Below are 55,045 nucleotides of genomic sequence, written 5' to 3'. Positions count from 1 at the left end.
ACTGCGGGTGAGTACTTCGATTTCCCGGCGCTGGGTGTCATCAAGGTAGTTAGGCATCGTTTGCTCAAGACAGGCTAGGCCGGTGAAAAAATCGGCTGGATGCTGTGATGTGAAACGAGCGGGAAAAATCTTGCAGATCGATTGGTGCTGAGCTTAGAAGCAAAGGTGATAGCGACTACAATGCCTGCCCTTTCCCCTGACACATGCCTTGGCAAACATGCACATCGAACCTCTGGCAGAACCGCTGTGGCCGCTGCTGAACAAGTTTTATCGCAGCCACGATTCGTCGATGAAAGCGCTCAAGGGCGCCGGACTGTGGGTGGCCCGCGACACCGCGATTGTCGCGGGCCTGTGCCTGAGCCCCGTGGTGGGCGGGCACTGGTTGACTGGTCTATTTGTAGACCCGGCCTACCGGGGCCAAGGCCTGGCGGGGCGCTTGATCGGCGAGGCGACGGCGACGGCAGACGGCACCGTTTGGCTGCTGTGTCACCCGGACCTGGAGGCCTTTTACCAACGCCTGGGGTTTAGCCAGGACACCCGCTTGCCCCAGTCATTGGCCGAGCGACTGGTGCGCTATAAACGCAACAAGCCGATGATCGCCATGGGCTTAGAACCGTTGGTGAGGTCGATCTTCCATAAAGTGTGATCAAGGCCTGCGAGCCCCATGCTAGCCTCGGCGGCACAGTGGCCCACCCCAGGATGATCATGAAAGCGACCCTTGCAGCCTTGTCCCTTGCCGCCCTCTTCGCCCCGGCCTTGAGCCAGGCGGCGGAGGCGCCGATTTCTGCCGGGCAGTACCAGGCCGTGCTGGCCGGTGACTGGCGCGAACCGGCGAACAGCGCGCGGGATGTGTATCGCCATCCGCAGCAGACCTTGACGTTTTTCGGGCTCAAACCCCACCAGACGGTGATCGAGATCACTCCGGGCAACGGATGGTACAGCGAAGTGCTGGCGCCGCTGCTCAAGGACCATGGGCATTACATCGCCGCCGTGCAGGCCGCGGCCACCAGCGGTTATGCAAAAGCATCGGAAGAAAGCCTCAAACAAAAATTCGCCGCAGACCCCACGCACTACGCCAAGGCCACGGTTGTCGAGTTTGACCCCAAGGCGCCGGTGTTTGGTGCGCCTGGCTCGGCAGACACCGTGCTGACTTTTCGCAATGTGCATAACTGGGTACTGGCCGACACCTCGGCAGCCACCTTCAGCGGGTTTTTCAAGGTGTTGAAACCGGGCGGCGTGTTGGGTGTGGTGGACCATCGGGCCAAGGACGGGGCGTCACTGGAAGACATCAAGCACAGCGGCTACCTGACCACCGCCTATGTGGTGAAACTGGCCACCGATGCCGGCTTCAAGCTTGAGGCGCAAAGCGAGGTGAATGCCAACCCCAAAGACACCAAGGACTACCCCGGCGGGGTGTGGACGTTGCCGCCCGCGTTGCGGCTGGGTGAGCAGGACAAGGCCCGGTACTTGGGCATTGGCGAGTCGGACCGGATGACGTTGCGGTTCGTCAAACCGCTTCAATAATGGGCGCGGTCTACGTGGGAGCAGGTGCGCTCCCACGGGGCTGCGCAAGCGAGGTGGGTCAGTCGTCGGCGGTGGGGTCCATGTCGGGGAACATCACTTCGATAAAGCCGAACTTGCTGAAGTCAGTGATCCGCGAGGGGTAGAGCCGACCGATCAGGTGGTCGCATTCGTGTTGCACCACACGTGCATGAAACCCGTCTGCAATGCGCACGATCGGTTCGCCCTTGGGGTCGAAGCCTTCGTAGCGGATGTGCTGATAACGGTCCACTGCGCCGCGCAGGCCGGGCACCGACAGGCAGCCTTCATAGCCTTCTTCCAGTTCGGGACTCAAGGGTGTGATCAGCGGGTTGATCAGGATGGTCTGCGGCACGGCCGGTGCGTTGGGGTAGCGTTCACTGCTCTCGAAACCAAAGATCACCAGTTGCAGGTCCACACCGATCTGCGGTGCCGCAAGGCCCACGCCGCCTACGTGTTCCATGGTCTGGAACATGTCGTCGATCAATTGCCACAACTCGGCGGTGTTGAACATTTCGGGCGGTACGGGCGGTGCGATGCGCAACAGGCGCTCGTCGCCCATTTTCAGGATTTCTCGGATCATTGATCAGGCTCGTAGGTGACAGGCTTGAGTGAAGGGTCGCGGCCAAGGCCGGACACGTGTTGCTTGTCGTCGTGCGCGTCGAAATCCTTCTCGCCGGGGTCCTTCCCTTCGGCCGACATGTGCTCGATCACCGCATTCATCTCCGCCCCCAAAAGCAGCACCGCAGCGGAAATATAAAAATACAAAAGCAACACGATGATCGCGCCGATACTGCCATACATCGCGTTGTAGTCGGCAAAGGTTTTTACGTAATACCCAAACCCCAGGGAGGCGATGATCCACACCACCACGGCCAGCACCGAGCCTGGGGTGATGAAGCGAAATTTCTGCTTCACGTCGGGCATCACGTAGTACATGAGGGCCACGGCGAACATCAGCAGCACCACAATCACCGGCCAGCGCAGGATGGTCCACAGCGTGACCACGAACTCCTGCATGCCGATCTGCCCCGCCAGCCATTCCATCACCTGGGGCCCGAGCACCATCAGCGCGGCCGCGGCCAGCAACATGCCGGCGATGCCCACTGTGTAGAACACCGACAGCGGAAAGCGCTTCCAGATCGGCCGACCTTCCACCACGTCGTAGGCCGCGTTCATCGCGCTCATCATCAGGCGCACACCAGCCGAAGCGGTCCACAAGGCGATGACGATACCCACGGACAACAGGCCGCCCTTGGACTGCTGCAATTGGTCGATCACGGGGTTGACCTGCTCCAGCGCCTGGGGCGGCAGCACCAGTTCCGATTGCAGGCGCAGCCAGGTGAAGAAATCTGGCAGGTGCAAAAAACCGATCAGGGCGATGAGGAACAGCAGGAAGGGAAACAACGAGAACAGCATCTGGTAGGCCAGTGCCGAGGCGTAGGTAGGCATCTCGTCGTCGGCAAACTCCTTGACGGTGCGGATCAGCACTTTGTGCAGGGGCAAGCCTTTGAGGACCGGAAAAATCATAGCGTCTCCTTTCGCCGCAAAAAGGGGTGAGTTCGCGGGCGACTCAGGGGCCGTTTTCTACATCAAAGTAGCCCATCTGGCGACTTTGAAACAATTTCGAAACTTTAATTCCCGCGTGTGACACAAAAACGGCCATCCGTGGATGGCCGCTCTTCAGAGCCGATGCGGTTTACTTGGTCGCTTTCTTGACCGCATCTTTGGTGTCGCCGACGGCTTTCTGCACTTCGCCTTTCTTTTCCTGAATCACGCCTTCGGCACGCAGTTTGTCGTTGCCGGTGACTTTGCCAACGCCCTGCTTGATGTTGCCCACGGCTTCGTTCGCCAGACCTTTGGCCTTGTCCGATGTGCTACTCATGAGGTTTCTCCTGATAACAATCAATGGTTTGGGTCGCTACACAAGAACTGACCACTGGCGTTGGCGCAGAGTTTCATTTTTTTGCCGGGCATTTCATCGCCCAAAGCAGGTTGGGCTTTATGTTTTACGGCCAACCCTTGAGAATGCCGGGCACATCCAGGCGCAAGCACTGGAGCACAGATCCCGTAGGAAGGTTATGAAACTCAATAAAGCACAGGCCATCGCCCGCAGAAACCAGGAACTGGGCGGCAACGTCCTTGGCGTCAACAACTGCCACTTCACCGACCTGGACCGCAAGCGCAACATCTGGTGGTTCGACCTGCCCGTGGTCCGCATTGCCGTGGGCCAGTACGAGTGGGTCCACTTGCTGATGCACAACACCGAAACGGATCAGTTGCTGCATGTGAAAGTGACCACGGCGTTTCTGCGCGAAAAACTCGAAGGCCTGGTGGTGCGTAATGCAGGCAAGCGCAAGCCGGAGATTACCCTTGAACTGAGCGCCGACAAGGACTCGTTCCTCCAGGATGTGCGCCCGGCGGGTGCGGGCGTGGGGTTTGCGCAGTTCATTCAGTAAGCACTTTGCGCCCATGAAAAAGCCCCGCATCCGCGGGGCTTTTTGCAACTGGACCGGTTACTTCTTCAGGCCCAGTTTTTTCAGCTCTTCGTCGCGCAGTTCGCGGCGCAGGATCTTGCCCACGTTGGTGGTGGGCAGGGCTTCGCGAAACTCCACCGCCTTGGGCACTTTGTAGCCGGTGACGTTGGCGCGCATGTGTTCCATCACCTGGTCCTTGGTGAGGGTGGCACCGGGTTTGACCACGATGAAGATCTTGATGTGCTCGCCAGATTTTTCGTCCGGCACGCCGATGGCCGCACATTGCAGCACGCCCGGCAGCGACACCAGTACGTCTTCCAGTTCGTTGGGGTACACGTTGAAACCGGAGACGAGGATCATGTCTTTCTTGCGATCGACAATGCGCATGTAGCCGTCAGGCTGGATGATCGCGATGTCGCCGGTCTTCAGCCAGCCCTCGCTGTCGAGGATCTCGGCCGTGGCGTCTTCACGCTGCCAGTAACCCTTCATCACTTGCGGGCCCTTGACGCACAGCTCGCCGATTTCCCCCAGTGGCAGTTCGGCGCCGTCGTCGCTGATCACCTTGCACACGGTGGAGGGCACGGGAATGCCAATGGTGCCGATCTGGATGGCCTGGGACGGGTTCACCGTGGCGACCGGGCTGGTTTCGGTCATGCCATAACCTTCGCAGATCGCGCAGCCGGTGACGGTCTTCCAACGCTCGGCGGCCGCCAGTTGCAGGGCCATGCCGCCCGACAGGGTGACTTTGAGCGATGAAAAGTCCAGCTTGCGAAACGCCTCGCTGTTGCACAAGGCGACAAACAAGGTGTTCAGGCCCACAAAGCCGCTGAACTTCCACTTCGACAGTTCCTTGACCATCGCCGGCAGGTCACGCGGGTTGCTGATCAGGATGTTGTGGTTGCCGATCAGCATCATTGCCATGCAATGAAAGGTGAACGCGTAGATGTGGTACAGCGGCAGCGGCGTGATCAGGACCTCGCAACCTTCCTTGAGGTTGGCCGCCATCAACGCCTTGCACTGCAGCATGTTGGCCACCAGGTTGCGGTGGGTCAGCATCGCGCCCTTGGCCACGCCGGTGGTGCCGCCGGTGTATTGCAGCACGGCCACGTCACCGCTGGGCGGGCTGGCTTCGTTGACCGGCTGGCCGTGCCCCTTGGCGAGCACGTCGTTGAACTTGATGGCGTTGGGCAGGTGATAGGCCGGCACCATCTTTTTCACGTACTTGATGACGCTGTTGATCAGCAGGCGCTTGAGGGGCGGCAGCAGGTCGGCCACTTCGGTGACGATCACGTGCTTGACGCCCGTTTTGGGCACGACCTTTTCGGCCAGGTGCGCCATGTTGGCCAGGCACACCAGGGCCTTGGCGCCGGAGTCGTTGAATTGGTGTTCCATTTCCCGCGCGGTGTACAGCGGGTTGGTGTTGACCACCGTGAGCCCTGCACGGATGGCGCCGAACACGGCCACCGGGTATTGCAGGACGTTGGGCAGTTGCACGGCGATTCGATCACCGGGCTGCAAGTCGGTATGCTGTTGCAGGTAGGCCGCAAAGGCACCGGACAATTCGTACAGCTCACCGTAGGTGATGGTCTTGCCCAAGTTGCTGAAAGCCGGTTTGCTGGCGAAGCGTTGGCAGGACTGTTTCAGTACCGCCTGAATATTCGGATACTCGTCTGGATTGATTTGTGTAGCAATCCCGGCGGGGTACTTATCCTTCCAAAAGTCTTCGTTCATGGAAAGCCCACTCCTCAGCAACGCTAATTCAATCATCGCATTTGATGCGATTATTATTTGTGTATGTTTTTTTAGGGTGAGTCTGGCGCTGAAAAGCATGCCGAGAGGTCACAAAGCGGGCCGAGAGTAGCAGCTTTGCCAAGGGCCGCCTAGAGCCAAAAGAGGGCCCTACAGTCATAAACATGACTCAAGAATTACCAATAGTCATTTTTAGAGCAAAAATTCTACATTCATAAAAAAGGCTCTGGGACGGGGCTTCCAGAACCATTCCGAGGGCTACGGGCGCAGGTTTGCGCACGATTAAGGCGGGCCAGCCAACACATCTTGCAACTGACACACCTCCATCACGCCCCCACCCCCTCTCCCTCTCGCGGGTGATCAGGCGATGTCGCGTAACTCGCGCCGCAGGATCTTTCCTACCGGTGTCATCGGCAGCGACTCCCTCAGCACAATGTGCTTGGGCACCTTGTAGCCTGTGAAGTTGGTCTTGCAGTACGCCTTCAACTCTTCAAGGCTCACCCCTTGCGCACGCGCCACCACAAACAGCTTCACCGCCTCGCCGGTGCGCTCGTCCGGCACACCGATCACTGCGCAGTTGGCCACTGCCGGATGGGCCATCACCACGTCTTCGATCTCGTTGGGGTACACGTTGAAACCCGAGACGATGATCAGGTCTTTTTTGCGGTCGACGATGCGCACGAATCCGTCCGGGTCGATTACCGCGATGTCGCCGGTCTTCAGCCAGCCATCGGCGTCCAGGGTTTCAGCGGTGGCCGCCGGTTGCTGCCAATAGCCTTTCATCACCTGCGGGCCCTTGATGCACAGCTCGCCCCGCTCGCCCAGCGCCAGCTCCACGCCGTTGTCGTCAATGACTTTCATGGCCGTGCCCGGCACTGGAATGCCCACCGTGCCCAGGCGCGACTGGTTGCCATACGGGTTGGTGCTGGCCACTGGCGAGGTTTCGGTAAGGCCGTAGCCCTCACCGATCGAGCAGCCGGTCAGTTGTTTCCAACGCTCGGCCGTGGCCTTGACCAGCGCAGTGCCGCCGGAATTGGTGATCTTCAGGTGGGAGAAGTCCAGGGTCTTGAAGTCTGGGTGGTCCATCAAGGCCACAAACAGCGTGTTGAGCCCCAGCAGGCAGGAAAACCGCCACTTCTTGAGTTCCTTGATAAACCCGCCGATGTCTCGCGGGTTGGTGATCAACACGTTGTGATTGCCGGTGACCATCATGCACATGCAGTTCGCCGTGAATGCATAGATGTGGTACAGCGGCAGCGGCGCGATCATCACTTCCTGCCCTTCGCGCACCAGCGGCTGACCATCGTCGGCGATCTGCGACATGCACGCCCGTGCCTGCTGCATGTTGGCCACCAGGTTGCCGTGGGTCAGCATCGCGCCCTTGGCCAGGCCCGTGGTGCCGCCGGTGTATTGCAGCACGGCGATGTCATCGAGCGTGACCGGATGACGGGTGACGGGCTGGCCCGCGCCCATGCGCAACGCACGCTTGAACGAAATGGCCTGGGGCAACTGGTAGGCCGGGACCAGTTTCTTGACTTTGTCGACCACGGTGTTGATCAGCCAGCCTTTGGCGGCGGGCATCATGTCGCCCATCCGGGCTTCGATCAGGTATTGGATCTCGGTGTCGGCGCCGACCTCCTGCACCCGAGCGCCAAACATGTTCAGGTACACCAACGCCCGAATGCCCGCGTCCTTGAACTGGTGGCGCATCTCGCGCGGGGTGTACAGCGGGTTGGTGTTGACCACAATCAGCCCGGCCCGCAAGGCGCCGAACACCACAATGGGGTATTGCAGGACGTTAGGCATCTGCACCGCGATGCGGTCGCCCGGCTTGAGGTCGGTGTGCGCTTGCAGGTAACCGGCGAACGCCGCGCTGTAGCGCTCTAACTGGGCGTAGGTCAGGGTAACGCCCATATTGCTGAACGCCGGACGGTCGGCAAAGGCCTTGCAGGAGCGCTCGAACACTTCGATCACCGACTTGTAAGCCGTCAAATCGACCGCGTTGGCCACGCCCGCCGCGCGTTTGTCATTCCAGAAATCAGGTTGCATTATTCTTGTCCTCTTACCTGAGTATGTCCGGCCGCCTTTCGCTGCCATGAAAAGCGGAGCTTTGAGGACGTTAGCAGCTATAGCCAATCCGGCAAATCCACACGCACCGTCATTGATTGCGTGAATCTTCATGCCAGGCCTGGGCCGATCCAACCACGGGCGGCACAGGCGCTATACACTGCAACGACCCCCAGCAAAGGAAGCGCCATGAACTCCACCACCTTCTGGCTGAGCGCGAACGACCGCAGCCGCTTGTTCGTCAACCAGTGGCTACCGGACGGCCCACCCAAGGCGTTGGTGATGCTGGCCCACGGCATGGCCGAACACAGCGGCCGCTATGCCCGGCTGGCCCAGGCCCTGTGCCAGGCCGGCTACGGCCTTTACGCACTCGACCAGCGTGGCCACGGGCGTACCGCCGATGCGGGCACCCTGGGCCTGTTCGCCGAAAAAGACGGCTGGAGCAAAGTGGTCGGCGACCTCGCCAGCCTCAACCAGCACATTGGCCAGCAGGCGCCGGGGGTGCCGATTGTTTTGCTGGGGCACAGCATGGGCAGCTACATCGCCCAGGCCTACCTGCTGCACCACAGTGCCAGCCTTCATGGCGCGATTTTGAGTGGTTCCAACTTCCAGCCCGTGGCGCTGTATCGCGCCGCCAAGGTCATCGCCCATCTGGAGCGGCTACGCCAGGGCCTGCGCGGGCGCAGTGCGTTGATCGACTTCTTGTCGTTCGGCTCCTTCAACAAAGCGTTCAAGCCCACCCGCACCGCGTTCGATTGGCTCAGCCGCGACCCGGCCGAGGTCGACCGTTACATCAACGACCCGCTGTGCGGCTTTCGCTGCACCAACCAGCTGTGGGTGGACTTGCTCGGCGGCTTGCAGCAAATCAGCAAAGCGCACAACCTGGCGCAGATCGACCCCGGCTTGCCGCTGCTGGTGATCGGCGGAGAATGTGATCCGGTCAGTGAGGGCAAGCGTCTCAAGGATCTGGCCCATGCACTCAGAGGTGCGGGCTGCCAGCACGTGCAGCTCAACCTCTACCCGCAGGCACGCCACGAAGTGTTTAACGAAACCAACCGCGACGAAGTGACGGCGGACCTGGTGAGCTGGCTGGACCAAGCCATCACCCTGCGCCGGCCCGCGCGCTGCGAATGAATTTATTTTCGTTTAAAATCAAAAAATTACGACTAGCGACAGGACAGACCACGCGATGACCCAGGTTACCAACACCCCGTACGAAGCCCTTGAAGTCGGCCAGACCGCCAGCTTCAGCAAGACCGTCGAAGAGCGCGATATCCAGCTGTTCGCGGCGGTGTCCGGCGACCACAACCCGGTGCACCTGGATGCCGAATACGCCAAGGCGACCCTGTTCAAAGAGCGCATTGCCCACGGAATGTTCAGCGGCGCCCTGATCAGCGCAGCGGTGGCCTGTGAGTTGCCTGGGCCGGGCACGATCTATATCGGCCAGCAAATGAGCTTTCAGAAGCCGGTAAAAATCGGTGACACCCTGACCGTACGTCTGGAAATTCTCGAGAAGCTGCCAAAATTTCGAGTGCGTATTGCCACCCGTGTCTTCAACCAGCGCGATGAGTTGGTGGTGGACGGCGAAGCCGAGATCATGGCCCCGCGCAAGCAGCAGGAAGTGACGTTGACCGAGTTGCCGCCGATCAGCATCGGCTAATCACTGACGCAAAAAAGGGAGCGGGTAAACACCCGCTCCCTTGCTGACAACCAGAACCGCTTACGAGCGGGCACGCGCCTGGTTACGCAGCGCTTTAACTTGGTCGTGGTTGCGTTGCACGCCATGGAACTGGCGCTCCACCAGGTCACGAATACCCAGCAGGTTGTGCTTGTTGATCTTCTCGATCGCTTCCTTGTAAGCCTTGATGGCGTGGTCCTCGCCGCGCTCGGCTTCGTTGAGCACCGCCTCTTCGTCCTTGCCGGTGACCATCGACTTCACATCGACCCAACCGCGGTGCAAGGCACCGGCAACACTGCCCGAGTTTTCCGGGTCGCCCCCCAACGCACGCACCGCCGTCTGCAGCTCGGCCGCTGCGGTCGCGCAGTCGGTGGCGCGTTTGGCGAACAGGGCCTTGAGTTCGGGGTGCTTGATATCTTCTGCGCAGGTTTTAAAGCCTTCCTGGCCGTCTTTGCTGGTTTCGATCAGATCGTTCAGTACCGAGATCGATTCTTTGTTGATGTCAGTCATGGCTCAATTCCTTGCAGGTTTAGAAACGTGACTGAAGTAATTGCAGTGGCCGTGCCAGCTTTTTAAAAACAAATAAACGCTTATATTTCAATTAGTTAATAAACACAGCCGAATCTGTATCCGCTTTATTTGCATGATCTGTCCTTTGGCCTGCATGCAGAATGCCTGTATTTTCCAAGGCCTCGACTCTGTTGCGACGCCCTCATGAACCCTGAAAAACTTGAACTGCTGATCACCCGCCAAATGCCCTTCGGCAAGTACAAAGGCCGGATCATCGCTGACCTGCCCGGCCCTTACCTCAACTGGTTTGCCCGTGAAGGTTTCCCCCACGGCGAGCTGGGCGGTTTACTGGCACTGATGCAGGAAATCGACCACAACGGCCTGTCGGACCTGCTGGAACCCCTGCGCCTCAAACACGGCAAACCCGCCCCCCGTCACTGAAAGAGCCCTGCCATGCCCACCTCTCGCGACGAAGATTACTGGCGCGCCATCGCCCTGCGCTATGACCTGGAACCCGGCCCGATCAACCTGGAAAACGGCTACTTCGGACGCATGAGCCGCGCGGTGCTGGCGCAGTATCAGGCCCATACCGCCTTTATTAACCGCAGCAACTCGGTGCATGTGCGCCAGCATTTCGAGCGGGGTGAAAGCGTGGAGATTCGCCGCCAGCTGGCCGAACTGATCGACGCCGACCCCGAAGCCGTCGCCCTCACCCGCTGCGCATCCGATGCCTTGCAGTCGTTGATCCGCAATTACAACCGCCTGCAACCGGGCGACCAGGTGCTGATCAGCGACCTGGAATACGACACCGTCAAAAGCGCCATGCGCTGGCTGGCACGCCATCGCGGGGTCGAGGTGATCGAAGTGGCCCACACGCACCCCGCCACCTTCGACAGCCTGCTTCACACCTATCGCGACGCCTTCACCCGGCACCCGCGCCTCAAGCTGATGGCGCTGACCTACGTCACCCATCGCACGGGGCTGGTGATGCCCGTAGAAGACATTGCCAGCAGCGCCCGCGAGCACGGGGTGGACGTGATCCTCGACGGTGCCCACGCCCTGGGCCAGATTGAATTCAACCTGGCGCAGCTGGGCATCGCCTTTGCCGGTTTCAACCTGCACAAGTGGATCGGCGCACCGTTGACGCTGGGGTTCCTCTACATCGACCCACACCGCTTGGCCGACATCGACCCGGACATGGGCGAGTTTCACTACCCCGCCACTGACGTGCGCGCCCGTACGCCCTTCAGCACGCCAAACTTCGCCGCGCTGATGACCCTGCCCCTGGTGTTTGAAGAACATCGCGCCCTGGGTGGCGCAGCGGCCAAGGGCGCACGGCTCAACTACCTGCGCAGCCTGTGGGTAAATGAAGTGCGGGAGTTGCCGGGCATCGAGGTGATGACCCCAGACGATCCACGGCTGTGTTGTGCAATCAGCGCCTTTACTTTTATCGGGCAAGATCAACAGGTGATGACAGAGCGCTTGCTCAAGGAATACAACCTGTTCACCACCACCCGCAGCGGGGCGGCCTTTGGCAGTTGTATAAGGGTCACGCCGGGGTGGGTGACATCAGCGGCGGACATGCGGCGCCTGGTCCACGCCATCAGCGCATTGAGCACGCACTAAACAGCGCCCGGGCCTTGCATTTTCGACAGGCAAAAAAAAGCGGCGCACCGACCAAGTGCGCCGCAAAAGCCGTCGAACACAGCAACAACGATTCAGTAAATCCGGTACATCCAATCAGTCCAGCAGTGCCAGCGCCTCGGCCGTCACTTCCTGGATACGGGCCCAGTCGCCGTTCTTGATCCACTCGGGGTCCAGCATCCAGCTACCGCCCACGCACATCACGTTTTTCAACGCCATGTAGCTCTTGATATTGGCCGGGCCAACACCGCCGGTGGGGCAGAACTTGACTTCGCCAAACGGGCCGCCGAGGGCCTTGATAGCCGCTACACCGCCGCTGACTTCGGCCGGGAACAGCTTGAAGCGCCGATAACCCAGTGCGTAGCCTTCCATGATGCCCGAGGCATTGCTGATGCCCGGCAGCAGCGGGATCGGGCTGTGCACGCTGGCTTCCAGCAGGTCGCGGGTGATGCCCGGGGTGACGATAAATTGCGAGCCGGCCACTTCTGCCGCTTCCAGCATGTGACGGTCCAGCACCGTACCGGCGCCGGTGCACAGCTCCGGACGCTGCTCACGCAGCACCTGGATAGCCTTGAGGCCGAACTGCGAACGCAGGGTCACTTCCAGTGCGGTCAAACCGCCCGCTGCCAGGGCATCGGCCAGCGGCAGGATGTCCTGTTCGCGGGCAATGGTGATCACCGGCAGGATCCGCGCCTTGGCGCAGAGGCTGTCGATCAAGGCAACTTTGTCCGCCATGGACACGGCAGGTTGAGGGCTTTTCATCGCGGCTGATCCTTGGTTCATGGGCACCAGTAAATCTCTAAAGTAGGTTGCAAAAACGCACGCACTGGCATGGCAGCGACATCGTCGCTGGCGAGCGCGGCGCTCAAGGTGTTCAATTTTGAACTGCCGGACACCGACAGGACCGTGTAGCGAGCCGTGGCCAACAGCGCGCGACTCATGGTCAGGCGCTGGTGCGGCACGGTGGGCGCGAGCATCGGCCAGCAGCGGCGAGTGCCGTCGCTCGCCAGTGCATCCGCGAGGTTAGGGCTACCCGGGAACAGCGACGCGGTGTGGCCGTCATCGCCCATGCCCAGCACCAGCACGTCAATCGCCGGTAGTTCGGCCAACAGGCGATCGGCCTGCTCGGCGGCGTCTTCCAGGTTAGCGGCGACGCTGTACAGGCTCAAAAAGCGGGCCTTGGCCGCCGGGCCTTGCAGCAGGTGTTTCTTCAACAGGCCAGCATTGCTGTCGGCATGTTCCACCGGCACCCAACGCTCGTCGGCCAGGGTGATCGTGACCTTGGACCAGTCCAGCCCTTGCTTGGCCAGGTGCTCGAAAAACGCCACCGGGCTGCGGCCACCGGACACCACCAATACCGCCTCGCCACGGGCACTGATGGCCGTGCGCAGTTGCTCGGCCACGTCGTTGGCCAGCCCTTCGGCCAGCAACACCGGCGTGCGGTACTCATGGACGCTCACGCCCTCTGGCAGTTTCAATTCAGATATCGCCATACCACGACCTCCCGTCCCGCGTGATCAGTGCAATGGAGCTCATCGGCCCCCAGGACCCGGCCGCATACGGCTTGGGTGCATCACCGGACTTTTTCCACCCGGCGATCAACTGGTCGCACCACTTCCACGCGGCTTCGATTTCATCTTTGCGCACAAACAGGTTCTGATTGCCGCGCATCACTTCCAGCAACAACCGCTCGTAGGCATCAGGAATCCGCGTGCTGCGATAGGTGTCGGAAAAATTCAGTTGCAACGGGCCGCTGCGCAGTTGCATGCCCTTGTCCAGGCCTTGCTCCTTGGTCATCACGCGCAACGAAATACCTTCATCCGGCTGCAGGCGGATGATCAGTTTGTTGCTGATCTGCAGGCGCTGCTCGGGGGCGAAGATGTAGTGCGACGGTTCCTTGAAGTGGATGACGATCTGCGACAGCTTTTGCGACATGCGCTTGCCGGTACGCAGGTAGAACGGCACGCCTGCCCAGCGCCAGTTACGGATGTCTGCCCGCAGCGCCACGAAGGTTTCGGTGTCGCTCTGGGTGTTGGAATTCTCTTCTTCCAGGTAGCCCGGTACTGCCTTGCCAGCGCTGTAGCCCGCGATGTACTGGCCGCGCACCACCTGGGTGCTGAGGCCTTCGGGGCTGATTGGCGCCAGGGCCTTGAGCACCTTGACCTTCTCGTCACGAATACTGTCGGCGGACAGGTCGGCCGGCGGGTCCATGGCGATCAGGCAGAGCAGTTGCAGCAGGTGGTTCTGGATCATGTCGCGCAGCTGGCCAGCCTTGTCGAAGTAACCCCAACGGCCTTCGATACCGACCTGCTCGGCCACGGTGATTTCCACGTGGGAGATGTAGTTCTGGTTCCACTGGGTCTCGAACAGGCTGTTGGCAAAACGCAGGGCGATCAGGTTCTGGACGGTTTCTTTGCCCAAGTAGTGGTCGATGCGGTAGGTGCGGTTCTCGGGAAAAAACTGCGCCACGGCGTCGTTGACCTTGCGCGAGGATTCCAGGTCAGAACCGATCGGCTTTTCCAGCACCACCCGGGTGTTGTCCGCCAGGCCAACCTTGGACAGGTTTTCGCAGATCGCACCATACACCGCCGCAGGCGTTGCGAAATAAGCGATCAGGGTTTGCGCGGTGCCGGCAATTTCCGCCAGGGCGACGTAGTCGTCAGCGTTCTTGAAGTCGACGTGCACGTAGGTCAGGCGGGCCAGGAAACGCTTGGCGGTGGTTTCGTCCAGCTCCTTGCCAACGTATTTGCGCAGCTCTTTTTCGATGCGGGCCACGTGCTGCTGGGCGTCACCGGCCTCGCGGGCCAGGGCCAGGATGCGGGTGTCGTCGTGCAAGAGCCCGGCGCCATCGAGTTGATAGAGGGCAGGAAATAACTTGCGCAGCGCCAGATCACCCAAGGCGCCAAACAGGGCAAAGGTGCAGGGTTCTACGGTTATCAAAGGCATGATGTTGGTTCTTTTATCAAGTTAAGCTACAAATACCTTTTTTTAAGGCATCACTCAAGGAAAAATGTAGTAATAACCACAACATTTTCCCAAAATACGCATTCCGAGTGGTGGTGTTCAGCTACCCTCAGTAGGATAGGCCACCGAAAAGGGCCGCTCCTCGCTTGGTCAGAGCCCCTTTATTTGCATCGTCGCCCGAAGGAAAGATGAATGGACCGCGTGCGAAATCTACTGGAACAGATCCAGAACCGCCTCGAAGAACTCAACAAGGCCGAGCGAAAAGTCGCCGAGGTCATCCTGCTCAATCCGCAGCAGGCGACCCGCTTCTCGATCGCCGCCCTCGCCCAGGCCGCTTCGGTCAGCGAACCCACCGTCAACCGCTTCTGCCGCTCGTTTGGCGTGAGTGGCTACCCTGAACTCAAATTGCAGCTGGCGCAAAGCCTGGCCAGCGGCGCTGCGTATGTCAGTCGCGCCGTGGAGGCCGACGATAACCCGGCGGCCTACACCCAAAAGATCTTTGGCAGCGCCATCGCGTCCCTGGACACCGCCTGCCAGGCCCTGGACCCGGCGCTGGTGAGCCGCGCCGTGGACCTGTTGATCCAGGCCCGCCAGATCCACTTCTTCGGCCTCGGCGCGTCGGCCCCGGTGGCGATGGATGCGTTGCACAAGTTTTTCCGCTTCAACCTGGCCGTCACGGCCCATGCCGACGTGCTGATGCAGCGCATGATCGCCTCGGTGGCGCATACCGGTGAGCTGTTCGTGATTATTTCCTACACCGGCCGCACCCGCGAGCTGGTGGAAGTGGCGCGTATCGCCCGGGAAAACGGTGCGTCCGTATTGGGCGTGACTGCCGAGAATTCGCCGTTGGCCAAGGCCAGCACGGTGAGTTTGAACATTCCGCTGCCCGAAGACACCGACATCTACATGCCGATGACCTCGCGGATCATTCAGTTGACGGTGCTGGATGTGCTGGCCACGGGCATGACCTTGCGCCGCGGCGTGGATTTCCAGCCGCACCTGCGCAAAATCAAAGAGAGCTTGAATGCCAGCCGGTATCCGGTGGGCGACGAGTTCAACTAACCCTCAAGCACAAGCCCACTCCCCACCCCGCGTGGGGATCAGGCGTTAGCCCGGGCCTGCAGACTGAGGTGCGCCCGCTCCCCCGGCGCCAGGCTCGCACCGGCCATCGCCGATTCCACGCACACAAACCCCGACGCCTCGTTAAAGCTCACGCCCAACAACGGCCGGCTGCCCGGGTGCCACACCACCGTGTCGGCACTGTCGCCGGTGTCGATGCACAGTTCGCGCTGCCAGGCGTGGTCCTTGAGCTGCAATTCGCCGTCGTGCTGGAACACGCGCTGGCAGCCGCCATCGACGCGCAACTCGCCTTCCTGCTGGCATACCTGACGGTTCAGGTGATCGTAGCCCTGCGCGCCTTCAAGCCCAGACAGCGCTATCTCGCCCACGTTGCCAATGCGCCAATAGGCATGCAGCGCATGACTCAACTGGCACGGCAGCTCGTCCTGGTGTTCGGTGCTCAAGCGCAGTTCCAGGGTTTCACCCAGGTGCGCGTGCAGGTCCACTTGCCAGTCGCACAGTTGCAACTGCCAGTGCAGGCGCACGCCGTCGTCGTCAACGCGGCTGTCGAGCAATTTCCAGTCAATCAACCGCGCCCAGCCATGGGACGGCCATGCATTTTCGCTGGGATGGCGGCCATACCACGGCCAACACACCGGCACGCCGCCACGAATGGCGCCGACTTGCGGCCACTTGGCCGCGCACCACAGCCAGGGCTTCTGGCCCCGTGGCTGAAAATGCAGCAATTGCGCGCCCTGGCGGCTGAACACCGCCTGGCACAGCGGGTGGTCGATCACCAGCACGTCGCGCAGTTGAAAGCGCTCCCAGCCGAAGACCGGCCGTTCGCGCAGGGATTTGAAAAAGCGTTGCAGCGGATGCTCATGCATGTGCCACGGTCCTGAAATTCATCACTGCACGCCCCAAAAAAAGCGGATGGCCTAGGCCATCCGCGAACATGCGCACAGAGAGAAGGAGCTTATCGCAACAACGTTAGAACGTAGACTGAATTTTCAGGCCCGCTACCAACGCGTTGTCGACTTCTTTCACACCGCCAGGGTTGGCGATGTATTGCAGGTTAGGACGCACGGTCAGCCAGTTGGTGACGTGGATACCGTAGTTGAGTTCCACGTTGTACTCGGTGTTGCGCAGCGGTGCGAAACCGGTTTGGTCGTAGTCGGTGAAACCACCCGCGGCATTGAGCAACTCGGCGGTTTTCTTCACGTCGCTGTTGGCATGGATACGGGACACACCGATACCCACGTCATCTTTGGTACGTGCGTCGAACGGCCCTTTGTAAACGAGCATCAACGACTGGTAGTTGTCGACCAGGTTGGTGTCTTTGTCGTGGAAGGTCACGTTAGCCGCGATGTTCAGGCCACGGGAAGCGTCGCCATTGTGGGTGGTGAGTTGCTGTTGCAGAACACCCCAGTAACCGCTTTTGCTGCTGCGAACGCGGAAGGCCGCGCCAGAGCTGCCCGCATCGCCGCCGTTGACGTCTTCACGTACATCGGTCGCGTCGGCCGTGCTCTTGTAGTAACCCACACGGTATTCGCCCGGCAGGCCATTGACCTTCGGCGACCAGACCAATTCCACCGGCAATACGGTGCCCTTGGTGCCGCTGCCGCTGAGCTTGAAGCCGTTGCCGTGTTCCAGCTGCGACGGGTTCTGGTTGTACGCACCGATTTGCGCATACAGCTCAGGCGTGATGTTGTACTTCACGCGGATAGCGGCCTGGCTGACGGGCCAGTTGTACCAGGTGTTGACGTAGTTACCCACTTGCGAGCCGCAGAACGACAGGTTCTGGAAGTCGCACGGGAAGGTGTTGAAGTCTTCGCCTTCACCGAAGTAACCGAGTTTGACGTCCAGTTTGTTGTCGAACATCTGGTGCTGGATCCAGAACTGGGTCAGACGCACCATGTGGCCACGACCATCCACCTCTTGAGACGAGCTCAAGGTGCCGGCACGCGGGTCGCCAATACGGTCATTGGAGATGTTGGCGCCATTACGGTTGGTCAGTTGGATCTTGGCCTGGGTGTTATCCCAGCCCCACAGCTTTTGCAGATCCAGTGCCACGCCCAGGCCGAACTGGTCGGCGTAACGGGCGGTCTTGTCGTTGTTGAAACCACCGTGCAAGTTGGCACCGACTTCACCGACGTAGTCCGCCTTGATGTCGATACCTTGCTCGATCAGTTTGGTCCGCTCCCCGCCCCAATCACCAGTCATCCATTTGGAATCGGCACCAAAAGCTTCATCCGCCATCGCATTGGCGGACAGAACCAGAGCGGCCACTGCTGACAGTTGGCAGATCAGCCGGGTGTTGTTGTGTTGCTTTTTCATCCCTACATCCTCGTCTTTATTGTTATTAAACTGTTTTTATTTAACGCGGTTTACTTTTTTAATTAAAACAACAACTTATGTGCGCTAACCGCGCGATTTAACGTCCTTTGAACTGGGCCACGTTGTCGCCGTGCTCCTGCACAGGCTTGGCAGTGGCAGTGCCCAGGCGCTCGCCGCTCTTGGCGTCGAACAGCAGCACCTTGGCCGGATCGAATTGCAAATTCAGCGTCTCGCCCACCTGCGGCGCCACATCGGGCGCCAGGCGGCAGCAGACCTTGGTGTCGTTGAGCGTGACAAACACCAGGGTGTCCGGGCCGGTGGGCTCGGTCACATGAACCTCGGTGCGGATGGTCGGCTCACCGGCGGCGTCACCGGCCGCCAGCAGGATCTGCTCGGGGCGCAGACCCAGGATCACTTCACGGTCTTCAAGGCCTGCGTCGCTGAAGGCCAGCGGCAATTCGCAGCGGGCCTGGCCGCTGTCGAGCAGCGCGAACAGACGACCGTCCTTGCGTTGCAGGCGGGCCGGCAGGAAGTTCATCGGCGGCGAGCCAATGAAGCTCGCCACAAACTGGTTGGCCGGGTTGTTGTAGATCTCTTTGGGCGTGCCGAACTGCTGGATGATGCCGTCCTTCATGACCGCCACTTTGTCGCCCAGGGTCATCGCTTCGATCTGGTCGTGCGTGACATAAACGGTGGTGGTTTTCAGGCGCTGGTGCATCAGTTTCATTTCGGTGCGCATCTCGACGCGCAGCTTGGCGTCGAGGTTGGACAGCGGTTCATCGAACAGGTAGATCTTCGGACGACGTGCCAGGGCACGGCCCATGGCCACACGCTGCTGCTGGCCGCCGGACATCTGGCCCGGCTTGCGGTTGAGCAGGTGTTCGATTTGCAGCAGCTTGGCCACGCGCGCCACTTCGGCGTCGATGTCGGCCTGGCTCATCTTGCGAATCTTCAGGCCGAATTCGATGTTTTCGCGCACGCTCATGGTCGGGTACAGCGCGTAGGACTGAAACACCATGGCGATGTCGCGGTCCTTGGGGCTCATGCCGCTGACGTCCTGATCATCAATCATGATCGCGCCGCCAGAGATGTTCTCAAGGCCCGCGATGCAGTTCATCAGCGTGGACTTGCCGCACCCCGAAGGGCCGACCAGGATCAGGAACTCACCGTCCTTGATCGACAATTCGATGTTCTTCAGGGTGTCCGGCAGGCCGGCGCCGTAGGTCTTGTTTACGTTACGAAGTTCGAGCGTTGCCATGATTACCCCTTGACTGCGCCGGCCGTGAGCCCGCGCACGAAATACTTGCCTGCCACCACATACACCAGCAGGGTCGGCAGCCCGGCGATCATCGCCGCCGCCATATCAACGTTGTATTCCTTGGCCCCCGTGCTGGTGTTGACCAGGTTGTTCAGCGCCACCGTGATGGGCTGCGAATCACCGCTGGAGAACACCACGCCGAAGAGGAAGTCGTTCCAGATCTGGGTGAACTGCCAGATCAGGCAGACCATGATGATCGGGGTCGACATCGGCAGAATGATCCGACGGAAGATGGTGAAGAAACCGGCACCATCCAGACGTGCGGCCTTCACCAGTGCGTCGGGAATACTCACGTAGTAGTTACGGAAAAACAGTGTAGTAAACGCCAGGCCGTAGACCACGTGCACAAACACCAGGCCGGTGGTAGTGCTGGCCAGGCCCATCTTGCCCAGGGTGAACGAGGCTGGCAGCAATACGGTCTGGAACGGCAGGAAGCAGCCGAACAGCAACAGGCCGAAGAACAACTGCGACCCCTTGAAGCGCCACATCGACAACACGTAGCCGTTCATTGCACCAATGGCAGTGGAGATCAGCACAGCGGGCACGGTGATCAAGAACGAGTTCCAGAAGTACCCCTTCACCGTGGCCCAGGCCTTGATCCAGCCGATACCGGTAATCACCGTCGGCCAGCTCAGCAGGTTGCCGGTACTGATGTCTTCAGGGCTCTTGAAGCTGGTCAGCAGCATCACCACCAGCGGCACCAGGTAAAGCAGGACAGCGAGGATCAACACCGTGTAAATCGCGATGCGGCCCAGGCTGATGGCAGGTTTGCCAGCAAGACTAGTCATTACGCTTGGTCCTTAGCTCGGAGTACAGGTAAGGCACGATGATTGCCAGAATCGCGCCGAGCATCAGAATTGCACTGGCCGAGCCCATGCCCATCTGGCCGCGGCTGAAGGTGAACGAATACATGAACATCGCAGGCAGGTCGGACGAGTAACCCGGGCCACCCGCAGTCATCGCCGCCACCAGGTCGAAGCTCTTGATGGCGATGTGCGCCAGGATCATCACCGCACTGAAGAACACTGGACGCAGGCTTGGCAGCACCACTTTCCAGTAGATCTTGGGCATGCTTGCGCCATCGATCTGCGCGGCACGGATAATCGACTGGTCCACACCGCGCAGGCCCGCCAGGAACATCGCCATGATGAACCCCGAGGCTTGCCACACGGCCGCAATCACCAGGCAGTACACGACGCGGTCCGGGTCGATCAGCCAGTCCAGGCGGAAACCTTCCCAGCCCCAGTCACGCAGCAATTTGTCCAGGCCCATGCCTGGGTTGAGCAGCCATTTCCAGGCCGTACCGGTGACGATCATCGAGAGCGCCATTGGGTACAGGTAAATGGTGCGGATAAAACCTTCGCGGCGGATACGCTGGTCGAGGAACACGGCCAGGGTCACGCCAATCACCAGGGTGATGCCAATGAACATCCCGCCGAACACGGCGAGGTTCTTGCTGGCCACCCACCAGCGGTCGTTGTCGAACAACCGCGCGTATTGCGCCAGGCCTACCCATTTGTAGGACGGCAGGAAAGTCGAGTTGGTGAACGACAGAACGAACGTCCACAGGATGTAGCCGTAGAAACCCACCAGTACGACAAACATGCTGGGCGCCAGCACCAGTTTGGGTAGCCAGCGCTGCAGTGCATCGAACGGCGAGGCTTTGCTGAACACAGCAACAGAACTCATGGTTAAGCATCCACTTGAAACAGGTTGAACCAGGCTGCAGCCGTGTCGGGAAGCGGGTTCCAGAACACAGGCTGCGGCCGGGGCCTACAGGGTTAGAACAGGGTGTTTACTTGGCAGCCTTGATCGCGGCACCGAGTTTCTTGGCGGTGTCGGCCGGGTCTGCTTTCGGGTCGTTGATGAAGTTGGTCACGACATCAAAGAATGCGCCTTGCACAGCCAGGGTCGTGGCCATGTTGTGCGCCATGCTCGGTTGCAGGCCGCCGGTCTTGGCGTCTGCCAGGAAGTCCTTGGCAGCGGTCTGGGCGCACGCGTCAAAGCCATACTTGCCCATGTCGGCCAGCATGTCGTTACGCACCGGGATCGAGCCTTTGTTGATGCTGAAGACTTTCTGGAAGTTTTCACCCAGCACGACTTTGGCAATGTCCTGCTGACCGGCCGCAGTGCCTTTGTCTTTCTGCTTGAACACCGCCAGGGAGTCGATGTTGTAGGTGAACGCCTTGTCGGTGCCCGGGAACGCTACGCACTCGTAGTCTTTGCCCGCGACTTTCTTGGCGGCGGTCCATTCGCTTTTGGCCCAGTCACCCATGATCTGCATGCCGGCCTTGCCGTTGATGACTTTGGCCGCTTCCAGGTTCCAGTCCTGGCCCTTGCCGTCGACGTCCATGTAGGTCGCGACTTTCTTGAGCTCGGTCAGGGACTTGACCATTTCAGGGCCGGTCAGGGTGGCGTTATCCAGGTCGACCAGGGCTTTTTTGTAACCGTCTGCACCCATGACCGACAACACGACCGCTTCAAAAACGGTGCTGTCCTGCCAAGGCTGGCCACCGTGGGCGAGCGCAATGAAGCCTGCGGCCTTGAGCTTGTCGCCCGCGGCATAGAATTCTTGCAGGGTGGTCGGGGCTTTTTCGATACCGGCTTTCTTGAAGACTTCCGGGTTGATCCACAGCCAGTTCACGCGGTGAATGTTCACCGGCACGGCCACGTAGTCACCTTCGTACTTCACGGTGTCGGAGACTTTCTTGTCGAGGAGGCTGTCCCACTTCTCTTCTTTGGAGACGTCTTTGAGAACGTCGGTGTCGAGCAGGCCAGTGGACGCCCACTCCTGGATGTCGGGGCCCTTGATCTGGGCAACGCCTGGCGGGTTGCCAGCAACAGCGCGGCTTTTGAGTACGGTCATGGCCGTGGAACCGCCACCGCCGGCGACGGCGCCGTCTTTCCAGGTGAAGCCGTCTTTTTCAACTTGGGCCTTCAGGACATCTACCGCCGCTTTTTCGCCACCCGAGGTCCACCAATGCACAACTTCAACCGTCCCTTTCGAGTCGGCGGCAAAAGCACTGAGGGGAAACAACGAGGCAACGGAAACAGCAACGGCGAGGCGAGTAAACGCTTTCATCTGAGTACCTTTTTCTTGTTGTTATGCATGCAAGTCTGGTGCTTGCGCTGCAAACGAGTTTAAACAGGGATATTTCAGGTGCAGGTAACAAAGGGATGCACAAATGTCACCATCTGGTGACATAACATCCCGCGCCAACCGCACTGGCCATACTCGGTGCTAAGGGTAGACCAGGCAGCAGGATGGCCTGCCAGGCATGATACAAATCGGGCTTGCCACCCCAAATCTTGCTGCTGGGCTGGTTATGCGGGCTGAGCTCGTGGTGCCAGCTGCCGTGGACGCGGTCGATAAAGTGGGTGTCGCAAAATTCCCAGAAGCGCCGATACCAGGTTTCGTAGTGCAGCTCGCCTGTGCGCTTGAGCAACGCCTGGGCCGCCGCGCTGGCCTCGGCGTGGGTCCAGTGCAAACGCTCACGCACCACGGGCCGCTGGTTCCAGTCGTGGGTGTAGACAATCCCGGGCGCACCATCGACCGCCCAACCGTACTCGCAGGCACTGGCAAACAGGCCCTTGGCGTCTTCCACTAGCCAGTCGGGCGTGACCAGCCCCGCTCGCTGGCGGGCAGCTTCCAGGTGCAGCACCAGGCGCGCCCACTCAAAACCATGGCCGGGGGTCACGGCGTAAGGGCGGAAACAATCGGCCGGGTTGTCTTCGTTGTAACCGCGCAGCGGCTGCCACTGCGGGTCGAAGTGCTCGATGACCTGGTACTGGTTGGCGGCGGCGTGGGTGTGGATAACGCGCTCGACGATGCGCAGCGCGCGGTCCAGCCAGCGCGTCTGGCCGGTCACGTCGGCCAGGGCCAGGAAGGCTTCGGTGGCGTGCATGTTGCTGTTGGCGCCGCGATAGGCTTCTTCGCCGCTCCAGTCCTGGGCAAAAGACTCACGCATCGTGCCCTGCTCTTCGCTCCAAAAAAACTGGTCGATGATATGGACCGCGTCGTTCAACAACGTCTGTGCACCCGGTGCGCCCGCGACCATCGCAGAACTGGCGGCCAGCGCGACGAAGGCATGCAGGTAGGCGGCCTTGCCCGTGTTGCCGTCGCTGGCACCGGCGGTGGCGAACCAGCCGCCATGGTGCGCGTCGCGCAGCGGGCCGCTCAACGCGGCGACACCGTGGGCCACAAGGTCCGCATAGCCGGGCACGCCCTGGCCGTGAGCCATGGCGAAGCTGTGGGTCATGCGGGCGGTGTTCATGGTTTCGGCGACCGACGCGGCGGGCAAATGGCCCAGGCCGTCGAGGTTGCCGAAGCCGTCAGGCAGCCGGGAGGCTTTGGCGAACGCCAGCAGGCGTCGTCCTTCAGCCGCTAGCCAGGCATGGTGGGCAGGTGCGTTCAGCCAACTGCTGGCAGGCAGTGGTTGCGTGGTCATGATTAGCCCTTTTTGTTTTTGTGGGATGACGGGAGTCTAAACAAGGGCTGGAGATGGGCAAGTAACGAAGCGGAAGTGAAATGTCACCACCCTGTGACATTCGGCGTGACATTGCCTGTAGGGTTTTGGCACAAGACGCCCTACAGGCAATAAACACGTTTTGCGGTCAGCGCCCCGGCTGGTTGATCTGCTGTTGCAGGTTCTGCACCTGGCTTTGCAAGGTGGTGACGTTACGGGTGGTCTGGATGCGGAACACGTCGAACTCCTTGGTAGAAGGGCCGTCGCTGGCCGCCGGGCGGTTGTCCTGTTCGCTCTTGAGCACCACCAGGTCTTGTTCCAGACGGGCAATGGCTGCGCTTGGATTGCCCTGCTTTTTCAAGGCGGCGACATCGCCCGCCAGCTCCTTGACGTCACCCTGCGCCGCCTTGAGGCTGGCCACGGCGTCTGTCAGGGCCTGCACCTGGCCTTGTAACTGAATGTTGGCATTGGACAGGTCGCTGGTGCTGGCCGTCATTTGCGCCAGGCGCTTGTCCAGGTCGGTGGCCTGGCCAGCCACGCCGGATTGCTGCTTGCCCTGCTCCTGCAACTGGGCTTCGAGCTGCTTGATCTGCAACTTCAACGCTTCGCTACCGGTGTTCGCGCTGGCCTCGGTGGCCACCACCTTGCCGGAGATGTCCTGCAAGCGCCCCGCGGCCTCTTCGCTGATGCGCGCAAAACTTTCCTGGGTGGCGACCAGTTGCTGGCCCATCAGGGAGATCTGCTGGAAGCTCCACCAGGCCAGGCCCGCGAAGGCGATCAGCAGCGCACCGATCAGCGCCCACAAAGGCCCGGTGCTGGCGCCCTTGACCTTGACCACTTTCGCCGTCCGCGAGCGCACCGAGGTGGCGGCGCTGGGGACGAAGTCATCGTCGTCCCCGATGTCGGCGCGCAGGTTCGGTACATCGTCGAAATCGTCTTTTGCATCGTTACGCATGAATCAACCTTTAACCGTTGAGTGAGCCACAAGCCGTGCGAAGGTGGGCGAGTATAACGCCCTGATTCACCGCTGCGATTGACCGGAAATCGCCCACCCGGTTCCCCAGTGTTACCGCGTGTGAACAGTGATCACTTGAGCCCCGCGTCCTGGGCTTTCCACCAACTGCAGAACTCATCCAGGGCCGCCCACAGGCTGACCTTGGGCTGGTAGTCCAGATAATGCCGTGCGCGGCTGATGTCGAGTGTGAAATCTTTGTTCATCACCTGCATGCCCAGGCGCGACAACCCGGGCTCCGGGCGCCCCGGCCACATCGCGCAAAAGGCTTCATTGAGCGCCGCGACGCTGTACGACATGCCGTAGGACCGATACCGCGTCACCTGCGGCATGTCCATTTGCCGCATCACGTAGTTCACCACATCCCAGATCGGCACCGGCGTGCCGTTGCTGATGTTGTAGGCCTTGCCCAACGCCGAGCCGGTGGCCAGCAAACTGCTCAGCAGCGCTTCATTGAGGTTGTGCACGCTGGTGAAGTCGACCTTGTTCAGGCCGTCGCCCACAATGGCCAGGCGCTTTTTGCGCTGCATTTTCAACAGCCGCGGGAAGATGCTCATGTCGCCCGCGCCGGTGACAAACCGCGGGCGCAGGGCCAATACTTCCAGGCCGAACTCCTGGGCGCCGAAGACCTTTTGCTCCGCCAGGTATTTGGTGGCGGCATAAGGGTGCTTGAAGCGCTTGGGCACTTGCTCTTCGGTAAGGTTCAGGTGGTCGCGACCGTCAAAGTAGATCGACGGCGACGACAAGTGCACCAGCCGCCCGACCCGTTGCTTCAGGCAGGCCTCCACCACGTTTTCGGTCACCAGCACGTTGCCCTGGTGAAATTCCTGATAGCGCCCCCATAGCCCCACGGAGCCTGCGCAATGCACCACGGCTTCGACGTCGCGGCACAGCTCGCGCACCAGTTCAGGATCGTTCAGATCACCCTGGATAAACTCGGCGCCGCGCCGCACCAGGTGCTCGACACTTTCGGCCCGTCGCCCGTTGACCCGCACATCCAGGCCCTGCTCCAGGGCAAAACGCGCAAAGCGCCCGCCTATAAAGCCGCTTGCGCCGGTGACCAGAACTTTCATGTTGCCTCCTACAGATGCAGCGGCAAGCCTCACGCTTGAGCTGCAAGTTAAAAACGCTGCGCAAGCGCTGGCTTGCGGCACGTAGCTTGACGCTTGTCGCTACGTGTACGACACCAGCCATTGGCCGCTGGTGCGCGCCAGATGATCGGTCAACAGCCCCAGCAGTTGCCCGCCACTGCGCCAATGATGCCAGTACAGCGGCACATCAATCGGTTTATCTGGCAACAGCTCGACCAATTCGCCGCTGCGCAATTGGTTGTGCACCTGCAATTGCGGCACCAGCCCCCAGCCCAGGCCCGCCTCCGTCAGGCGAATGAACCCTTCGGAAGACGGGCATAAATGGTGTTCAAACACACCGTCCACCCCCAGGGAAGCCAGGTAACGGTGTTGCAGAAAATCATCCGGGCCAAACACCAACGCCGGGGTCCGCGCCAGCTGATCGGCGCGTACACCGTCCGGGAAGTGCCGTGCAATAAAGGCAGGGCTGGCCAAAGCGCGGTAACGCATCGCGCCCAATAGCAGGCTGCGGGCGCCGGCCACTGGGCGTTCGCTTGCACAGATACAGGCCGCCACCTCGCCTGCACGCATGCGTTTGAGGCCCACGGTCTGGTCTTCCACCACCAGGTCGAGCAATAGATGGTGCTCGGCGCAAAAGTCGCTGACCGCTTCGGCCCACCAGGTGGCCAGGCTGTCGGCGTTCAAGGCGATGCGCAGGCGCTCGGGCATGCCCTCTTCATCCAGCGCTGGCACCTGGCTTTGCAGGTCGCGCTCCAATAGACGCACTTGTTGCACATGGTTGAGCAGGCGGCGGCCGATATCCGTAGGCGTGGGCGGCGTGGCGCGCACCAGCACCGGCTGGCCGATGCGCGCCTCCAGCAGCTTGATGCGCTGGGAGATTGCCGATTGCGAAAGGCCCAGCACCTGGGCGCCCCGCTCGAAACCGGCCTGTTCCACCACAGCGGCAAGGGCAGACAGCAATTTATAGTCGAACATCAGTTTCTCTAATGAGCGATCAGTAATATTGGTTTTTCTTATACAGCCCTTGACCGGAAAATAGCCAGCCTCGCTTCTACTGACTCAAGGAACTCCCGATGGCTGGCGAAACCGCCCTGGCAACCCTGCTGCGCAGCATGAGCCCACAGCTCAATGACGGCGACTACGTCTTCTGCACCCTGCCCGACAGCCGCATCCCACCGGGGTGCGAGGTGATCGGCAGCTTTCGTGAACAAGAAGGCCTGACCCTGATCGTGGAACGCCAACAAGCCGAGCGGGCGAGTTTGCCGTTCGACTATGTGGCGGCGTGGATCACCCTGAACGTGCATTCGGCCCTGGAAGCGGTCGGCCTGACCGCCGCCTTTGCCACGGCCCTGGGCCAGGCCGGGATCAGTTGCAACGTGATCGCAGGCTTCTACCACGACCACCTGTTTGTTGGCCGCGTCGATGCCGACCGCGCCATGACGGTATTGCGTCAACTGGCCGCGGGCGAGGTGTAACCCCCATGTGGCAAAGCTATATGAACGGTTTACTGGTCGCCCTGGGCCTGATCATGGCGATCGGCACACAAAACGCCTTTGTCCTGGCGCAAAGCCTGCGCCGCGAACATCACCTGCCCGTCGCCGCGCTGTGCATCGTGTGCGACGCGCTGCTGGTGGCCGCCGGGGTATTCGGGCTGGCGACGGTGCTGGCGCATAACCCGTTGTTGCTGGCCGTCGCACGCTGGGGCGGTGCGGCGTTTCTGTTGTGGTACGGCACCCTGGCGCTGCGCCGGGCCTGTTCGAGCCAGAGCCTGGGCCAGGGCGAAAACCCCAAGGTGCGTTCATTGCGAGCGGTGCTGCTCAGTGCGCTGGCCGTGACACTGCTCAACCCCCACGTGTACCTGGACACCGTGCTGTTGATCGGCTCCCTCGGCGCCCAGCAAACCGAGCCCACGGCCTATGTAGCGGGCGCGGCCAGTGCGTCCCTTCTGTGGTTCAGCGCCTTGGCCCTGGGCGCCGCGTGGCTGGCACCGTGGCTGGCGCGCCCGGCCACCTGGCGTCTGCTGGACCTGCTCGTGGCGGCCATGATGTTTGGCGTGGCCTACCAACTGATCAGTGCCGGCTGACTTATTCCAAAAGGCTCTGGAACCTCTATCCCACACAGTTGTTGCGTGGTTTTGCCACAACCCCGGTGCTATGATCCAGCCCCTGCGCCGCAAGGAGTACAAACTCCGCGGCGCTTGTACGGCCGCCCGTGATCGGCCTTGCGCTCACCGCAACTGACCTGATTAGGAGAATCATCATGGCTTTCGAATTGCCGCCGCTGCCTTACGCACACGATGCCCTGCAGCCGCACATTTCCAAGGAAACCCTGGAATTTCACCACGACAAGCACCACAACACCTATGTCGTGAACCTGAACAACCTGGTGCCTGGCACCGAGTTCGAAGGCAAGACCCTGGAAGAAATCGTCAAGTCTTCCTCGGGCGGTATCTTCAACAACGCCGCTCAAGTGTGGAACCACACCTTTTACTGGAACTGCCTGGCGCCAAACGCTGGCGGTCAGCCTACCGGCGCACTGGCCGAGGCCATCAACGCAGCCTTCGGCTCGTTCGACAAGTTCAAGGAAGAGTTCACCAAGACGTCCGTCGGCACCTTCGGTTCCGGTTGGGGCTGGCTGGTGAAAAAGGCTGACGGCTCCCTGGCCCTGGCCAGCACCATCGGCGCTGGCAACCCGCTGACCAGCGGCGACACCCCGCTGCTGACCTGCGACGTGTGGGAACACGCCTACTACATCGACTACCGCAACGTGCGTCCAAAGTATGTGGAAGCGTTCTGGAACCTGGTCAACTGGGCGTTCGTCGCCGAGCAGTTCGAAGGCAAAACCTTCACTGCCTAAGCGTCACGTGCAGTAGAAAGAGCCCGGCCTTGTCGCCGGGCTTTTTTGTGCGCCACGGAACCCGATGCCCCAGCCTTGCCACCCAGGCCGTGAGCGGAACCCTCCCCTCATCATTCAGGCAATCGTTGGAGACATGACTATGATCGGACTGGCTGCACTGGCCCCTCTCGCGGCCCTCGCCGTTCCACTGGTGGCAAAAGTCGCTGAAGTGGGTGTGAAACTGGCCACAGACGTTGCAGGAAAAGCGCTGGAGTTCGCCAAGGACACCGGCAACCAGAACTCGCAGATAAAGTTCTGAACACCGCGGCGGGTCGTCGATCCGCCGCCCCCCCTGCCCCCCGCCGTACCGCACCCGCACCCTCGAAAAATGCAGGGTCGCCGCCTTGAGCCCGCGCACGCCGTAATGTCCCTTTGACTGCCACCACGGGATTGCCAATACTCTTGGCAGGTTGAGCGTACCCGCATGGAACAAGGAATGACTCTTTGAAGCTGGAACTCAAAAACAGCTTGTCGGTGAAGTTGTTACGGGTGGTGCTGCTGTCGGCGTTTATGGTGGGCGTGACGCTGAGCGTGGCGCAGATCGTTTTCGACGCCTACAAGACACGCCAGGCCGTGGCCAACGATGCGCAGCGCATCCTCGACATGTTTCGCGACCCGTCCACCCAGGCCGTGTACAGCCTGGACCGTGAGATGGGCATGCAAGTCATCGAAGGCCTGTTTCAGGATGAAGCCGTACGCCAGGCCGCCATCGGTCACCCCAACGAGGCCATGCTCGCGGAAAAAAGCCGCGACCTGCGCCAGTCCTCCAGCCGCTGGCTCACCGACCTGATTCTTGGCCAGGAACGCCACTTCACCACGCCGCTGGTGGGGCGCGGGCCCTACAGCGAGTATTACGGCGACCTGAGCATCACCCTCGACACCGCCACGTACGGCAAGGGCTTTATCGTCAACTCGGTGATCATCTTTATTTCCGGCGTGCTGCGCGCCCTGGCCATGGCGCTGGTGCTGTACCTGGTGTACCACTGGCTGCTGACCAAACCGCTGTCGCGCATTATTGAACACCTGAGTTCGGTCAACCCCGACCGCCCCAGCGAGCACAAGATCCCGCAGCTCAAGGGCCACGAAAAAAACGAACTGGGCCTGTGGATCAACACGGCCAACCAGTTGCTTGAGTCCATCGAGCGCAACACGCATTTGCGCCACGAGGCCGAGAGCAGCCTGCGGCGCATGGCCGAATATGACTTTTTGACCGGCCTGCCGAACCGGCGCAAGTTGCAGGGGCAACTGGACAAGATCCTGATCGACGCCGGCCGCCACCAGCGCCGGGTGGCGGTGCTCTGCGTGGGGCTCGATGACTTCAAAAGCGTCAACGAGCAGTTCACCTACCAGGCTGGCGACCAATTGCTGCTGGCCCTGGCCGACCGGCTGCGCGCCCACAGCGGCCGCCTCGGCGCCCTCGCCCGCCTGGGCGGCGACCAGTTCGCCCTGGTGCAGGCCGATATCGAACAACCCTACGAAGCCGCCGAACTGGCACAAAACATCCTGGATGACCTGGAAGCCGAGTTTGCCCTCCAAGATCAGCAGATTCGCCTGCGCGCCACCATCGGCATCACCCTGTTCCCCGAAGACGGCGACAGCACCGAAAAACTGCTGCAAAAAGCCGAGCAGACCATGACCCTGGCCAAGAGCCGCTCGCGCAACCGCTACCAGTTCTATATCGCCAGCGTCGACAGCGAGATGCGCCGCCGCCGCGAACTGGAAAAGGACCTGCGCGACGCCCTCAGCCGCGAACAATTCCACCTGGTGTACCAGCCGCAAATCAGCTACCTGGACCATCGCGTGGTCGGCGTCGAAGCGTTGCTGCGCTGGCAACACCCGGAACACGGCCTTGTCCCGCCGGACCTGTTCATCCCGCTGGCCGAACAGAACGGCACCATCATTGCCATCGGCGAATGGGTGCTGGACCAGGCCTGTCGGCAACTGCGCGAATGGCATGACCTGGGCTTCACCACCTTGCGCATGGCGGTCAACCTGTCCACCGTGCAGTTGCACCACACGGAACTGCCCCGGGTGGTCAACAACCTGTTACAGATCTACCGCCTGCCGCCCCGCAGCCTGGAGCTGGAAGTCACCGAAACCGGCCTGATGGAAGACATCAGCACCGCCGCCCAGCACCTGCTGAGCCTGCGCCGCTCCGGGGCGCTGATTGCCATTGACGACTTCGGCACCGGCTACTCCTCGTTGAGCTACCTCAAAAGCCTGCCGCTGGACAAAATCAAGATCGACAAGAGCTTCGTGCAGGACGTTCTGGATGACGACGACGACGCCACCATCGTGCGGGCCATCATCCAGCTGGGGAAAAGCCTGGGCATGGAAGTGATTGCCGAAGGCGTGGAAACCGCCGAGCAAGAGGCCTACGTGATCACCGAAGGCTGCCACGAAGGCCAGGGCTATCACTACAGCAAGCCCCTGCCGGCCCGCGAGGTGGTGGCCTACCTTAAACACGCCGAGCGCAACAACGCGGCAATCCTTTGATCGGCTCACCGCCACCCGGCCGATGGGCGAGGGTGGCGAACAAATCGATACTAAATATTTCCCCGTTATAACCCTTTACACAAAATGCAAATCTTTCGCATTATGTCGCAGTTTTGCGCGTCCCCCGGCGCGATCCATTAATACTCGAAGCAGGATGTTCGCCATGATTCGTATGCCCCTGGCCACCGCCAGTCTGCTGGCCATCGCCATTTCCCTCGCCGGTTGCGGCGAAGGCAAAGACAAAGCCGGTGCCCCTCAAGCGCCCGCCGCCACCAGCACGACCGCCCCCGCCGCCGCCCCGGCTGGCCAAGTGGACGAAGCCGCTGCCAAAGCGGTGGTCGCGCATTACGCAGACATGGTTTTTGCGGTTTACAGCGATGCCGAATCCACGGCCAAGACCCTGCAGACTGCCATCGACACCTTCCTCGCCAACCCGAACGACGACACCCTCAAAGCCGCCCGTACCGCCTGGATCGCCGCGCGTGTGCCGTACCTGCAAAGCGAAGTGTTCCGCTTCGGCAACACCATCATCGACGACTGGGAAGGCCAGGTGAACGCCTGGCCCCTGGACGAAGGCCTGATCGACTACGTCGACAAAACCTACGAGCACGCCCTGGGCAACCCAGGCGCCACCGCCAACATCATCGCCAACACCCAGATCCAGGTGGGCGAAGACAAGGTGGACGTAAAAGACATCACCCCCGAAAAACTCGCCAGCCTCAATGAGCTGGGCGGCTCCGAAGCCAACGTCGCCACCGGCTACCACGCCATCGAATTCCTGCTCTGGGGCCAAGACCTCAACGGCACTGGCCCTGGCGCCGGCAACCGCCCGGCCTCGGACTACCTGACCGGCGAAGGCGCCACGGGCGGCCACAATGAACGTCGCCGCACCTACCTGCGCGCCGTGACCCAACTGCTGGTGAGCGACCTTGCAGAAATGGTCGACAACTGGAAGCCCGACGTCGAAGACAACTACCGCGCCACCCTGCAAGCTGAGCCTGGCACCGACGGCCTGCGCAAAATGCTGTTCGGCATGGGCAGCCTGTCCCTGGGCGAACTGGCGGGCGAGCGGATGAAAGTGTCCCTGGAAGCCAACTCGCCAGAAGACGAGCAGGACTGCTTCAGCGACAACACCCACAACTCGCACTTCTACGATGCCAAGGGCATCCGCAACGTTTACCTGGGCGAATACACCCGCGTTGACGGCACCCGGTTGACCGGCGCGAGCCTGTCCTCACTGGTGGCCAAGGCCGACCCGGCAGCGGATGAAGCGCTCAAGGCGGACCTGGCGTCTACCGAAGCGAAGATTCAGGTCATCGTCGACCACGCCAACAACGGCGAGCACTATGACCAGTTGATCGCTGCCGGTAACGAGGCGGGCAACCAAATCGTGCGGGAGGCGATCGCCGCACTGGTCAAGCAGACCGGCTCGATCGAAAGCGCCGCGGGCAAACTGGGGATCAGCGACCTGAACCCGGATAACGCGGACCACGAGTTCTGATCCGCACCGCCCTGAAAAAGGCGACCTGAACAGGTCGCCTTTTTTGTGCCTGCCGCACACAGGCCGGCCTTGCCTGCCCCGAAGCGCGCCCGTTTACTTGCCCTGCACCGCAGGTAGAATGGCGACTTTCTCCTGTCACCCGAGCGGACCTCATGGCGTTGCCGACCTTACGGATAATCGGTTTTATTATCGGCATCTTCCTGATCACCCTGGCCATTGCCATGGTCATTCCCATGGCCACCCTGGTGATCTTCGAGCGCACCAGCGACCTGCCGTCGTTCTTGTGGGCCAGCATGATCACCTTTCTCGCGGGCCTGGCACTGGTCATCCCCGGTCGGCCGGAGCACGTGCACTTGCGTCCGCGCGACATGTACCTGCTCACCGTCTCCAGCTGGCTGGTGGTGTGCATTTTTGCCGCGCTGCCGTTCCTGCTCACCCAGCACATCAGTTACACCGACTCTTTTTTTGAAAGCATGTCCGGCATCACCGCCACCGGCTCCACCGTACTCAGCGGCCTGGACAGCATGTCGCCGGGCATTTTGATGTGGCGCTCGCTGCTGCACTGGCTGGGCGGCATCGGTTTTATCGGCATGGCGGTGGCGATCCTGCCGCTGCTGCGCATCGGCGGCATGCGCCTGTTCCAGACCGAATCGTCGGACCGCTCCGAAAAGGTCATGCCGCGCTCGCACATGGTGGCCCGGTTGATCGTGGCGACGTATGTCGGCATCACCATCGTGGGCAGCCTGGCGTTCTGGTGGGCGGGCATGGGCCTGTTCGATGCGATCAACCATGCGATGTCGGCGATTTCCACCGGCGGGTTTTCCACCTCCGACGAATCCCTGGCGCACTGGAAACAACCCGCCGTGCATTGGGTGGCCGTGGGGGTGATGATCCTCGGCAGCCTGCCGTTCACCCTGTACGTGGCCACGTTGCGCGGCAACCGCCGGGCACTGCTCAAAGACCAGCAAGTGCAAGGCCTGCTCGGGCTGTTGCTGGTGACGTGGCTGGTGCTCGGCACGTGGTACTGGTGGACGACCAACCTGCCCTGGCTGGACGCGCTGCGCCATGTGGCAGTGAACGTCACATCCGTGGTGACCACCACCGGCTTTGCGCTGGGGGACTACAGCATCTGGGGCACGTTTTCGCTGATGCTGTTTTTCTACCTGGGCTTTGTCGGCGGCTGCTCGGGCTCCACGGCGGGCGGGATCAAGATTTTCCGCTTCCAGGTCGCCTACATCTTGCTCAAGGCCAACCTGAATCAGCTGATCCACCCACGCGCCGTGATCAAGCAGAAGTACAACGGGCACCGGCTGGACGAAGAAATCGTCCGCTCGATCCTGACGTTCTCGTTTTTCTTCGCCATCACCATCTGCGCCATCGCCCTGGCCCTTTCATTGCTGGGCCTGGACTGGATGACCGCACTGACCGGCGCGGCCAGCACCGTGTCCGGCGTCGGCCCGGGCCTGGGCGAAACCATCGGCCCGGCTGGTAACTTCGCCAGCCTGCCGGACGCGGCCAAGTGGATCTTGTCGTTCGGTATGTTGCTGGGCCGCCTGGAGATCATCACGGTGTTTGTGCTGTGCATTCCGGCGTTTTGGCGTCACTGACGGCGCTTGGCACACCGTGCAGGCGCACCCGGTACTCGCCGGGGGTGGCATCGAACCAGCGGCGGAAGGCGCGAAAGAAATTGCTCGGGTCGGCAAACCCCAGCAGGTAGGCGATTTCCAGCAGGGTCATGGCCGGTTGCGCCAGGTATTGCTCGGCCAGTTCGCGGCGGGTGTCGTCCAGCAACGTCTGAAAACTGGTGCCCTCCTCCTGCAAGCGGCGCTGCAAAGTGCGCTGGGACAAGTGCAGCGTCTGCGCCACCACCTCGCGCTTGGGCTCCCCCTGGGGCAATAACCGGCACAACACCTGGCGGGCCTTGTGCGTCACGCGGCTTTCGGAAAACCGCGCCAGGTATTCCCCGGCAAACCGGTCGTGCAGCAGCGCCATCGCTTCATTGGCCGTGGGCAGCGGCGCTTCCATGTCGGCGCGCTCGAAGATCAGGGCGTGATAAGGCGCGTTGAACACCAGCGGCGCATGGAAGGCTTGTTTGTAGGGGGCAAGGTCGGCAGGCTGATCGCCTTCCACCAGCACCTTGCGCGGCTGCAGCGTGCGCCCCGTGAGCCAGCCGCACAACGCCAGCGCGCAGGCCAGCGAGGCCTCGGCACTCTGCCGGGTGGGGGGCAGGTGGTCGCCGTGAACCGTCAGAATCAGCGCATAACCTTCGGGTAAAAGCTCAAAGCTCAAGTCGGCGCTTTCGGCAATGATGCGTTGATAACGCACCAACCGATGAAAACCTTCAGCCAGGGTGTTGCTCGACATCAAGGCATAACCGGCCACATGAAACGACGCCGGGCGCGCCACCTTGCCCATGTTCAAGCCGATGGCCGGGTTGCCCGACAACTCCACCGCCCGCTGCCAGAGCCGGGTCATGGAGTCTTGGGGAAAACGTGCATCCGGGTCATCCAGCGCGGCGTAGTCCAGCCCCAGCTGCTTGAACAGCGCCCGGCAATCCAGGCCGTCCATCTCCAGCGCCTTGACTATGCCCATCGCCCAGCTTGCAGAAGTTGTTCGTTCGCTCATGGCGTTTTCTTGACACGTATGCTTGAAAAAGCGGGCTCAAACAACCGCCGGGAACCCGAAGGATACTAAAGTGGCATCTATTGTCACTGGCTGTTACTACTGATGACTCTAGACTCAAATACGCTGCCCGCCGAATATCGGCTGGCATCACACCAACCAGAGGGTCGTCCGCCGTGGCAAACGCAAGACATTTCAGCAGCTTCGCCGAGTTCTACCCGTACTACCTGAGCGAACACGGCAACAGCACGTGCCGCCGCCTGCACTTTATCGGCACCAGCCTTGTGATCTTCATTCTGGCGTTTGCGGTCGGCAAAGGGGCGTGGTGGTTGCTGCTGGCCTTGCCGGTGGCGGGCTACAGCTTTGCCTGGATCGGCCATTTCTTCTTTGAGAAGAATCGTCCGGCTACTTTTCAGCACCCGTTCTACAGCCTGTTGGGGGATTTTGTGATGTACCGCGACATGATTGTGGGCAAAGTGCCGTTCTAGGCCCTGCCCGGGCGCTGCCGAGAAATCGGCAGGCCCGTTGCATTCAATAACTACACCGGCAGCAGGCGCTCATGCCCCGCTTGCGCAACAGGTTCCGGCTCGCTGGGTATCGGGCGGGCCAGGGTCAGGATCACAATCGCGGCGAGGATATCGAGAATCGCCAGCACCACAAACAGCGGGCTGTAGCCGACCTTGGTCACCAGCACACCAAACACTGCGGTGAACGCCGCCGCCCCGATGAACCCGCACATTTGCCCGCCGCCCGTGGCAGTGGCCACGTCGTTTTTGCCAAACGAGTCCGAGGCGATCGAGAACAGCGCGCCCGACAAGGTCTGGTGAGCGAAACCGCCGACGCACAGCAACGCGATCGCGGTGTACGGGCTGCCCGCCAGGCCGATGCAGCCCGGGCCGATCATGCACAGGCAACCCAGCAACATCACCAGCTTACGGGACGTGAACAGCGACACCTTGAAATAACGGTGGAACAACGGGCTGAGGTAGCCGCCCAGTACACAGCCGATGTCGGCAGCGAGGAATGGCAGCCAGGCGAACAACGCCATTTCCTTGATGTTGAGGTGACGCTCGGTCATCAGGTACAGCGGGATCCAGGCGTTGAAGGTCTGCCAGGCCGGCTCCGAAAGCATGCGCGCCGAAGCGATGGCAAAAAAGTTGCGGCTCTTGAGGATGCGCTTCCAGCTGGCCTTGCTTGTTCCGCCATCCTTCAGATGGGTTTCCTGGCCTGCGGCGATGTAATCACGCTCGGCGTCAGCCAGCAGGCGTTGGTCGCGTGGGTGTTTGTACAGCAGCAGCCACAGGCCGCTCCACACCAGGCCAATACCGCCCACGATCAAGAATGCCAGCTGCCAGCCGCTGTGCAGGATCGCCCACACCACCAGCGGCGGGGCCAGCAAGGCGCCAAACGAGGAACCGAAGTTGAACCAGCCAATGGCCACGGAACGTTCCTTGGCCGGAAACCATTCGGTGATCGCCTTGACGCCGCCGGGAAAGCCCGCCGACTCGGTAATGCCCAGCGCGCCCCGGGCCACTGCCAGGCTCTGCCAGCCGGTGGCGAACGCCGCCAGCGCGCACACCACCGACCAGGAAATGGCAAAGATCGCAAAGCCCATCTTGGTGCCGATGGCATCGATCACATACCCGGCGATCGGCTGCATCAAGGCGTAGCACACCTGCCAGGCCACCACGATGTGCGAATACTGTTCGGTTGAAATATTCAAGTCGGTCATCAGCGTGGGGGCTGCGACCGACAGGGTGTTGCGCGCCAGGTAGTTAACAATCAAGCCGACAGTCATCAGGCCGACCATCCACCAACGGATGCCTTTGATTTTCATCGTTTCACCTTAATTATTTTTAGATTTGAGGCGTAGGTTCTGCGACCGGCAGCATCCGTATTACGGGCGCGATAAAAATGTAACGTCATATGTCGTCATACAACTATGAGCGTTATATTCACTCACGGGGGCGAAGTCAATCCGTAAAAAGGCAATCACGCAAAAGTTGTACGATGACTTCGGATCCACTGTGGCCTTGAGCCACGTATTCCACCCGAGATGAAGCCTTGTTCACCCGGGCAGATAAAATCTTTTTGTCATTTACAGTGCGGTATCCTCCCCAGGCTTTTTGAATGCGCGCAATCACCTGCGATGACAAACAGACCTTGCGAGGAGCGACGACGATGCACGAAATTCCCAATCTCCCCTTCCCAAGCCTGCACCCCGCCGAGCAGCCAAGCCCGCAACAGGCCGGCAATGAAAAACCGGAACCGCAAGACGCCAAGCCGGTCGACGGCGAAAGCCAGGACTGAACGCTGTACCCAGACCGTGTGGAAAGCGTGACAATGTGCGCTTTCCACACCGCCTGAACACACGAGACACCCGCCATGACCCCTACCCCTGCGGACAACGCCGTCCTCGACACCGCCCTCAAGATGATCGATGTGTGGAACCGCCTCAGCCCGGAAAAACAGGCGCTGCTGCTCAAACGCTTTGGCACCCAGGAAAACGCCCTGGCCGCGCTGGTGACCACCCAGTTGCTCAACCCCGCCGAACACTGATCCCCCAGGTGTGGCGCAGCGGCGGCCATTGCTGACCGTTCGCCCAGACTTTTTTGTTTTGCCGCCCCGCACCGGCCAAAGCATCGGTATCATTAGCAGCCTATCTTTCCCCCCGCGACAGTGGACGTTTCCAACATGCCAGATACCCAGCGACCCATGGCGGTCACGCTGCAAGTCGTTTCCATCGTTCTGTTCACATTTATCGGTTACCTGAATATCGGCATTCCCCTGGCTGTGTTGCCGGGTTACGTGCACACCGACCTGGGGTTTGGTGCCGTCATCGCAGGCCTGGTGATCAGCGTGCAATACCTGGCCACCCTGCTGAGCCGGCCCTACGCCGGGCGCATCATCGACAACCAGGGCTGCAAACGCGCGGTGCTGTACGGCCTGGTTGGCTGCGGGCTGAGCGGCGTGTTCATGCTGCTGGCCGCCGCGCTCACGCACCTGCCGGCCTGGAGCCTGGCCAGCCTGTTTATCGGTCGCCTGGTGCTGGGCAGCGCAGAAAGCCTGGTGGGCTCGGGCGCCATTGGCTGGGGCATCGGCCGCGTGGGGGCGGCCAATACGGCCAAGGTCATCTCCTGGAACGGCATCGCCAGCTACGGCGCACTGGCCATCGGCGCACCGCTGGGGGTGATGCTGGTCAGCCGCCTGGGGCTGTGGAGCATGGGCGTGAGCATCATCCTTTTGGCGGTGCTGGGCCTGGTGCTGGCCTGGCGCAAAGGCGCGGTGCCGATTGTGGCCGGTGAGCGCCTGCCGTTCATGCATGTGCTGGGGCGCGTGTTCCCCCACGGCTGCGGGCTGGCGCTGGGGTCCATCGGGTTTGGCACCATCGCCACGTTCATCACCCTGTATTACGCCACGCAACACTGGGAAAACGCCGTGCTGGCCCTGAGCCTGTTCGGTGCCAGTTTTATCGGTGCGCGGCTGTTGTTCGGCAACTTGATCAACCGCATTGGCGGCTTTCGTGTGGCCATCGCCTGCCTGTCGGTGGAAACCCTGGGCCTGCTGTTGTTATGGCTCGCGCCCAATGCTCAGTTGGCGTTGGCCGGGGCGGCGTTGAGCGGGTTCGGGTTTTCGCTGGTGTTTCCGGCGCTGGGGGTCGAGGCGGTCAACCTGGTGCCCGCTTCCAGCCGGGGCGCGGCGGTGGGGGCTTATTCCCTGTTCATCGACTTGTCGCTGGGCGTCACCGGGCCGCTGGCCGGGGCGGTGGCGGCCGGGTTCGGGTTTGCCTCGGTGTTTTTGTGCGCCGCCGTCGCGGCCCTGGTTGGGCTGCTGTTGAGCCTGTACCTGTACCGCCAGGCGCCGAAGTACCGTGAAGAACGGGCCGCGCGCTAGAAATCGACCTTGCCGCGCCCGGCCTTGATGTTGCCGCGCTTGCTCTTGGACTCCAGCCGTCGGGTTTTGGAACCCAGGGTGGGTTTGGTCGGGCGGCGTTTCTTTTCGACCTTGGTGGCGCTGAGGATCAACGCCACCAACCGCTCCAGCGCATCAGCGCGATTCTGTTCCTGGGTCCGGTATTGCTGGGCCTTGATCACCAACACCCCGTCACTGGTGATGCGGCTGTCGAGCAGGGCCAGCAGGCGCTCCTTGTAGAACGGCGGCAGGGACGAGGCCGGGATGTCGAAACGCAAGTGCACCGCGCTGGACACCTTGTTGACGTTCTGGCCACCGGCGCCCTGTGCGCGAATGGCCGTCAGTTCGACCTCGGCATCAGGCAAATGAACATTGTTGGAGATCACCAGCATCTGGGTAGAGCGCCTCTGGGTGGGGATGGGGAGAGGATACACGCCCCCCACAATAAACAAACCCGGCACCAGGGCCGGGTTTGCGCGGTGTTGCCATCGCTTATCTGGCCACCGACGCCTCGGCGCCCGGCACCGCTTGGGTCGCGCGGCGGGTCTTGAGCCAGTAGCAGATCGCCATGAACCCCAGCCATACCGGCATCGCAAACACCGAGTTGCGAATGCCCGGGGTCAACAACATGATCACCAGGATAAACACCACGAATGCCAGGCAAATGAGGTTGCCGTAGGGATACCACAGCGCCTTGAACAGCGGCGCCTGCCCGGTGCGCATCATGTGCTGGCGGAACTTGACGTGCGAAAAGCTGATCATCGCCCAGTTGATCACCAACGTGGCCACCACCAAGGACATCAGCAACTCCAGCGCATGCTGCGGCATCAGGTAGTTCATCAGCACCGCCACCAGCGTGATGGCCGCCGAGGCGAGAATGGAGCGCACCGGCACGCCGCGCTTGTCGATCTTCGCCAACGCCTTTGGCGCATCCCCCTGCTCAGCCATGCCCAGCAGCATGCGGCTGTTGCAGTAAGTGCCGCTGTTGTAGACCGACAAGGCCGCCGTCAGGACCACAAAGTTAAGGATATGCGCCGCCGTGTTGCTGCCCAGCATCGAGAACACCTGCACAAACGGGCTGCCGCTGTAGGCATCGCCGGACGCATTCAAGGTGGTCAGCAAGCCGTCCCATGGGGTCAGCGACAGCAGCACCACCAACGCACCGATGTAGAAAATCAGGATGCGGTAGATCACCTGGTTGATCGCTTTGGGGATCACCGTGCGTGGCTTGTCCGCTTCGGCCGCCGTGAAACCGAGCATTTCCAGGCCGCCAAACGAGAACATGATAATGGCCATGGCCATCACCAACCCGCCCACGCCCTGCGGGAAAAACCCACCGTGCTCCCACAGGTTGCTCACCGACGCCTGTGGCCCGCCGCTGCCGCTCACCAGCAGATAACTGCCCAGGCCGATCATGCCAATGATCGCCGCCACCTTGATGATGGCAAACCAGAATTCGGCCTCACCGAAGACTTTGACGTTGGCCAGGTTGATCGCGTTGATCAGCAGGAAAAACGCGGCCGCCGACACCCAGGTCGGGATCTCGGGCCACCAGTAATGCACGTACTTGCCGACTGCGGTCAGCTCCGACATGCCCACCAGGATGTACAGGATCCAGCAGTTCCAGCCCGACAGGAAGCCGGCGAAACCGCCCCAATACTTGTGGGCAAAATGGCTGAAAGAGCCAGCGACCGGCTCCTCGACGATCATTTCGCCCAGCTGGCGCATGATCATGAAGGCAATGAAGCCACAAATGGCGTAGCCGAGGATCATCGACGGCCCGGCAGACTTCAGCACCCCGGCCGAGCCCAGGAACAGGCCGGTGCCGATCGCGCCACCGAGGGCAATCAATTGAATATGGCGATTTTTTAGGCCGCGCTTCAGTTCACCTGAAGACGAGTTGGGTCCACTCATGAAAAATCTCACGCAAGGGTTTGATGATGGGCATTGGGTTGCTGCTTCGGTCCGCTCAAGCAGCGCCGATCAAACCCCAGCGCAGGTACCGGGTTTTCAGCGTCTTTGTAAGGGTCATGCGTCACCTATTTGTTTTTATCTGTGACGAAATCGAACCCGACTGGTTTGTGGCCAGGCGGAGTGAACAAGGCGGATAGCCCTGCGGGGTTGGCCTTTTGCGTCGATGCGCAACAGGGGGTCACAGTAAAACGCGTCGCATTGTACACGGCGTCACTGCGTCAGGCCGCCTAACGGAAAAATTCCTGACCAAACGGAAGGAATTCTTTACATAAAAGATGGCCAGGCGCCATCCCTTTAAACGCGCGCAGGCTTCGTCAATTTATCGTTACGGTACGGTGGAAAACCATGACAAAAGAGCAGGCCGGCGGCTTAACCAATAAATTGACAGCCCGTTGCCACCTTCCAAAAAGTTGCTGTAGGCCGCTGTTTTTTCGACTTAAACCCGAGCGCAAAAATAAATCGAATAAAAAATTCAAAGCCCGGGGCGTCAAAATATTTTTTGCATTTTGAAACACTCTCTCATAGGTTCGTTTCGACTTGTTCAGCGAAGCCCGTTGGCAAGTTTCATCTCAAACGACTCAAACAACGTCCTCTAGGAGATTCACCATGCAAGCACTGCAAAATGACCTGGAAACCGAACTGCAACTCGACGATTGGTTTGAAGCGCCGACCCACGAGGCCGCCGTTGAAATGATGCAAAACGATGCCGTAGTGCCCTTTGGCACCGCGATGTGGCCTTTCTAAATCCAGGCAGGCATCCGGGCAGGTGCGGTTCGCTGCACCTGCCTTTTCCGGAGACTTGAAAGGGAGGGACGTCATGGACAAGGCCCGCGCAGTTGAACACTTCCTGTACTACCTGGCACACCACCCGGCCCTGACCGGGCTGCACCGACCCACGGTGCTGATCGGCCACACCGATCGCTACGACGCCATCGCCCAGGCGATCACCGAGGCCAGCACGGCCCGCTTTGACATCCAGCTGCAACGCCTGGATCTGGCCCCCACCGACACCCTCGCCCAGGCCATCGAAGCCTGCGACCTGTACATGTTTCTCTACGACTCCTCCACCCTGCCCAACCCTCGCGCCGAAGGCCCGGACTTCATCCGCGCCCTGCAAGGCATCATGGCCGAGCACTGGAAAAAATCCCTGCTGCTCAAGGATTACGGCGACTACTTCTACGACACCTTCAGCGTCGCGCCACAGCGCATCGCCGACCTCAACGCCACCCTGATCCGGCGCATGTCCGAGGCCACGGTGCTGAGCTTCACCGATGAACACGGCTCGCGCCTGGAAGCGCCGCTGAGCAGCATCAAAAAATGGACGAATATCAACGGCGTCGGCAACCACGACCTGGCGCCCGGCGAGATCGCCACCCACAGCGAAGCCATCAATGGCCAGGTGCGCTTTGTCGGCACGTTTCTGAGCACCATTCCCTTTGCCCGCAAATACGGGGTGCTGCAATCGCCGCTGGAGCTGTGGATCGAAAACTCGACCATCTGCTCGGTGGCAAGCGAGGTGCCCGGCCTGGCGGATGACTTCAACAAGTACCTGAACGCCAACCCGTCCAACCGCCGGGTGGAAGAGTTGGGCATCGGCACCAACGAAGGGGTCAAGGGTTTGTATGCGCGCAACGCAGGCTTTGAGGAGCGCCACTGCGGCCTGCACCTGGGCTTGGGCGGCGGGCAAAAAGGCAGCCACCACCTGGACCTGATCTTTGCCAGCGGCGTGTTGGCGCTGGACGACAAACCAGTGTTCTCAGGCGGCAGCTACGCGTTCTAGGCCACCGCTGCGGGTATTTCCCAGGCCAAAAAAAACGCCAACTTCAACGTTGGCGTTTTTTATTGAGCGTTTACATCACTGCGGCTTCTTGCGACCAAACCCCGGGCGCTGGCCCGAACCGGCCGGGCCGCCACGGCGCTTGCCCGAAGGCGCGTCGTCTACCAGGCCAACGCTTGGGCGTTTTTTCGGCGCAGGCTTGGCCGGGCGCTTGGCGCCTTCTACCGGGCGGTCCACTGCCGGTGCTTCGCCACGGGCTGCCGGACGAGGGGCACGGGGTGCACGCTCGCCATCACGGGCCGGCGCTGCCGGGCGGCGCTCACCTTCAATGTGCGGCACGCGGGAAATACGACCGCCGGTGGCCGGTGCATCCAGCGCCGGGCGCAAGGTGCGCGCAACCCGCTCGGTACGTGCCAGTGGGCGCGACGACTTGCGCTGCAGGCGCTCCATCTTGTCCTTGGACTTGGCGTTCAGTTGCGGCATTGTCACCGGCGTCAGGCCGACTTCGGCGCTGAGCACGTCGACTTCGTACTGGCTCATTTCGCGCCAGCGGCCCATCGGCAAGTCGGAATTGAGGAACACCGGGCCAAAGCGCACGCGCTTCAGGCGGCTGACCACCAGGCCCTGGGATTCCCACAAACGACGCACTTCACGGTTACGGCCTTCCATCACCACGCAGTGATACCAGTGGTTGAAGCCTTCGCCGCCCGGTGCCTGCTGAATGTCGGTGAAACGCGCAGGGCCGTCTTCCAGCACCACGCCCGCCTTGAGGCGCTCGATCATTTCGTCGTCGACTTCACCGCGTACCCGCACGGCGTACTCGCGGTCCATCTCGTAAGAGGGGTGCATCAGGCGGTTGGCCAGCTCACCGTCGGTGGTGAACATCAGCAAACCGGTGGTGTTGATGTCCAGGCGCCCGATGTTGATCCAGCGGCCTTCTTTAGGGCGCGGCAACTTGTCGAACACGGTCGGACGGCCTTCCGGGTCGTCACGGGTGCAGATCTCGCCATCGGGCTTGTTGTACATGATGACGCGGCGCACCGATTCGGCGGCCTCTTCACGCTTGATGACTTTGCCGTCGATGGTGATGGCATCGTGCAGGTCGACGCGCTGGCCAAGGGTGGCTTCAACGCCATTGACCTTGATGCGCTTCTGGGTGATCCAGGCTTCCACGTCACGGCGCGAACCCACGCCGATACGGGCGAGGACTTTCTGCAGTTTTTCGCCTGCTGGGCCAATGGCTGGGCTGTCGTTCTGGTCTTGGTCGTTCATCTTAAGCACCTCCCGGTGTGTCGATAGAAGAGAAAAAACGGTTTTTTGGCAGATTGATCGCCAAAGGGTCGCGAATCATACGCTCATGGCGCACCGGAGACTAGCGCATAAGTGGCCGTTCATTTGCCTTTGCGCCGACCGGTAGCCTGCAAGGTCAGCAGGCGCAGCTGGGCCTGGGCCAGCACGGCGCGCTTGTCGGCCTTGTCGAGTTTCTTCCAGGCACGGATCTCACGCTTGCTGCGCCCACAGCCGATGCAGATGTCATCGTTGAATTTGCACACGCTGATGCAGGGGTCTTTGGTCGAACTCATACCGGCTAGTCTTCGTACTCGCGGCGTTCGTTTTCGATGGCTTCGGCCAGCGCACGGGCTTCGGCCTCTTCGTCACTCAGGGCCGGTTGTTCCAGCGCAGCCACAGCGGCCAGCAGTTGTTCCCGGGCCTGGGCCACACCGAGGATGTCTTCTTCGGGCTCAGGTTCGGGCTCAGGTTCAGGCGTAGGGTCCGCCTCGGCATTCAACAGCGGCTCGGGCGTGATGGCGTCGTCACGCAACAGGTCGTCGAAGTCAGTCTTGATCCCCTGCTCCATGTCATCGAGTTCCAGCAACAGCGTATGAAAGCTGGTTTCTTCCTTGGGTTCTTCCGGCTCGGCGCTGGCGTCAGCCAGTTCCTGCAAGCCTGCGGGCACAGGTGCGTCATCAAAGTCCAGCACCGGCTCGGGCTCGATCTCGCGCAGTTCGGCCAGCGGCGGCAGGTCGTCGAGGTTTTTCAGGTTGAAGTGATCGAGAAACGCCTTGGTGGTGGCGAACATGGCGGGTTTCCCCGGCACATCGCGATAGCCAACGATGCGGATCCATTCACGCTCCAGCAACGTCTTGACGATGTGGCTGTTCACCGCGACCCCGCGCACGTCTTCGATCTCGCCCCGGGTGATGGGCTGGCGATAGGCGATCAACGCCATGGTTTCCAGCATCGCCCGCGAATAACGCTGCGGGCGTTCTTCCCACAGGCGGCCGACCCATGGGGAAAACTTTTCGCGGATTTGCAGGCGATAACCCGACGCCACTTCCTTGAGCTCAAACGCACGGCCATCGCAAGACTTGCGCAGGATGTCCAGCGCCTTCTTGAACACCGGCGGCTCCGGGCGCTCGGCTTCTTCAAACAGCTCGAACAGGCGCTCCAGGGACTGCGGCTTGCCCGAGGCCAACAGGAAGGCTTCCAGCAAGGGGGCCAGTTCGCGGGGTTCAGTCAAATTCATCGATTCAGCTCGTTATTCGGCTCGCGCCCGCACGTGGATGGCCCCGAAGGGCTCGTTCTGCACCAGTTCGATCAAGGACTCCTTGACCAGTTCGAGGATCGCCATAAAGGTCACCACCACCCCCAGTTTGCCCTCCTCGGCCGTGAACAGCGCCACAAACGGCACAAACCCACCGCCCTTCAACCGCTCCAACACATCACTCATGCGCTCACGGGTGGACAAGGCTTCGCGGCTGACCTGGTGGCTTTCGAACATATCGCCCCGGCGCAGTACCTCGGCCATGGACATCAGCAATTCTTCCAGGCTCACATCCGGCAACAGCTTGCGCGCCCGCGCCTCCGGGGCATCGAGCTTGGGCACCAGCACATCACGGCCCACGCGGCTCAAGCCGTCGATGCCTTCGGCGGCGGCCTTGAAGCGTTCGTACTCCTGCAAGCGTCGGATCAGTTCCGCGCGCGGGTCATCTTCTTCCGCTTCGATGGTTTCCGAACGCGGCAGCAGCATGCGCGACTTGATCTCCGCCAGCATGGCCGCCATCACCAGGTATTCGGCGGCCAGTTCCAGGCGCACCGACTGCATCAGCTCGACGTACCCCATGTACTGGCGGGTGATTTCGGCCACGGGGATGTCGAGGATGTCGATGTTCTGCTTGCGGATCAGGTACAGCAGCAAGTCCAGCGGGCCTTCAAAGGCTTCCAGGAACACTTCCAGCGCGTCGGGCGGGATGTACAGGTCCACCGGCATTTCGGTCACGGCCTGGCCATACACCAAGGCAAACGGCAGTTCCTGCTGGGCGCCCGCCTGGCTGTCGACGGTTTCTACGGCCGACATTCAGGCCTCGACCATGAACGGTTCAGGGTCGCCACAGCCCACGCGCACCACTTCGGGCTGGCCGTCGGCCAGGTTGATCACGGTGGACGCCTTGTTGCCGCCGTAACCGCCGTCGATGATCAGGTCGACGTGTTTTTCCAGCAGGCGCCGCATTTCATAGGGGTCGTAGAGCGGCTCGTCTTCACCCGGCAAGATCAGCGACACACTCATCAGCGGCTCGCCCAGCTCGGCCAGCAGCGCCAGGGCGATGGGATGCTCGGGCACGCGCAGGCCGATGGTGCGTTTCTTGGGGTGCAGCAAGAGGCGCGGCACTTCGCGGGTGGCATTGAGAATAAAGGTGTAGGGCCCCGGGGTGTGGGCCTTGAGCAGCCGGAAGGTGCCGGTGTCGACCTTGGCGAACAGGCCCAGCTGGGACAGGTCGCTGCAGATCAGCGCAAAGTTGTGGTTCTTGTCCAGGTTACGCAGGCGTCTTACGCGCTCGACCGCATTCTTGTCGCCGATCTGGCAACCGATGGCGTAGGACGAATCGGTCGGGTAGATCACCACGCCACCGGCGCGGATGATCTCCACAGCCTGTTTAATCAGGCGCGCCTGGGGATTTTCCGGATGAATCTGGAAGAATTGACTCACGTGTTCTACCTGTTCAGACGGTGCCAATAGTGGGGTCATAGCTGAAACGACGCCAAAGGGGCGGCAAATCTTCCGGGACTGCACGGTACTCGCCAATCTCGGACCAGCCGCCAGGGCCATGAAAATCACTGCCGGCGCTGACCAGCAGACCAAATTCGCGGGCCAGGATCGACAGGCTGCCCACCTGCTCGGCGGGTTGGTAACCGTTGACCACCTCAAGCGCCTGACCGCCCGCTTGAATATAGTCGGCAATCAGCTTGCGGCGCTTGCTGCGGGTGAAATCGTAGTGCCAAGGGTGCGCCAGGCTGACCCACGCCCCCGCCGCGCGCAACGTGCCCACGGTGTCCTCAAGGGAAGGCCAGTGCTGCTTGACGTCTCCCAATTTGCCCGCCCCCAGCCATTTGCGAAACGCTTCGGCGCGGTCCTTAACAAAACCTTCATGCACCATCCAGTCGGCAAAATGCGGACGGGCCGGGGCGTTGCCACTGTCGCCCAACGCCTGCTGAATGGCCCGTGCGCCCTCGAGCGCGTTGGGCATCCCCTTGAGCGCAAGCTTGCGGCTTATCTCTTCGGACCGCAGCCAGCGGCCATCGTGCAATTGGGCGATGGCGGCCACCAACGGCGGGGCGTCCACCTCAAAACCGTAGCCCAGCACATGAATGGTGGCGCCGCCCCAGGTGCAGGACAGCTCGACACCGTTGACCAACTGCATGCCCAGCGCATGCGCCGTTTCGCGGGCTTCGGCCAGGCCTTCGACGGTGTCGTGGTCGGTCAACGCGAGGATTCGCACGCCGTGTTCAAACGCACGCGCAACCAGTGCCGAGGGCGCAAGTGCGCCGTCGGAGGCGGTGCTGTGGCAGTGCAAATCGACATTCACGGGCGTGTGTAACCTCAAGTCAGCTGGCGCTTTCGCAACCAAGGATGTTTGTTATTATGCCGCCACATCCAGCTTCTGGCTCTTACTGTGAAACAATTCATCGACTTCATCCCGCTGTTGCTGTTTTTCATCGTCTACAAACTCGACCCTCGCACCCTCGACCTGGCGGGCCATGAACTGACCGTTGGCGGCATCTACAGCGCCACTGCGGTGCTGATCATCAGTTCGATCGTGGTCTACGGCGCCATCTTCATCTCCCAGCGCAAACTGGAAAAAAGCCAATGGCTGACCCTGGTCGCCTGCCTCGTGTTCGGCAGCCTGACCCTGGCCTTTCACAGCGAAACCTTCCTTAAATGGAAAGCCCCAGTAGTCAACTGGCTGTTCGCCCTGGCGTTCATCGGTAGCCACTTCGTCGGCGACCGCCTGCTGATCAAACGCATCATGGGCCACGCGCTGACCCTGCCGGAGCCGGTCTGGCACCGCCTGAACATCGCCTGGATCGTATTTTTCGTGTTCTGCGGCGCCGCCAACCTGTTCGTGGCCTTTACCTTCCAGAACTACTGGGTGGACTTCAAGGTGTTCGGCAGCCTGGGCATGACCGTGCTGTTTTTGGTCGGCCAAGGCGTCTACCTGTCGCGCCACCTGCATGACACCGATCCGACCACGCCCAAAACCGAGGACTGACATGCTCTACGCCATCATCGCCACCGACGTCGCCCACTCGCTGGAAAAACGCCTGGCTGCCCGCCCTGCCCACCTCGATCGCCTGAAACAGCTGCACGCCGAGGGCCGTGTGGTCCTGGCCGGCCCTCACCCGGCCACTGACAGCAACGACCCGGGCAGCGCCGGTTTCACCGGCAGCCTGATCGTCGCCGAGTTCGCCTCCCTCGCAGACGCCCAGGCCTGGGCCGCCGCCGACCCGTACGTGGAAGCCGGTGTCTACGAAAACGTGGTGATCAAACCGTTCAAGCAAGTCCTGCCTTGATCCAGGCAGCGCCGGGCCAGTGAGGCTCGGCGCACGGCTAAACCCTCATTATTCCCGGTCACCTGCCGACAACGTTCTGAATATTCGTGTGGAATCAGGAGTTGCGATGCGCTTACGTCCGTGGTGTCTGATGGCAGTGTTAACGATCGGGGCCCTGGCCCACGCAGAAGAAACCCCGCACAGCGCCGGTGCCGCGCCCCCGTCCTTGAGTGCCGACGGCCAGATCGCCGACCTGCAGCAACGCCTCAAAGACAGCGAACGCCAGCGCGAAGCGCTGGGCAAGCAACTGCAAAACGCCGATGCCGCCCGGGAAAGCGCACAACTCAATCGCTTGCGCCAGGAGAACCAACGCCTGGTCCAGCAACTCAAAGAGGCACAGGGCGTGACCTTGACCCGCTGGCTGACCGAACAACAGCAATGGTTCGTCACCGGAGGCGCTGTTGCACTGATCGCCCTGCTGTGCGGTATCTTCGCCAGTGGCGGGCACCGCCGTCGTCGACAATGGCTAAATTGAGTAAGTCATGAGCGAGCTGTTACTGATAGATGATGACCAGGAGCTCTGTGAGCTGCTGACCAGTTGGCTGGCCCAGGAAGGCTTCCAGGTACGTGCCTGCCATGACGGCCTGAGCGCCCGCAAGGCCTTGGCCGAGGCGCCGCCGCAAGCGGTGGTGCTGGACGTGATGCTGCCCGACGGCAGTGGGCTGGAGTTGCTCAAGCAATTGCGCACCGACCACCCGGAACTGCCGGTGCTGATGCTCTCGGCCCGGGGCGAGCCGCTGGACCGCATCCTGGGCCTGGAACTGGGCGCCGACGATTACCTGGCCAAACCGTGCGACCCTCGCGAACTCACCGCCCGCTTGCGCGCGGTCTTGCGCCGCAGCCACCCGGCGGCAGCGCCTACGCAACTGGAGCTGGGCGACCTGTGCTTCAGCCCCGTACGCGGCGTGGTCAGCATCGACGAGCAGGAGTTTGCCCTGACCGTCTCCGAAAGCCGCCTGCTTGAAGCCCTGCTGCGCCAGCCAGGCGAACCGCTGGACAAACAGGAACTGGCGCAGATCGCCCTGGGCCGCAAACTGACCCTGTACGACCGCAGCCTGGACATGCACGTGAGCAACCTGCGCAAAAAAATCGGCCCCCACCCCGACGGCCGACCCCGCATCGTTGCACTGCGCAGTCGCGGCTACTATTACAGTTTGTAAGCTTGCCGCGCGTAGCGCCTCCTTACCAAACCTTTACCCTGCGCTGACCGCCGCTGACCTTGTTCTCCTTAATCTAGTCACATCCGGATTCGCCGGAATAGAGACAGGAGAATCACCATGCGCAAGACCCTTATTGCCCTGATGCTTGCAGCCGCCCTGCCCACCGTTGCCATGGCGGCAGCCCCGCAAGGGCCGGGCCCGGATGGCGGCCCTGAAGGCCACATGATGGGCGGCCCCGGCCATTGGGGTGAGCATGGCGGCATGCGCGGCAAAGGCGGGCCTTTCGGCCAGTTGGACCTGAGCCCCGAACAGCGCCAGCAGATCCACAAACTGATCGGCGGCCAACTGCGCGCCCGTCATGAACTGACCCGCAAATACCTGGACAAACTGCCCGCCGCCGACCAGAAGGCCATGCAGGACGAAATCGCCGCCGCCAAGCAGAAAACCCAGGCCGATATCCGCGCCGTACTCAAGCCCGAGCAGCAGAAAAAGTTCGACGAGTTGGCCAAAAAACGCGAAGAACGGCGCGCCGAGTGGAAGCAATTCCAAGCCTGGAAAGCCCAGCAGCCGCAAAAAGCGCAATAATGCGCCCAGCGTCACCTCCCAGCCCAGTGGCCCTTGCCGCTGGGCTTTTCCTGTTTGAGGGTTTCCTGTGCGTTCATTGTTCTGGCGCATCCTGGCCAGTTTCTGGCTGGCCATCGCCCTAGTTGCCGGGCTGTCGATACTGCTTGGGCACATGCTCAACCAGGACGCCTGGATTCTCAGCCGTCACCCCGGGCTCAACAACCTGGCGCAAGAGTGGACGCAACTCTACGAAGCCCAGGGCGAAGACGCCGCCCAAGACCTGCTGCAGCAGCGCAAACGCCAGTACCACATCGACGTGCAGGTGCTTAACGAAAGCGGCGAGCCGGTGGTGCGCGGCACGTTCCCGCGCCGCGCCGCCGCCTTTGAAGCCCGCCAGAACGACAGCCAGGACGGCCACCTGCCCTGGCGTCGGCTGACCGCCGAATACACCAGTGAAAAGACCGGCGACACTTACCTGCTGATCTACCGCATCCCCCACCCGGAACTCGACGCCTGGCACCGCAGCAGCCTGCTCTGGCCATTGAGCGCGCTGGCCATCGCCCTGGTGGTGCTGACCCTCTTCAGCCTGTTGGTGACCCTGTCCATCACCCGCCCGTTAAGCCGCCTGCGCGGCGCGGTGCATGACCTGGGCCAGACCACCTACCAGCAAAACAGCCTGGCACGCCTGGCCAACCGGCGCGATGAACTGGGCGTATTGGCCACTGACTTCAACCGCATGGGCGCGCGCCTGCAAAGCCTCATCGGCAGCCAGCGCCAGCTATTGCGGGATGTGTCCCACGAACTGCGCTCACCGCTGGCCCGCCTGCGCATCGCCCTGGCGCTGGCCGAACGCGCCAGCCCCGAAGACCGCGAACGGCTGTGGCCGCGCCTGACCCGCGAATGTGACCGCCTCGAAGCACTGATCAGCGAGATCCTGGTGCTGGCCCGAGTGGACGCCGATAACGCCAGCGCCGAAGACGTCGACCTCAACGCGCTGCTCAAGACCCTGCAAAAAGACGCCTTGCTCGGCGCCCCCGACCAGCCGGTGACACTCAACGCCCAGGACGGCCTGCAACTCAAGGGCTGGCCGACGATGATCGAGCGGGCGGTGGACAACCTGCTGCGCAACGCCCAGCGCTTCAACCCGCCGGGCATGCCGATCGAACTGCTCGCCGCGCGCCAGGGCGACCGCATCGTGGTCAGCGTGCGCGATCACGGCCCGGGGGTGGACGCCGAACACCTCGGCCAACTCGGCGAGCCGTTCTACCGCGCTCCGGGGCAGAGCGCCCAGGGCCACGGCCTGGGGCTGGCCATTGCGCGCCGCGCAGCAGAACGCCATGGCGGCAGCCTGACGCTGGCCAACCACTCCGAGGGCGGTTTTATCGCCAGCGTCGAGTTACCGTTGGAGCCCGGGGTGGCCGTGCAGCTTTAATGAAGGCCGCACCCGCAATCTTCTATGATGGCCTTTCTCATAAGGAGGGCCGTTGATGACTGATCTACTCACCCCCATCCAAACCGCACTGGGTTTACCCCGCCAGCCGCTGAGCTTTACCGAGGCTGGCGCCCTGCCCTCGGTCTTTGCCGTGACCGAACTGGCCAGCGCCAGCATCGCCGCCGCGGGCCAGGCCGTCGCGCAGTTAGTGCTGCAACAGACCGGGCGCTTGCCCAGTGTCAGCGTCGACCGGCGGTTGGCGTCGTTCTGGTTTTCTTCCTCGCTGCGCCCGCTCGGTTGGCAAGTGCCACCGTTGTGGGACCCGGTCGCGGGCGACTATGCCTGCGCCGACGGTTGGATCCGGCTGCACACCAACGCCCCCCACCACCGCGCTGCCGCCGAGCGCGTGCTGGGGCCGGTGGCCGACCGTGACGCGATGGCACGCAAGGTGGCCGCCTGGAACGCGGCCGAGCTGGAACAGGCGATTGTCGACGCCCATGGCTGCGCGGCGCAGATGCGTTCGTGGCAAGCGTGGCAGGTGCATCCTCAAGGCATGGCGGTCAATCAGGAACCGTTGATTCACCAGAACACCTTTGCCACCGCCTGTGAAAAACCCTGGCTGGGGACGGTGGCGCGCCCGCTGGCGGGCATCAAGGTACTGGACCTGACCCGCGTGCTGGCAGGCCCCACGGCCAGCCGTTTTCTCGCGGGCCTGGGCGCCGACGTACTGCGCATCGACTCCCCCGACTGGAACGAGCCAGGCGTGGTGCCGGAAATGACCCTGGGCAAACGCTGCGCCCGCCTCGACCTTAAAAACCCCGAAGACCGCAAACGCTTTGACCAACTGCTGCAACAGGCCGACATCCTCCTGCACGGCTACCGCGCCAACGCCCTGGAACACCTGGGCTACGGCGAAGCCGCGCTGCAAAGCCTTGCCCCGGGGCTGATCGACGTCGCTCTCAACGCGTACGGCTGGAGTGGCCCGTGGCGCAACCGCCGGGGGTTCGACAGCCTGGTGCAAATGAGCAGCGGTATCGCCCAGGCCGGTATGCAGCGCAACCACGCAGACAAACCGGTGCCGCTGCCGTTGCAGGCGCTGGACCACGCCACTGGCTACTTGATGGCCGCAGCGGCGATTCAGGCCCTGAGCCAACGACTGAAATCGGGATGCGGCGGCTCGGCGATGCTGTCACTGGCGCGCACCGCAAAATTGCTGGTGGACGCAGGCCAAGTCGCCGAACAGCCACCGCTTCGGGCAGAAGCACCGGCAGACCAGGGCCTGCTGGTGGAACAAACCTGTTGGGGCCCGGCACATCGCTTGCTCGCACCGCTGACGATCAGCGGCACGCCGTTGCAATGGCAGCTGCCAGCGGGCGAGTTGGGTTCACACCGGCCGCAGTGGTAAGGCTCACAACGTCAGCAGCCCGCTGTACAAGCCGTACGCCGCCAGCCCGGCGCCCGCGAGCACACCGGCAAAAATAGCTTTTTCGGCCGTGCGAAACAGCGGCCGGCCCTGCTCGCGCTTGGCCAGGGCAAACAGGATCACCCCGGGGGCGTACAGCAGCGCCGACAACAGCAAGTACTTCAAGCCCCCGGCGTAAAGCAGCCAGAACGCGTACACCAACGCCAGCAGCGCGGTCAGCAGGTCTTTGATCCGCTCACCACGCGCGCCCTCATAGGTTTCGCCGCGCCCGCTCAACAACAGCGCATAGGCGGCCGACCACAAATAGGGCACCAGAATCATCGACGACGCCAGGTAGATCAGGCTGGTGTAGGTGCTGGCAGAAAACAGCGTGATCACCAGAAACAGCTGGATCATCGTGTTGGTCAGCCACAGCGCATTGACCGGCACCCGGTTGGCGTTTTCCTGTTTCAAAAAGGCCGGCATGGTGTGGTCCAGGGCGGTGGCGTGGAGGATTTCCGCACAGAGCAATGCCCACGACAGCAACGCCCCCAGCAGCGAAACCGCCAGCCCAAGGCTGATCAGCACCGCGCCCCACGGGCCGACTATGTGCTGCAACACCCCCGCCAACGAGGGGTTTTGCAGGCCCGCCAGCGCTGGCTGGCTCATGATCCCCAGCGACAGCAGATTGACCAGCACCAGAAGCGCCAGCACCCCGACAAACCCGATCACCGTGGCCCGCCCCACATCCGCACGCTTCTCGGCCCGCGCCGAATACACACTGGCACCTTCGATACCGATAAACACAAACACCGTGACCAGCATCATGTGGCGCACCTGCTCCACCACCCCGCCCAACCCGGGGTTGCCCACGCCCCAGAGGTCCCGGGTAAAAATATCGGCCTTGAACGCCACCGCGCCAATCACGATAAATATCACCAGCGGCACGATCTTCGCCACGGTGGTGATCTGGTTGATGAACGCCGCCTCCTTGATGCCGCGCAACACCAGAAAATGCACCGCCCACAGCAGGAGCGACGCGCAGGCGATGGCCACCGGGGTGTTGCCCTGGCCAAACACCGGGAAAAAGTAGCCCAGGGTGCTGAACAGCAATACGAAGTAACCGACGTTGCCCATCCAGGCGCTGATCCAGTAGCCCCATGCGGACGAGAACCCCATGTAGTCACCAAACCCGGCCTTGGCGTAGGCGTAGACCCCCGAGTCCAGGCCGGGCTTGCGGTTGGCCAGGGTCTGGAACACAAACGCCAGCGCCAACATGCCCACGGCGGTGATGCCCCAGCCGATCAGGATGGCACCGACCTCGGCCCGTGCGGCGATGTTCTGTGGCAACGAAAAGATCCCGCCGCCGATCATCGAGCCCACCACCAGGGCAATCAAGGCATTGAGTCGAAGCTTCTGATCGGGCTGGGGCATTGACACTCCCTGACAAAAAACCCTAGGGATGGTCTGAAGTAGGCCACTATGTTTCGACAGCCGAGCCATAGACGCT

The 55,045-nt window shown here is 61.6% G+C and carries 59 protein-coding genes (1 of these 59 cut by a window edge); 28 read left to right on the top strand and 31 right to left on the bottom strand.

Translation table 11 applies throughout. The annotated features are described in order from the left end of the window. Positions 1–57, bottom strand: the beginning of a protein-coding gene (locus ACW9H9_RS19175) for a fatty acid desaturase (RefSeq protein ID WP_457344706.1). 885 nt of this gene lie to the left of the window's left edge; the window shows 57 of its 942 coding nt (coding positions 1–57); its start codon is at positions 55–57; its stop codon lies off the left edge, out of view. Positions 58–217: 160 nt separating this feature from the next. Here ACW9H9_RS19175 and ACW9H9_RS19170 point away from each other — a divergent pair, with 160 nt between their 5' ends. After that, the gene (locus tag ACW9H9_RS19170) at positions 218–646 is read left to right on the top strand and encodes a GNAT family N-acetyltransferase (RefSeq protein ID WP_457344707.1); all 429 of its coding nucleotides are present in this window, start codon (positions 218–220) and stop codon (positions 644–646) included. Positions 647–705: 59 nt separating this feature from the next. Then, positions 706–1,524 (top strand): class I SAM-dependent methyltransferase, encoded by an 819-nt coding sequence (locus tag ACW9H9_RS19165; protein WP_457344708.1) that lies wholly within the window; start codon positions 706–708, stop codon positions 1,522–1,524. Between the two features lie 58 nt (positions 1,525–1,582). On the opposite strand, the gene def is transcribed toward ACW9H9_RS19165, so the two are convergent. From def to ACW9H9_RS19150, 3 genes are all read right to left on the bottom strand, one after another. Then, positions 1,583–2,122: a peptide deformylase gene (gene def, locus ACW9H9_RS19160; protein WP_457344709.1), complete on the bottom strand. Its 540-nt coding sequence runs from the start codon at positions 2,120–2,122 to the stop codon at positions 1,583–1,585. After that, positions 2,119–3,069 carry a YihY/virulence factor BrkB family protein gene (locus ACW9H9_RS19155; RefSeq protein WP_457344710.1) on the bottom strand — a complete coding sequence of 317 codons (951 nt, stop codon included), beginning with the start codon at positions 3,067–3,069 and terminating at the stop codon, positions 2,119–2,121. Before ACW9H9_RS19155 ends, def begins: the two co-directional genes overlap by 4 nt. 169 nt (positions 3,070–3,238) lie before the next feature. Further along, entirely contained in the window at positions 3,239–3,424 is a 186-nt protein-coding gene (locus tag ACW9H9_RS19150; protein WP_034115689.1) for a CsbD family protein, read from the bottom strand. 196 nt (positions 3,425–3,620) lie between these two features. Here ACW9H9_RS19150 and ACW9H9_RS19145 point away from each other — a divergent pair, with 196 nt between their 5' ends. Continuing rightward, a complete protein-coding gene (locus ACW9H9_RS19145) occupies positions 3,621–3,998 on the top strand; it encodes a hypothetical protein (protein WP_457344711.1) in 378 nt (125 codons plus the stop codon). A gap of 57 nt (positions 3,999–4,055) precedes the next feature. Here the strand turns inward: ACW9H9_RS19145 and fadD1 are convergent, their stop codons facing one another. Continuing rightward, the gene (fadD1, locus tag ACW9H9_RS19140) at positions 4,056–5,747 is read right to left on the bottom strand and encodes a long-chain-fatty-acid--CoA ligase FadD1 (protein WP_457344712.1); all 1,692 of its coding nucleotides are present in this window, start codon (positions 5,745–5,747) and stop codon (positions 4,056–4,058) included. A gap of 378 nt (positions 5,748–6,125) precedes the next feature. Further along, on the bottom strand, positions 6,126–7,814 hold the full coding sequence (gene fadD2, locus ACW9H9_RS19135; RefSeq protein ID WP_457344713.1) for a long-chain-fatty-acid--CoA ligase FadD2: 1,689 nt from the start codon (positions 7,812–7,814) through the stop codon (positions 6,126–6,128). 207 nt (positions 7,815–8,021) lie between these two features. On the opposite strand from fadD2, the gene ACW9H9_RS19130 reads away from it, so the two are divergent. After that, positions 8,022–8,966, top strand: a complete 945-nt coding sequence (locus tag ACW9H9_RS19130; RefSeq protein WP_457344714.1) for an alpha/beta hydrolase — start codon at positions 8,022–8,024, stop codon at positions 8,964–8,966. Between the two features lie 55 nt (positions 8,967–9,021). After that, positions 9,022–9,492 carry a MaoC family dehydratase gene (locus ACW9H9_RS19125; protein WP_457344715.1) on the top strand — a complete coding sequence of 157 codons (471 nt, stop codon included), beginning with the start codon at positions 9,022–9,024 and terminating at the stop codon, positions 9,490–9,492. A gap of 60 nt (positions 9,493–9,552) precedes the next feature. On the opposite strand, the gene ACW9H9_RS19120 is transcribed toward ACW9H9_RS19125, so the two are convergent. Beyond that, positions 9,553–10,020: a ferritin-like domain-containing protein gene (locus tag ACW9H9_RS19120; RefSeq protein WP_457344716.1), complete on the bottom strand. Its 468-nt coding sequence runs from the start codon at positions 10,018–10,020 to the stop codon at positions 9,553–9,555. 204 nt (positions 10,021–10,224) lie between these two features. On the opposite strand from ACW9H9_RS19120, the gene ACW9H9_RS19115 reads away from it, so the two are divergent. Both ACW9H9_RS19115 and ACW9H9_RS19110 read left to right on the top strand, forming a co-directional pair. Then, positions 10,225–10,461: a DUF3820 family protein gene (locus tag ACW9H9_RS19115; RefSeq protein ID WP_457344717.1), complete on the top strand. Its 237-nt coding sequence runs from the start codon at positions 10,225–10,227 to the stop codon at positions 10,459–10,461. A 12-nt stretch (positions 10,462–10,473) separates the two neighbouring features. Then, on the top strand, positions 10,474–11,646 hold the full coding sequence (locus tag ACW9H9_RS19110; protein WP_457344718.1) for an aminotransferase class V-fold PLP-dependent enzyme: 1,173 nt from the start codon (positions 10,474–10,476) through the stop codon (positions 11,644–11,646). Positions 11,647–11,760: 114 nt separating this feature from the next. Here the strand turns inward: ACW9H9_RS19110 and ACW9H9_RS19105 are convergent, their stop codons facing one another. From ACW9H9_RS19105 to zwf, 3 genes are read right to left on the bottom strand one after another with little or no spacing between them, the layout of a single operon-like run. After that, a complete protein-coding gene (locus ACW9H9_RS19105; RefSeq protein WP_457344719.1) occupies positions 11,761–12,426 on the bottom strand; it encodes a bifunctional 4-hydroxy-2-oxoglutarate aldolase/2-dehydro-3-deoxy-phosphogluconate aldolase in 666 nt (221 codons plus the stop codon). Positions 12,427–12,443: 17 nt separating this feature from the next. Next, positions 12,444–13,157 (bottom strand): 6-phosphogluconolactonase, encoded by a 714-nt coding sequence (gene pgl / locus ACW9H9_RS19100; RefSeq protein ID WP_457344720.1) that lies wholly within the window; start codon positions 13,155–13,157, stop codon positions 12,444–12,446. After that, on the bottom strand, positions 13,144–14,610 hold the full coding sequence (gene zwf / locus ACW9H9_RS19095; protein ID WP_457344721.1) for a glucose-6-phosphate dehydrogenase: 1,467 nt from the start codon (positions 14,608–14,610) through the stop codon (positions 13,144–13,146). The genes pgl and zwf overlap by 14 nt, the downstream gene beginning before the upstream one ends. Positions 14,611–14,829: 219 nt before the next feature. On the opposite strand from zwf, the gene ACW9H9_RS19090 reads away from it, so the two are divergent. Next, on the top strand, positions 14,830–15,690 hold the full coding sequence (locus ACW9H9_RS19090) for a MurR/RpiR family transcriptional regulator (protein WP_457344761.1): 861 nt from the start codon (positions 14,830–14,832) through the stop codon (positions 15,688–15,690). A 38-nt stretch (positions 15,691–15,728) separates the two neighbouring features. On the opposite strand, the gene ACW9H9_RS19085 is transcribed toward ACW9H9_RS19090, so the two are convergent. From ACW9H9_RS19085 to ACW9H9_RS19040, 10 genes are all read right to left on the bottom strand, one after another. After that, positions 15,729–16,574 (bottom strand): D-hexose-6-phosphate mutarotase, encoded by an 846-nt coding sequence (locus tag ACW9H9_RS19085; protein WP_457344722.1) that lies wholly within the window; start codon positions 16,572–16,574, stop codon positions 15,729–15,731. Between the two features lie 103 nt (positions 16,575–16,677). Beyond that, the gene (locus ACW9H9_RS19080; protein ID WP_457344723.1) at positions 16,678–18,024 is read right to left on the bottom strand and encodes a carbohydrate porin; all 1,347 of its coding nucleotides are present in this window, start codon (positions 18,022–18,024) and stop codon (positions 16,678–16,680) included. A gap of 97 nt (positions 18,025–18,121) precedes the next feature. After that, the gene (locus ACW9H9_RS19075) at positions 18,122–19,282 is read right to left on the bottom strand and encodes an ABC transporter ATP-binding protein (protein ID WP_457344724.1); all 1,161 of its coding nucleotides are present in this window, start codon (positions 19,280–19,282) and stop codon (positions 18,122–18,124) included. A 2-nt stretch (positions 19,283–19,284) separates the two neighbouring features. Further along, the gene (locus ACW9H9_RS19070) at positions 19,285–20,130 is read right to left on the bottom strand and encodes a carbohydrate ABC transporter permease (protein WP_457344725.1); all 846 of its coding nucleotides are present in this window, start codon (positions 20,128–20,130) and stop codon (positions 19,285–19,287) included. Then, entirely contained in the window at positions 20,123–21,031 is a 909-nt protein-coding gene (locus ACW9H9_RS19065; RefSeq protein ID WP_457344726.1) for a carbohydrate ABC transporter permease, read from the bottom strand. Before ACW9H9_RS19065 ends, ACW9H9_RS19070 begins: the two co-directional genes overlap by 8 nt. A gap of 106 nt (positions 21,032–21,137) precedes the next feature. Beyond that, positions 21,138–22,424 (bottom strand): ABC transporter substrate-binding protein, encoded by a 1,287-nt coding sequence (locus ACW9H9_RS19060; protein ID WP_457344727.1) that lies wholly within the window; start codon positions 22,422–22,424, stop codon positions 21,138–21,140. A 106-nt stretch (positions 22,425–22,530) separates the two neighbouring features. Further along, a complete protein-coding gene (locus ACW9H9_RS19055; RefSeq protein ID WP_457344728.1) occupies positions 22,531–23,790 on the bottom strand; it encodes a D-mannose isomerase in 1,260 nt (419 codons plus the stop codon). 166 nt (positions 23,791–23,956) lie between these two features. Then, on the bottom strand, positions 23,957–24,763 hold the full coding sequence (locus ACW9H9_RS19050; RefSeq protein ID WP_457344729.1) for an ATPase: 807 nt from the start codon (positions 24,761–24,763) through the stop codon (positions 23,957–23,959). A 131-nt stretch (positions 24,764–24,894) separates the two neighbouring features. Further along, positions 24,895–25,893, bottom strand: coding sequence for an NAD-dependent epimerase/dehydratase family protein (locus tag ACW9H9_RS19045; protein WP_457344730.1), 999 nt, complete (start codon positions 25,891–25,893; stop codon positions 24,895–24,897). Between the two features lie 99 nt (positions 25,894–25,992). Further along, positions 25,993–26,886, bottom strand: a complete 894-nt coding sequence (locus ACW9H9_RS19040; protein ID WP_457344731.1) for a LysR family transcriptional regulator ArgP — start codon at positions 26,884–26,886, stop codon at positions 25,993–25,995. A 98-nt stretch (positions 26,887–26,984) separates the two neighbouring features. Between ACW9H9_RS19040 and ACW9H9_RS19035 the strand changes: the two genes are divergently transcribed. From ACW9H9_RS19035 to ACW9H9_RS19005, 7 genes are all read left to right on the top strand, one after another. Further along, the gene (locus ACW9H9_RS19035) at positions 26,985–27,386 is read left to right on the top strand and encodes an ACT domain-containing protein (protein WP_457344732.1); all 402 of its coding nucleotides are present in this window, start codon (positions 26,985–26,987) and stop codon (positions 27,384–27,386) included. A 5-nt stretch (positions 27,387–27,391) separates the two neighbouring features. Beyond that, positions 27,392–27,994, top strand: coding sequence for a LysE/ArgO family amino acid transporter (locus ACW9H9_RS19030; RefSeq protein WP_457344733.1), 603 nt, complete (start codon positions 27,392–27,394; stop codon positions 27,992–27,994). 176 nt (positions 27,995–28,170) lie between these two features. Beyond that, the gene (locus tag ACW9H9_RS19025) at positions 28,171–28,767 is read left to right on the top strand and encodes a superoxide dismutase (protein WP_457344734.1); all 597 of its coding nucleotides are present in this window, start codon (positions 28,171–28,173) and stop codon (positions 28,765–28,767) included. Positions 28,768–28,906: 139 nt separating this feature from the next. Beyond that, positions 28,907–29,065 carry a hypothetical protein gene (locus ACW9H9_RS19020; RefSeq protein WP_457344735.1) on the top strand — a complete coding sequence of 53 codons (159 nt, stop codon included), beginning with the start codon at positions 28,907–28,909 and terminating at the stop codon, positions 29,063–29,065. Between the two features lie 185 nt (positions 29,066–29,250). Continuing rightward, on the top strand, positions 29,251–31,302 hold the full coding sequence (locus ACW9H9_RS19015; RefSeq protein WP_457344736.1) for a putative bifunctional diguanylate cyclase/phosphodiesterase: 2,052 nt from the start codon (positions 29,251–29,253) through the stop codon (positions 31,300–31,302). A 163-nt stretch (positions 31,303–31,465) separates the two neighbouring features. After that, complete coding sequence (locus tag ACW9H9_RS19010; RefSeq protein WP_457344737.1) at positions 31,466–32,803, top strand: imelysin family protein; 1,338 nt, start codon at positions 31,466–31,468, stop codon at positions 32,801–32,803. 152 nt (positions 32,804–32,955) lie between these two features. Continuing rightward, positions 32,956–34,410 carry a TrkH family potassium uptake protein gene (locus ACW9H9_RS19005; protein ID WP_457344738.1) on the top strand — a complete coding sequence of 485 codons (1,455 nt, stop codon included), beginning with the start codon at positions 32,956–32,958 and terminating at the stop codon, positions 34,408–34,410. Here the strand turns inward: ACW9H9_RS19005 and ACW9H9_RS19000 are convergent. Then, entirely contained in the window at positions 34,367–35,428 is a 1,062-nt protein-coding gene (locus ACW9H9_RS19000) for an AraC family transcriptional regulator (RefSeq protein WP_457344739.1), read from the bottom strand. The genes ACW9H9_RS19005 and ACW9H9_RS19000 overlap by 44 nt on opposite strands. A gap of 173 nt (positions 35,429–35,601) precedes the next feature. Here ACW9H9_RS19000 and ACW9H9_RS18995 point away from each other — a divergent pair, with 173 nt between their 5' ends. Next, on the top strand, positions 35,602–35,913 hold the full coding sequence (locus tag ACW9H9_RS18995) for an Mpo1-like protein (protein WP_457344740.1): 312 nt from the start codon (positions 35,602–35,604) through the stop codon (positions 35,911–35,913). 50 nt (positions 35,914–35,963) lie between these two features. Here the strand turns inward: ACW9H9_RS18995 and ACW9H9_RS18990 are convergent, their stop codons facing one another. Further along, entirely contained in the window at positions 35,964–37,235 is a 1,272-nt protein-coding gene (locus ACW9H9_RS18990) for an MFS transporter (protein WP_457344762.1), read from the bottom strand. Positions 37,236–37,606: 371 nt separating this feature from the next. Between ACW9H9_RS18990 and ACW9H9_RS18985 the strand changes: the two genes are divergently transcribed. The 3 genes from ACW9H9_RS18985 to ACW9H9_RS18975 all read left to right on the top strand — a co-directional run bounded on the left by ACW9H9_RS18985 (position 37,607) and on the right by ACW9H9_RS18975 (position 39,319). Next, the gene (locus tag ACW9H9_RS18985; RefSeq protein WP_457344741.1) at positions 37,607–37,735 is read left to right on the top strand and encodes a hypothetical protein; all 129 of its coding nucleotides are present in this window, start codon (positions 37,607–37,609) and stop codon (positions 37,733–37,735) included. 75 nt (positions 37,736–37,810) lie between these two features. Then, entirely contained in the window at positions 37,811–37,984 is a 174-nt protein-coding gene (locus ACW9H9_RS18980; RefSeq protein ID WP_457344742.1) for a hypothetical protein, read from the top strand. A 135-nt stretch (positions 37,985–38,119) separates the two neighbouring features. Next, complete coding sequence (locus ACW9H9_RS18975) at positions 38,120–39,319, top strand: MFS transporter (RefSeq protein ID WP_457344743.1); 1,200 nt, start codon at positions 38,120–38,122, stop codon at positions 39,317–39,319. On the opposite strand, the gene arfB is transcribed toward ACW9H9_RS18975, so the two are convergent. Continuing rightward, the gene (arfB, locus tag ACW9H9_RS18970) at positions 39,316–39,729 is read right to left on the bottom strand and encodes an alternative ribosome rescue aminoacyl-tRNA hydrolase ArfB (RefSeq protein ID WP_457344744.1); all 414 of its coding nucleotides are present in this window, start codon (positions 39,727–39,729) and stop codon (positions 39,316–39,318) included. The genes ACW9H9_RS18975 and arfB overlap by 4 nt on opposite strands. A gap of 100 nt (positions 39,730–39,829) precedes the next feature. Next, positions 39,830–41,251: an amino acid permease gene (locus tag ACW9H9_RS18965; RefSeq protein WP_457344745.1), complete on the bottom strand. Its 1,422-nt coding sequence runs from the start codon at positions 41,249–41,251 to the stop codon at positions 39,830–39,832. A 666-nt stretch (positions 41,252–41,917) separates the two neighbouring features. Here ACW9H9_RS18965 and ACW9H9_RS18960 point away from each other — a divergent pair. Together ACW9H9_RS18960 and ACW9H9_RS18955 are read left to right on the top strand one after the other, a co-directional pair. Continuing rightward, positions 41,918–42,055: a hypothetical protein gene (locus ACW9H9_RS18960; RefSeq protein WP_457344746.1), complete on the top strand. Its 138-nt coding sequence runs from the start codon at positions 41,918–41,920 to the stop codon at positions 42,053–42,055. A gap of 73 nt (positions 42,056–42,128) precedes the next feature. Beyond that, entirely contained in the window at positions 42,129–43,091 is a 963-nt protein-coding gene (locus tag ACW9H9_RS18955) for a leucyl aminopeptidase (RefSeq protein WP_457344747.1), read from the top strand. Positions 43,092–43,166: 75 nt separating this feature from the next. On the opposite strand, the gene rluB is transcribed toward ACW9H9_RS18955, so the two are convergent. The 6 genes from rluB to ACW9H9_RS18925 form a co-directional block, all read right to left on the bottom strand. Beyond that, positions 43,167–44,360 carry a 23S rRNA pseudouridine(2605) synthase RluB gene (gene rluB / locus ACW9H9_RS18950; RefSeq protein WP_457344748.1) on the bottom strand — a complete coding sequence of 398 codons (1,194 nt, stop codon included), beginning with the start codon at positions 44,358–44,360 and terminating at the stop codon, positions 43,167–43,169. A 119-nt stretch (positions 44,361–44,479) separates the two neighbouring features. Beyond that, positions 44,480–44,671, bottom strand: coding sequence for a DUF1289 domain-containing protein (locus tag ACW9H9_RS18945; RefSeq protein WP_457344749.1), 192 nt, complete (start codon positions 44,669–44,671; stop codon positions 44,480–44,482). A 5-nt stretch (positions 44,672–44,676) separates the two neighbouring features. After that, positions 44,677–45,615 (bottom strand): SMC-Scp complex subunit ScpB, encoded by a 939-nt coding sequence (gene scpB / locus ACW9H9_RS18940; RefSeq protein ID WP_457344750.1) that lies wholly within the window; start codon positions 45,613–45,615, stop codon positions 44,677–44,679. A 12-nt stretch (positions 45,616–45,627) separates the two neighbouring features. Continuing rightward, the gene (locus ACW9H9_RS18935) at positions 45,628–46,326 is read right to left on the bottom strand and encodes a segregation and condensation protein A (protein WP_457344763.1); all 699 of its coding nucleotides are present in this window, start codon (positions 46,324–46,326) and stop codon (positions 45,628–45,630) included. 120 nt (positions 46,327–46,446) lie between these two features. After that, entirely contained in the window at positions 46,447–47,076 is a 630-nt protein-coding gene (locus tag ACW9H9_RS18930; protein ID WP_457344751.1) for an L-threonylcarbamoyladenylate synthase, read from the bottom strand. Between the two features lie 13 nt (positions 47,077–47,089). Continuing rightward, positions 47,090–47,953, bottom strand: coding sequence for a PHP domain-containing protein (locus tag ACW9H9_RS18925; protein ID WP_457344752.1), 864 nt, complete (start codon positions 47,951–47,953; stop codon positions 47,090–47,092). Between the two features lie 87 nt (positions 47,954–48,040). Here ACW9H9_RS18925 and ACW9H9_RS18920 point away from each other — a divergent pair, with 87 nt between their 5' ends. From ACW9H9_RS18920 to ACW9H9_RS18890, 7 genes are all read left to right on the top strand, one after another. After that, the gene (locus tag ACW9H9_RS18920; RefSeq protein ID WP_457344753.1) at positions 48,041–48,637 is read left to right on the top strand and encodes a septation protein A; all 597 of its coding nucleotides are present in this window, start codon (positions 48,041–48,043) and stop codon (positions 48,635–48,637) included. 1 nt (position 48,638) lies between these two features. After that, on the top strand, positions 48,639–48,938 hold the full coding sequence (locus tag ACW9H9_RS18915; protein WP_457344754.1) for a YciI family protein: 300 nt from the start codon (positions 48,639–48,641) through the stop codon (positions 48,936–48,938). Positions 48,939–49,044: 106 nt separating this feature from the next. Next, complete coding sequence (locus tag ACW9H9_RS18910; protein WP_457344755.1) at positions 49,045–49,452, top strand: translation initiation factor 2; 408 nt, start codon at positions 49,045–49,047, stop codon at positions 49,450–49,452. 7 nt (positions 49,453–49,459) lie between these two features. Further along, positions 49,460–50,137, top strand: a complete 678-nt coding sequence (locus tag ACW9H9_RS18905; RefSeq protein WP_457344756.1) for a response regulator transcription factor — start codon at positions 49,460–49,462, stop codon at positions 50,135–50,137. A gap of 117 nt (positions 50,138–50,254) precedes the next feature. Further along, positions 50,255–50,722 carry a Spy/CpxP family protein refolding chaperone gene (locus ACW9H9_RS18900; protein ID WP_457344757.1) on the top strand — a complete coding sequence of 156 codons (468 nt, stop codon included), beginning with the start codon at positions 50,255–50,257 and terminating at the stop codon, positions 50,720–50,722. A 67-nt stretch (positions 50,723–50,789) separates the two neighbouring features. Continuing rightward, positions 50,790–52,133, top strand: a complete 1,344-nt coding sequence (locus tag ACW9H9_RS18895) for a sensor histidine kinase (RefSeq protein ID WP_457344758.1) — start codon at positions 50,790–50,792, stop codon at positions 52,131–52,133. Positions 52,134–52,188: 55 nt separating this feature from the next. After that, complete coding sequence (locus ACW9H9_RS18890; protein WP_457344759.1) at positions 52,189–53,538, top strand: CoA transferase; 1,350 nt, start codon at positions 52,189–52,191, stop codon at positions 53,536–53,538. A gap of 3 nt (positions 53,539–53,541) precedes the next feature. Here ACW9H9_RS18890 and arcD read toward each other — a convergent pair whose 3' ends face one another. Next, positions 53,542–54,969, bottom strand: a complete 1,428-nt coding sequence (gene arcD / locus ACW9H9_RS18885; protein ID WP_457344760.1) for an arginine-ornithine antiporter — start codon at positions 54,967–54,969, stop codon at positions 53,542–53,544. Between the last annotated feature and the right edge of the window lie 76 nt (positions 54,970–55,045).

It is taken from the genome of Pseudomonas sp. SDO5215_S409 (assembly GCF_054071325.1).
Note: the sequence above shows the minus strand (reverse complement) of the source record. Positions and strands in the feature narration are given on the sequence as shown.

What these genes read in the sequence shown, in the direction of transcription:
- ACW9H9_RS19170 (WP_457344707.1), top strand. Translation starts at nt 218, where the DNA reads ATGCACATCGAACCTCTGGCAGAACCGCTGTGGCCGCTGCTGAACAAG.
- ACW9H9_RS19165 (WP_457344708.1), top strand. Translation starts at nt 706, where the DNA reads ATGAAAGCGACCCTTGCAGCCTTGTCCCTTGCCGCCCTCTTCGCCCCG.
- def (WP_457344709.1), bottom strand. Translation starts at nt 2,122, where the DNA reads ATGATCCGAGAAATCCTGAAAATGGGCGACGAGCGCCTGTTGCGCATC.
- ACW9H9_RS19155 (WP_457344710.1), bottom strand. Translation starts at nt 3,069, where the DNA reads ATGATTTTTCCGGTCCTCAAAGGCTTGCCCCTGCACAAAGTGCTGATC.
- ACW9H9_RS19150 (WP_034115689.1), bottom strand. Translation starts at nt 3,424, where the DNA reads ATGAGTAGCACATCGGACAAGGCCAAAGGTCTGGCGAACGAAGCCGTG.
- ACW9H9_RS19145 (WP_457344711.1), top strand. Translation starts at nt 3,621, where the DNA reads ATGAAACTCAATAAAGCACAGGCCATCGCCCGCAGAAACCAGGAACTG.
- fadD1 (WP_457344712.1), bottom strand. Translation starts at nt 5,747, where the DNA reads ATGAACGAAGACTTTTGGAAGGATAAGTACCCCGCCGGGATTGCTACA.
- fadD2 (WP_457344713.1), bottom strand. Translation starts at nt 7,814, where the DNA reads ATGCAACCTGATTTCTGGAATGACAAACGCGCGGCGGGCGTGGCCAAC.
- ACW9H9_RS19130 (WP_457344714.1), top strand. Translation starts at nt 8,022, where the DNA reads ATGAACTCCACCACCTTCTGGCTGAGCGCGAACGACCGCAGCCGCTTG.
- ACW9H9_RS19125 (WP_457344715.1), top strand. Translation starts at nt 9,022, where the DNA reads ATGACCCAGGTTACCAACACCCCGTACGAAGCCCTTGAAGTCGGCCAG.
- ACW9H9_RS19120 (WP_457344716.1), bottom strand. Translation starts at nt 10,020, where the DNA reads ATGACTGACATCAACAAAGAATCGATCTCGGTACTGAACGATCTGATC.
- ACW9H9_RS19115 (WP_457344717.1), top strand. Translation starts at nt 10,225, where the DNA reads ATGAACCCTGAAAAACTTGAACTGCTGATCACCCGCCAAATGCCCTTC.
- ACW9H9_RS19110 (WP_457344718.1), top strand. Translation starts at nt 10,474, where the DNA reads ATGCCCACCTCTCGCGACGAAGATTACTGGCGCGCCATCGCCCTGCGC.
- ACW9H9_RS19105 (WP_457344719.1), bottom strand. Translation starts at nt 12,426, where the DNA reads ATGAAAAGCCCTCAACCTGCCGTGTCCATGGCGGACAAAGTTGCCTTG.
- pgl (WP_457344720.1), bottom strand. Translation starts at nt 13,157, where the DNA reads ATGGCGATATCTGAATTGAAACTGCCAGAGGGCGTGAGCGTCCATGAG.
- zwf (WP_457344721.1), bottom strand. Translation starts at nt 14,610, where the DNA reads ATGCCTTTGATAACCGTAGAACCCTGCACCTTTGCCCTGTTTGGCGCC.
- ACW9H9_RS19085 (WP_457344722.1), bottom strand. Translation starts at nt 16,574, where the DNA reads ATGCATGAGCATCCGCTGCAACGCTTTTTCAAATCCCTGCGCGAACGG.
- ACW9H9_RS19080 (WP_457344723.1), bottom strand. Translation starts at nt 18,024, where the DNA reads ATGAAAAAGCAACACAACAACACCCGGCTGATCTGCCAACTGTCAGCA.
- ACW9H9_RS19075 (WP_457344724.1), bottom strand. Translation starts at nt 19,282, where the DNA reads ATGGCAACGCTCGAACTTCGTAACGTAAACAAGACCTACGGCGCCGGC.
- ACW9H9_RS19070 (WP_457344725.1), bottom strand. Translation starts at nt 20,130, where the DNA reads ATGACTAGTCTTGCTGGCAAACCTGCCATCAGCCTGGGCCGCATCGCG.
- ACW9H9_RS19065 (WP_457344726.1), bottom strand. Translation starts at nt 21,031, where the DNA reads ATGAGTTCTGTTGCTGTGTTCAGCAAAGCCTCGCCGTTCGATGCACTG.
- ACW9H9_RS19060 (WP_457344727.1), bottom strand. Translation starts at nt 22,424, where the DNA reads ATGAAAGCGTTTACTCGCCTCGCCGTTGCTGTTTCCGTTGCCTCGTTG.
- ACW9H9_RS19055 (WP_457344728.1), bottom strand. Translation starts at nt 23,790, where the DNA reads ATGACCACGCAACCACTGCCTGCCAGCAGTTGGCTGAACGCACCTGCC.
- ACW9H9_RS19050 (WP_457344729.1), bottom strand. Translation starts at nt 24,763, where the DNA reads ATGCGTAACGATGCAAAAGACGATTTCGACGATGTACCGAACCTGCGC.
- ACW9H9_RS19045 (WP_457344730.1), bottom strand. Translation starts at nt 25,893, where the DNA reads ATGAAAGTTCTGGTCACCGGCGCAAGCGGCTTTATAGGCGGGCGCTTT.
- ACW9H9_RS19040 (WP_457344731.1), bottom strand. Translation starts at nt 26,886, where the DNA reads ATGTTCGACTATAAATTGCTGTCTGCCCTTGCCGCTGTGGTGGAACAG.
- ACW9H9_RS19035 (WP_457344732.1), top strand. Translation starts at nt 26,985, where the DNA reads ATGGCTGGCGAAACCGCCCTGGCAACCCTGCTGCGCAGCATGAGCCCA.
- ACW9H9_RS19030 (WP_457344733.1), top strand. Translation starts at nt 27,392, where the DNA reads ATGTGGCAAAGCTATATGAACGGTTTACTGGTCGCCCTGGGCCTGATC.
- ACW9H9_RS19025 (WP_457344734.1), top strand. Translation starts at nt 28,171, where the DNA reads ATGGCTTTCGAATTGCCGCCGCTGCCTTACGCACACGATGCCCTGCAG.
- ACW9H9_RS19020 (WP_457344735.1), top strand. Translation starts at nt 28,907, where the DNA reads ATGATCGGACTGGCTGCACTGGCCCCTCTCGCGGCCCTCGCCGTTCCA.
- ACW9H9_RS19010 (WP_457344737.1), top strand. Translation starts at nt 31,466, where the DNA reads ATGATTCGTATGCCCCTGGCCACCGCCAGTCTGCTGGCCATCGCCATT.
- ACW9H9_RS19005 (WP_457344738.1), top strand. Translation starts at nt 32,956, where the DNA reads ATGGCGTTGCCGACCTTACGGATAATCGGTTTTATTATCGGCATCTTC.
- ACW9H9_RS19000 (WP_457344739.1), bottom strand. Translation starts at nt 35,428, where the DNA reads ATGAGCGAACGAACAACTTCTGCAAGCTGGGCGATGGGCATAGTCAAG.
- ACW9H9_RS18990 (WP_457344762.1), bottom strand. Translation starts at nt 37,235, where the DNA reads ATGGTCGGCCTGATGACTGTCGGCTTGATTGTTAACTACCTGGCGCGC.
- ACW9H9_RS18985 (WP_457344741.1), top strand. Translation starts at nt 37,607, where the DNA reads ATGCACGAAATTCCCAATCTCCCCTTCCCAAGCCTGCACCCCGCCGAG.
- ACW9H9_RS18980 (WP_457344742.1), top strand. Translation starts at nt 37,811, where the DNA reads ATGACCCCTACCCCTGCGGACAACGCCGTCCTCGACACCGCCCTCAAG.
- ACW9H9_RS18975 (WP_457344743.1), top strand. Translation starts at nt 38,120, where the DNA reads ATGCCAGATACCCAGCGACCCATGGCGGTCACGCTGCAAGTCGTTTCC.
- arfB (WP_457344744.1), bottom strand. Translation starts at nt 39,729, where the DNA reads ATGCTGGTGATCTCCAACAATGTTCATTTGCCTGATGCCGAGGTCGAA.
- ACW9H9_RS18965 (WP_457344745.1), bottom strand. Translation starts at nt 41,251, where the DNA reads ATGAGTGGACCCAACTCGTCTTCAGGTGAACTGAAGCGCGGCCTAAAA.
- ACW9H9_RS18960 (WP_457344746.1), top strand. Translation starts at nt 41,918, where the DNA reads ATGCAAGCACTGCAAAATGACCTGGAAACCGAACTGCAACTCGACGAT.
- ACW9H9_RS18955 (WP_457344747.1), top strand. Translation starts at nt 42,129, where the DNA reads ATGGACAAGGCCCGCGCAGTTGAACACTTCCTGTACTACCTGGCACAC.
- rluB (WP_457344748.1), bottom strand. Translation starts at nt 44,360, where the DNA reads ATGAACGACCAAGACCAGAACGACAGCCCAGCCATTGGCCCAGCAGGC.
- ACW9H9_RS18945 (WP_457344749.1), bottom strand. Translation starts at nt 44,671, where the DNA reads ATGAGTTCGACCAAAGACCCCTGCATCAGCGTGTGCAAATTCAACGAT.
- scpB (WP_457344750.1), bottom strand. Translation starts at nt 45,615, where the DNA reads ATGAATTTGACTGAACCCCGCGAACTGGCCCCCTTGCTGGAAGCCTTC.
- ACW9H9_RS18915 (WP_457344754.1), top strand. Translation starts at nt 48,639, where the DNA reads ATGCTCTACGCCATCATCGCCACCGACGTCGCCCACTCGCTGGAAAAA.
- ACW9H9_RS18910 (WP_457344755.1), top strand. Translation starts at nt 49,045, where the DNA reads ATGCGCTTACGTCCGTGGTGTCTGATGGCAGTGTTAACGATCGGGGCC.
- ACW9H9_RS18905 (WP_457344756.1), top strand. Translation starts at nt 49,460, where the DNA reads ATGAGCGAGCTGTTACTGATAGATGATGACCAGGAGCTCTGTGAGCTG.
- ACW9H9_RS18900 (WP_457344757.1), top strand. Translation starts at nt 50,255, where the DNA reads ATGCGCAAGACCCTTATTGCCCTGATGCTTGCAGCCGCCCTGCCCACC.
- ACW9H9_RS18890 (WP_457344759.1), top strand. Translation starts at nt 52,189, where the DNA reads ATGACTGATCTACTCACCCCCATCCAAACCGCACTGGGTTTACCCCGC.
- arcD (WP_457344760.1), bottom strand. Translation starts at nt 54,969, where the DNA reads ATGCCCCAGCCCGATCAGAAGCTTCGACTCAATGCCTTGATTGCCCTG.